Source organism: Streptomyces cinnabarinus, assembly GCF_027270315.1.
GTDB lineage: Bacteria > Actinomycetota > Actinomycetes > Streptomycetales > Streptomycetaceae > Streptomyces > Streptomyces cinnabarinus.
Genome location: NZ_CP114413.1, coordinates 5,973,725 through 6,028,693, shown reverse-complemented (window position 1 = coordinate 6,028,693; position 54,969 = coordinate 5,973,725). Strand labels below are relative to the sequence as shown.

Below are 54,969 nucleotides of genomic sequence, written 5' to 3'. Positions count from 1 at the left end.
GTTGAAGGCATTGGCGAAACGGTCCGCCGCGGGCTGGATCTGGCCGGCCGCGCCGATGAGGTTCAGGATGTGCTCCGGCGGCGGGGCGAGCATGGCGTTGGTCCACTTGGTGACGTGCTGGGCCGTCTCCCAGTAGCGGTCGAACGTCGACTGCATCCACTCCTCGTCGAACGGCTTGTCACCGTGTTCGAGGATGGACGCGAGGTACGCGGCGGCGCACTTGGACGCGGAGTTGGAGCCCTGACCGGTGATCGGGTCGTTGGCCACGACGACGTCGGCGACACCGAGGACCAGGCCACCGCCGGGCAGGCGGCCGATCGGGTTGCGGACCGTGGGTGCGTAGCGGCCGGCCAACGTGCCGCCGGCGTCGGTCAGTTCGACCTTCGTCGCCCGCGCGTACTCCCAGGGCGTGAACCTCTCCATGAGTTCCAGGGTCAGGGAGAGGTGCTCCGCCGGGTCCTTGACGCCGTTGAAGACATCCAGCGGGCCGCCGGGTATGCCCTCCCAGAACAGGATGTCGGCGCGGCCGGAGGTGGTGAGCGTCGGCATGATGAACAGCTCACCGACACCGGGCACCAGGGAGCAGCGGACCGCCTCCAGCTCCGGGTGCTCGGGGCGCGGGCCGAGGCCGTGGACATAGGCCACCGCGAGGGCGCGCTGCGGCTCGGTGTACGGGGAGCGCTCCGGGTCCCGGGCGAACATGGACACCAGCTCGCCCTTGCCCGCCGACACCAGCACCAGGTCGTACGTACGGGAGAAGTAGTCGAGGTCCCCGACCGCCGCGCCGTGGATGACCAGCTGGCCGCCGCGCTGGGCGAAGGTCTCCATCCAGCCGGCCATCTTCACCCGCTGGTCCACGGACTGGGCGTACCCGTCGAGCCGGCCCAGCCAGTCGATCGCGCGGGCCGCCGGGCCCTCGGCCCAGGAGCCCGGGGCCGCCACCGAGATGCCGAGTCCTTCGATCTTCGGGGCCTGGGACTCCCAGAAGTTCAGCTGGAGATCGCGCTCGTGCTGGAGGGCGGTGTCGAACATGCACTGCGTCGACATGACCCGGCCGGTGCGGATCTCGTCCGCGGTCCGGTTGGACATGAGCGTGACCTCGTACCCGTTCGACTGGAGTCCGAGGGCGAGCTGGAGGCCGGACTGGCCGGCCCCGACGACGAGTATCTTCCGCATGCGGGGCAGTTCTCCTACTCGGGGGTTTCGTCCAGCGCGTGGCCCACCAGGGCCAGCAGGGTCTCGATCGCCGAGATCCGGCGCCGCGCATCCATGATCATGACAGGTATGTGTGCCGGGATGGTGAGCGCCTCCCGCACGTCCTCCGGCTCGAACCGCTCACTGCCGTCGAAGTGGTTGACCGCGACGACGTACGGCAGCCCGCAGCTCTCGAAGTAGTCCAGCGCCGGGAAACAGTCCTTCAGCCGCCGGGTGTCGGCCAGCACGACCGCGCCGATCGCGCCGCGCACCAGGTCGTCCCACATGAACCAGAACCGCTGCTGGCCCGGGGTGCCGAAGAGGTAGAGCACCAGGTCGTCGTCGAGCGTGATGCGGCCGAAGTCCATGGCCACGGTGGTGGTCAGCTTCTCCGGCGTGGCGGTGAGATCGTCGGTCTCCTCGCTCGCCTCGGTCATCAGCGCCTCGGTCTGCAGGGGCGTGATCTCCGAGACGGCGGTGACCAGGGTGGTCTTGCCGACGCCGAACCCGCCCGCGACGACGATCTTCGTGGCTATGGGGGCGCGGGTACGGTCCGTCTGCCAGGACTTCAGGTCCTCGTCGGTGGCTTCGGCTGGTTCGCCGGCTTCGGTGAGTTCTCTGGCTTCAGAGACGACGGAGTCCACTCAGCACCCTTTCGAGCAGAGCGCGGTCCGGGCGGCCGGTGCCGTGACCGGTGCCGGTGCCGTACACACGGATCTTTCCCTGGTCCGCGAGGTCGCTGAGGAGGACGCGGACGACACCGAGCGGCATCTTCAGCAGCGCGGCGATCTCGGCCACCGTGCGCATCCGGCGGCACAGTTCGACGATGGCCATCAGCTCCGGCATGACCCGGGTGCTGAGGGAACCATTCGCCAGCTCCTTGCGCTCCTCCGGGGCCTCCAACGCGGCCACGAACGTCTCCACGAGGAGGACGTGGCCGAAGCGGGTACGGCCGCCGGTGAGCGAGTAGGGGCGTACGCGGGCGGGCTTGCGGTCGCCGCCGCGGACGGGGAGCTTGTTCGGTGTGCCGCTGCTCATCGGGTGCTCCCGGTCGACTCGGCTTCCAGGGATTTTCGTAGCTCGCTGCGGAGTTCGGGGGTCAGGACGTGGCCGGCGCGGCCGACGAACAGGGCCATGTGGTAGGCGACCACGCTCATGTCGCAGTCGGCGGAGCCGTGGACGCCGAGCAGGGAGCCGTCGCTGATGGACATCACGAACAGGCTGCCCTCGTCCATCGCGACCATCGTGTGCTTCACGCCGCCGTACTCCATGAGCCGGGCGGCGCCGATGGTGAGGCTGCCAATGCCGGAAACGACGGTGGCGAGGTCGGCGGAGGAGCCGCGAGGGCCCTTGCGCGTGCGCTGTGCCTTGGCCGCCTCGTTTCTGTCCGGGTCCGAGGAGAGCAGGAGCAGGCCGTCGGAGGAGACCACGGCGACCGATTCGATGCCGGGGACTTCCTCTACCAGGTTGGTCAGCAGCCAGTGCAGGTTGCGGGCTTCACTGCTCAGTCCGAAGGTACTGGGCGCGGTCAACTGCTTGCCTCCTCGACTGTGCCCCCCGTGGCTTCTTCCGATTGCGGTGCCGTTGTCCGGCCCGTCTGTTCGGCGATCTCTGCTTCTACGTCGCGGTAGCCGGCCTCTGCCCCCCGGCGGAAGCCGCCCAGTCTGCGGCGCAGGGCGTCGGCGTCGACGCTTGTCGTTCGCTGACGCGGTGTGTGGGTGGGTGTGGTGATCTTCGGGGTGCGCTTGGGGAGGCCCTTGGCGGTGAGCTCGTCCTCGGTGGCGCGCTCGTGTTCCGTCTCGGCTTCGCCATCGGCCTCCGGGTTCTCACCCGCACCACCCGTACCACTTTCGTCGTCGGGTGCGGGTGACCCCTGCGGGGCGGACTCGCCGTCGGCGGCTGCGGGCTTCGCCGACTCCGGTGCCTGGTCCGTGCCCGGCGTCGCGGGCTCGGGTTCTGTTGCCTCCGGCAGGAGGAGCTCCATCGTGGTTTCCGCCGGAGTCTCGGGGGCCGGTTCCTCGGGCCTCGGGCGGGACTCCGCCGGCCGGCCCGCGTTCTCGAGGACCTTTTCGGCCAGCGCCACCAGGCGGTCGCCCCGGGTGCCGTGCAGGACGTTGGAGTTGGCCTCCGCGTTCGCGCCGGGGAGGGAGACGGTGTGCGGGGAGGCGGACATGGGGCCCGTGGCCGGTACCGCGGAGGGCTGGGCCGGGGCCAGGAGGTGCTCCGGGAGGACCGCCACCGCCGTCACTCCGCCCTGCTTCTGGTCGCGGAGCTGGACTCGGACGCCGTGGCGGTGGGCCAGGCGGGCGACGACGTAGAGGCCGAGACCGAGGCCCTCCTCGCCCTCCTGGTCGTAGGTCGCCTCGGGGTCGAAGCCGGACAGGCGGGCGTTCAGGCGGGTCAGGCGGTCGTCCGTCATCCCGATGCCCTCGTCCTGGACGGAGAGCATGACCTCGCCGTTCTCCAGGAGCCAGCCGGAGATCTCGACGGGCAGGTCCGGCGGGGAGAACGAGGTGGCGTTCTCCATCAGTTCGGCCAGCAGATGCGAGAGGTCGTCCGCCGCGAAGCCCGCGATGTGCGCGTGGGGAGGGAGCGAGGCGATCCGGACCCGCTCGTACCGCTCGATCTCGCTCACCGCCGCCCGGACCACGTCCACCAGCGGCACCGGACCCGCGCTGTGCTGCACATGCTCCGTGCCCGCCAGCACCAGCAGGTTCTCGCTGTGGCGGCGCATCACGGTCGCGAAGTGGTCCAGCTTGAAGAGGGTGGCGAGGCGGTCGGGGTCCTGTTCGCGCTCCTCCAGGCCCTCGATCACCGCCAGTTGGCGTTCCACCAGGCCCAGCGTGCGCAGGGCGAGGCTGACGAAGGTGGAGCCGATGCTGGTGCGCAGGCTCTCCAGCTGGGCGGCGGAGTCGGCCAGTTCGGCGCGCAGCTCCTCACGGGCGTCGGCCATCTTCTGGCGCTGGCCCACGAGATGCTTGCGGTCGGACTCCAGCGTCGCGATGCGCTCGTGGAGGGCGGCCGCCTGCGCGTGCAGGGTGTTGACGGAGTCGACGACCTTCGCGAACTCGTCCTTGCGGCCGGTGAACCGGACCGGTTCCTCCGTCGTCGGGTCCCCCGCGCCCGCGAGGCGGGCCGAACCCAGGCGCAGGACGGCGAGGGGCCGGGTCAGGCTGCGTGCCATGCCGGTGGCCACACCGATCGCGAGCAGCACCAGCACGCCCAGGATCGCGATGCGGATCTCCAGCTCGGTGACGTCGTCGTCACGGAGCAGGGCGAGGTCCTTGGTGCGGCGGTCGTGCAGGGCCGACTCGGCGCCCCGCATCATCTCCACGCGCGCGGAGAGCGCCGCGTCCAGCTTCTTCAGGCTGGTGCCGAGTTCGCCGTCGGAGAGGGTCGGCTGGTCGGTGAGGGAGGCGAGGTACTTCTCGGCGGCCTCCGCCTCCGGTCCGGTGACCGTGGAGTCGTAGGAGGTCACCGACTGCTGGGGCGCGGTCGAGCGGAAGTCGGCGAGCGCCGCGTCGGAGCGCAGCCGCGCCTCCTGGGCGGCCGCGGTGAGCGCGGCACGCTGCTTGGTGTCGGCGTCGGAGGAGGTGGTGACCTCGCTCGGCAGTCCGGTGATCGGGTCGATCACCGTCTGGGTGGAGCGGGGCACGCTGAGCGCGGCGAGCAGCAGGCCCCGAGTGGAGGCGGCCTGCTGTACGGCGGTGTCGAGCTCGGCGAGGGCGTAGGCACCGGAGCCCGCGCGGGGCGGCATGTCCTCGGCCAGTTTCTCGGCGAGGCGGTGGAGCTCGGTGAGCGCGTCGGTGTACGCCTTGTGCGTTTCGAGAGCGGTGCTCTTCCCGGTGAGCGCCGCTCTGCGCAGGCCCGCGATGTCGTCCAGGTCCGTGCGCAGGGACTCGGGGATGTCGGGGTTCGCGCGCAGTTCGTCTACCAGCCGGTCGACGCGGGCGCCGCGCTGCTCCGAGGGCGCCTTGGACTTGGGGCGTCCGGCGGCGACGTAGGAGGTGACCTCGTCGCGTTCGTCGGCGAGCGAGTGGGCGAGCGCGAGGGCGTCCTCGGTCTGCTCGGAGAGGGTCACCAGCTCCTGGCTGTCGTGCACCTGCGCGGAAGCGGTGACGATCGAGGGGGCACCGGCGGCCGCTATGGCGGCGGCGACCACGGCCACGGCGATGATGAGCCGGTTGCGCACATGGGTGGGCCGGCCCTTGCCGGCCGAGGTGGCGCCGGTCCCCGCCGTGGTGCCGGACGGTTGCTCCGGGGTCCCTGCGGAGGCCGTCTGCTTGCCTGAGCGACGAGGCCGCGTCTTCTGCACCGGTGCTCGCATTCCTGAACTCGTGATACCCATGGGCCCGGGTGACGCTCCGTCAACTGGCGCATACGCCCGGTACGCTTCCCGACCCTCCCAGTGCCGGTGGGTGGTGGTCTCGCATCACCTGACCCGCCACCCGAAGGAGTGAACCCCGGAGGAGAGTTGGCGGGCAAGTTCCTCTGGCGCATACAGCCGCCGTTCCCGGCGGGCCGGTTGGACGTCCGCGGCGGGCGGTGGCAGGATTCGCCACCACGTCTGCGCGGCATGCGTCATTCCACCCCAAACCCGACGCCTGACCTGCGCGAGTTCGCCAATTGCGCAACCGTTGCCACTCTTTGGCGAACCTTGTGAAGGGCTCGTGCAGACTGACCGGATGCGCACTGAACTTGTTTCGGAACCGGGCGATCCCGCCCGCCCCAACGAGGACTTCGCGAGCGTCGGACTCCCCGCTTCCGGACAGGGCGGCACGGTGGTCGTCCTGGACGGGGTGACCCCGCCCCGGGGCGGGACGGGGTGTCTGCATTCCGTTCCCTGGTTCACCGCGCGGCTCGGCGGGGCGCTGACCGAACTGACCGTTTCACTCCCGGATGTTCCGCTCGCCGACGCCCTGTCAGTCGCCCTCGCGCGTACCGCCGATGCCCACCGGGAAACCTGTGACCTTTCTCACCCGCGCACACCGCAGGCAACGGTCGTCGTCGTCCGCTGGTCGCCCGGGTCCGTCGAGTACCTGATCCTGTCGGACTCGGCCCTTGTGGTGGAGGCGCCCGACGGCACGGTCACGGCGTATCTCGACGACCGGCTCGCCCGGCTGCCCCGGTCCGCCCTGGCCACGGACGCGATGGTCGACGCGGATCTGCGCAACAAGGAGGGCGGCTTCTTCACGGCCGCCGCCGATCCCTCGGTGGCGGCGCGGGCGGTGACCGGGACCCTGCCCCGCTCCGCCGTCCGCGCCCTCGCCGTGCTCACGGACGGTGCGACGCGCTGGGTGGAGAAGTTCGGCGCCGGGGACTGGGGCGACCTCCTCGGCGTCGTGCGCAAGGAGGGGGCGCGGGCGCTGGTCGACCGGGTGCGGACGCTGGAACTCGCGGACACCGAGCGGCGGTTCCTGCGGCGGGGCAAGACACACGACGACGCGACGGTGGTGCTCGTGGAGTTCTGAGGCCTCGGGGACCGGCCCTAACCCTCCATCTCCTGGTTCAACTGGTTGAGCAGACGGGCCAGTTCCGAGACCTCGCGGGGGTCCCAGCCGGACAGGCGGCGGGCGTAGCGGGCCCGGCGGGCGTTGCGCACCTTGCCCACCCGGCGGCGGCCCTCCTCGGTGAGGTGGACCAGCCAGGCGCGGCCGTCGGCGGGGTCGGGCTCGCGGGCGACCAGACCGAGGTCCTCCAGGGCGCGCAGCTGCCGGGACATGGTGGCCTTGCCGACGCCGATGTAGGCGGCGAGCTCGGTCGCGCGCTGGCGGCCGCACTCGTCGAGGCGGATCAGCAGGCCGTACGCGGCGGACTCCAGGTCGGGGTGGACCTCGCGGGCCATCTCGCCCTGGCTGGCCCGGGCGCGCCGCAGCAGGACGGTCAACTCCCGCTCCAGGGAGAGGAACTCGGGCTGCTCGGTGCCGGGTCCCGGCTGCCCGGCGGGCACCCCGGATCCGACTCGGCGTCCGTCGCCGTTTCCCTCTTCGCGCACGTCAGCCCCTGCCTCGGTTTCCCAGTTCTGAAAGTTTCCGTCACATGCCGTCATCGCCGCAGCTCCGTCAGTATTTCTCAGGCGTAGACCAACGGCAGCCCCCAGGCCCCCTTCCACCCGTCGGCCCACGTCCGTAGCGTCTTTGCCAGGCACTGACTGGCATGCTCACGCCAGCATCCTCGGACGGCGCACCAACAGCGGGCCAACGGCGCCCCGCCACCCCGTCCCGGCCGGCATGCCCCGCGCTCCAGCGTCTCCCCACCGTGCGTCACCGAGCCTTCGGAGGCACGCTATGCCCGTGCACAGACCCGGACCGCTCCGCCTCGTCCTCACCGGACTCCTGCTCACCGCGCTCTCGCTGGTACTCGCCACCACCCCCACCTCCCCGGCCTCCGCCGCCGACTCCCCCGCCCGCGGCTCCGCCCGCATGGGCATGGGCGTCGCCGCCCACGACGGGGTGCACGGACTGCCCCGGGACACCCGCGCCACCCAGACGGAGGGCGTCGACGTCTCCTCCCACCAGGGCAACGTGGCCTGGTCGACGCTCTGGAACAGCGGTGTGAAGTGGGCCTACACGAAGGCCAGCGAGGGCACGTACTACACCAACCCGTACTTCGCGCAGCAGTACAACGGCTCCTACAACGTCGGCATGATCCGCGGCGCCTACCACTTCGCCACGCCCGACACCCCGTCCGGCGCAACGCAGGCCAACTACTTCGTCGACCACGGCGGCGGCTGGTCCCGGGACGGCCGGACCCTGCCCGGCGCCCTGGACATCGAGTGGAACCCGTACGGCGCGGCCTGCTACGGCAAGACGCAGAGCGGCATGGTGACGTGGATCCGCGACTTCCTGAACCAGTACAAGGCCCGCACCGGCCGGGACGCGGTGATCTACACGGCGACCAGCTGGTGGACCCAGTGCACGGGCAACTACTCCGGCTTCGCCACCGCCAACCCGCTGTGGATCGCTCGCTACGCGTCGACCGTGGGGACGCTCCCGGCCGGATGGAGTTACTACACGATGTGGCAGTACACCTCGACGGGCCCGACCGTCGGTGACCACAACCGGTTCAACGGCGCCCTGGACCGCGTCCAGGCCCTGGCCTACGGCTGACCGCTGACCGGACGACGAAGGCCCGGGTCTCCCTCACGGGACCCGGGCCTTCGCCTTCATCCGGCAGCGTCCGTCACGCCGCCACCGGAACCTCCGGCTGGGCGCCGTTCGTGGCCGGGGACAGGGCCAGGTCGAGGACCTGGCGCACATCCGTCACGGCGTGCACGTCGAGCTTCTCCAGGACCTCGGCGGGGACGTCGTCGAGGTCGGGCTCGTTCCGCTTGGGGATGATCACCGTGGTGACCCCCGCGCGGTGGGCGGCGAGCAGCTTCTGCTTCACTCCGCCGATCGGCAGGACGCGTCCGGTCAGCGAGACCTCGCCCGTCATCGCCACGTCCGTGCGGACCAGTCGGCCCGACAGCAGCGAAGCGAGTGCCGTCGTCATCGTGATGCCCGCGCTGGGACCGTCCTTCGGCACCGCGCCCGCCGGGAAGTGGATGTGCACGCCCCGGTCCTTCAGGTCACCGACCGGCAGCTCCAGCTCGGCGCCGCGCGAGCGCAGGAAGGACAGGGCGATCTGCGCGCTCTCCTTCATCACGTCACCGAGCTGTCCCGTCAGGGTCAGCCCCGCCGCGCCGGTCTCCGGGTCGGCCAGGGACGCCTCCACGAACAGCACGTCACCTCCCGCTCCGGTCACCGCCAGGCCCGTCGCCACACCCGGGACCGCCGTACGGCGCTCGGCCGGGTCCTGGGCCGACTCGGGCACGTGGTGCGGGCGCCCGATCAGCGCGCGCAGATCGCCGTCCGTGACGGTGAACGGCAGCTTCCGCTCGCCCAGTTCGTGCTGCGCCGCGACCTTGCGGAGCAGCCGCGCGATGGACCGCTCCAGGGTGCGCACGCCCGCCTCGCGGGTGTACTCCCCGGCGAGCTTGCGCAGCGCGCCCTCGTCGATGACGACCTCGTCCGTGTTCAGACCGGCCCGCTCCAGCTGGCGCGGAAGCAGGTGGTCACGGGCGATGACGACCTTCTCGTCCTCGGTGTAGCCGTCGAGGCGGACCAGCTCCATACGGTCGAGCAGGGCCTCCGGGATGGCCTCCAGGACGTTGGCCGTGGCGAGGAACACCACGTCGCTGAGGTCGAGTTCGACCTCCAGGTAGTGGTCGCGGAAGGTGTGGTTCTGCGCCGGGTCCAGGACTTCGAGCAGGGCCGCGGCCGGGTCGCCGCGGAAGTCGGAGCCCACCTTGTCGATCTCGTCGAGGAGCACCACCGGGTTCATCGACCCGGCCTCCTTGATGGCCCGCACGATCCGGCCGGGCAGCGCGCCGACGTACGTGCGCCGGTGGCCACGGATCTCCGCCTCGTCCCGGACGCCGCCGAGGGCGACCCGGACGAACTTCCGTCCCATGGCGTGCGCGACGGACTCGCCCAGCGAGGTCTTGCCGACGCCGGGCGGGCCGACGAGCGCGAGCACGGCACCGCCGCGCCGCCCGCCGACGACCCCGAGACCCCGGTCGCTACGGCGCTTGCGCACCGCCAGGTACTCGGTGATCCGCTCCTTCACGTCCTCCAGACCCGCGTGCTCGGCGTCCAGGACGGCCTGCGCGCCCTGGATGTCGTAGGCGTCCTCGGTCCGCTCGTTCCACGGCAGTTCGAGCACCGTGTCGAGCCAGGTGCGGATCCACGAGCCCTCGGGCGACTGGTCGCTGGACCGCTCCAGCTTGTCGACCTCCTTGAGCGCGGCCTCGCGGACCTTCTCGGGCAGGTCGGCGGCCTCGACGCGGGCGCGGTAGTCGTCGGACTCCTCGCCCTCCGCCTCGCCGTTCAGCTCGCGCAGCTCCTTGCGCACGGCCTCCAGCTGGCGGCGCAGCAGGAACTCGCGCTGCTGCTTATCGACGCCCTCCTGGACGTCCTTGGCGATGGTCTCGGCGACGTCCTGCTCGGCGAGGTGGTCGCGCAGCTGCTGGGTGGCGAGCTTCAGCCGGGCCACCGGGTCGGCGGTCTCCAGCAGCTCCACCTTCTGCTCGGTGGTGAGGAAGGGCGAGTAGCCGGAGTTGTCGGCGAGCGCGGAGACATCGTCGATGGCCTGGACCCGGTCCACGACCTGCCAGGCGCCGCGCTTGCGCAGCCAGGCGGTGGCGAGCGCCTTGTACTCCTTCACCAGATCGGCGACCTGCCCCGGCAGCGGGTCCGGCGCGCTGTCGTCGACCCGCAGGCCCTCGACCCACAGGGCAGCACCGGGGCCGGTCGTCCCGGCGCCGATCCGCACCCGGTCCCGGCCCCGGATCAGGGCGCCCGGGTCACCGTCGGCGAGGCGGCCGACCTGCTCCACGGTGCCGAGCACACCGGTGCTCGCGTAGGTGCCATCGATCCGCGGCACCAGCAGCACCCGTGGCTTGCCCGGCTGGGACCGGGCGGCGGCCTGGGCGGCCTCCACCGCGGCGCGTACATCAGCGTCGTTCAAGTCCAGCGGGACCACCATTCCGGGCAGCACGACCTCGTCGTCGAGCGGCAGCACAGGCAGGGTGAGCGAGGTGGACGTCGAAGCCATGATCTCCCCTTCGGCAGTCAAGTTGAGTTATGCCGACTCAATGCTTGGCGGCCCGTGATTGTTCCCGGCCCTGCGTTCGCTGTGAGCGATCATCCGCCTCACACCCGGTGAACTGGGGCTTCTCCGATAACCGGTTGCCTCGTCCACCGCATTCCCCCACCGTCGCTTCCGTGACAGACACAGAGACCCTTCTCGCGGCCTACGACGGCCAGATGCGCGGCGCGCCCCCGTCCTCGCCCGCCGGCGTGACGTACGAGCAGGACGGTCCGCTGCTGCGGATCGTCGGCGGGTTCCGGGGGCTGGTCAGCGGACCGCGCTCGCTGGGTGTGCGCGGTGCGGACCTGGACCTGCTGATCGCCCGGCAGCGCGACTACTTCGCGGCGCGCGGGGAGGCGGTGGAGTGGAAGACCCGCTCCCACGACGACCCGGCCGACCTCACCGACCGGCTGCGCGCGGCGGGCTTCGTGCCCGAGGACCGGGAGACGGTCCTGATCGGCCGCGCCGCCGGGCTGGCCGTACGGGAGCCCGTGCTGCCCGAGGGTGTGACGCTGCGGCGGGTGACGGCGGACGCGGACATGCGCCGGATCGCCGGGATGGAGTCGGCGGTGTGGGGCCAGGACTGGAGCTGGCTCGCCGACGATCTGACCGGACGGGTCGAGTCCGCGCCGGACGACATCGCCGTGTACGTCGTGGAGGCGGACGGGGAGGTGGTGTCGGCGGCCTGGCTGGTGTTCCGTCCGGGCACCGAGTTCGCGAGCCTGTGGGGCGGGTCGACGCTGGCCGAATGGCGGGGCCGTGGCATCTACCGGGCCCTGGTCGCCACCCGCGCGGCGCTCGCCGTCGGCCGCGGGGTCACCTATCTGCAGGTGGACGCCTCCGACGACAGCGCGCCCATCCTGCGCCGGCTGGGCTTCGAGGCGGTGACGACGACCACGCCGTACGTCTGGAGTCCTTGACCGTCTCGATTCGCGGCGATCGCAAGGTTCCCGTGTTCTGCCCGCAATACCGTTCACAGGAAGCGGCCGCACACTGCAAGCTCGTTCACAGTCTGTGAGTGACTTGCGCGGTTTTACGGGGACTTGGGGAAGCGGATGGCCGAGGGAGAGCGGCGGGGGCCGGCCCGGCGCGCGCTGATCGCGGGCGGGGTGGTGGCGGCCGCGGGGACGGCCGTGCCGTTGGTCGCGGGCGCGGTGGGCGGTGACAGCGGCCCTGAGCCGGGAACGACCCGCGCACCCCGCCGTACCGCCGCCCCGGCCGCCGCGACCCGCCGCCCCCGCTCCGACGACCGGCCCAACATCCTGCTGGTGCTCACCGACGACCAGCCCAAGGAGACGGATTGGGCGCTCGGCCGCACCGTCGACTGGCTGGGCGGCAACGGCGTCACCTTCGAGCGGGCGCACGCCAACACCCCGTTGTGCGCGCCTTCCCGGGCCTCGGTGATGACGGGCCGGTACGCCCACCACCACGGCGTCCTGGACACCCGCCACCCCTACCACCTGGACCAGCGCACGACGGTCCAGCGCCGGCTGCGCGAGGCGGGCTACCGCACGGGCCTGTTCGGCAAGTACCTCAACTTCTGGCGCACCGGCGACAACCCGCCGCACTTCGACGAGTGGCTGCTCCAGGAGCCGGTGCGCTACGTCAACGGCCACTACAACGACAACGGCACCGTCCGCGGGATCCCCGGCTACAACACGACCGTCATCAAGGACCGCGCGCTGGCCTTCATGGAGGCGTCCCACACCGACAAGCGCCCCTGGTTCGCGTACGTGGCCACCCGCTCGGCCCATGAGGTGAACGTCCCGGAGCCGAAGTACGCCCGCACGCGCGTGCCCGACTGGCAGGGCCGCCCCTCGGTGTTCGAGACCGGCAAGGCCGACAAGCCGCCCTTCCTGCGCGCCGCCGAGCACCTCTTCCCCGCGGGCCGGGACCTGCGCGCCCGCCAGCTGCGCACCCTGCTCTCCGTCGACGACGCGATGCACGACTTCCGTGAGAAGCTGCGCGCGCTCGGCCAGTTGGAGAACACGCTGGTGGTGTTCACCAGCGACCACGGTCTGTGCTGGGGCGACCACGGCTGGCTGCGCAAGTCGGTGCCGTACCGCCCGAGTCTGGAGGTGCCGTTCCACGCGTCCTGGCCCGCGGGCGGCCTCGGCACCGCACGCGCCGACGACCGGCTCACCGGCCTGATCGACATCGCGCCCACCTTCCTGGACGCGGCGGGCCTGCCGCCCGATCCGGAGCACGACGGCCACTCCCTGCTGGACCCGGACAACGACCGCCCGCGGCTGCTCGCCGAGTGGTGGTGGAACCAGCAGGACCAGCGGCCGATCCACAGCTGGGCCTCGTCCATCGGCAAGGGCGACCAGTACACGGAGTACTTCCGCACCCGCCTCGACCACGGCGGCCGCCCCACGACGGGCGACGGGAAGGTGCTGTTCCGGGAGTACTACGACCTGCGCGCCGACCCCTTCCAGCTCACCAACCTCCTCCACCGGGCGAGCGCGGAGGAGGAACGGCGGCTGGGCATCCCTGCGCTGGCCACGGGGCTGGCGACGGCACGCGGAGGCCCGGACCTGCTCCAGGGTGGCGGCCCCGCCGACTCACCCCACGTCACCGGCCGGAGCTGACAGGATGAGCGGATGCCCGCTCCGTACGAGATTCCCGAAGTCCTGGACCGTCGCGAGGGCCCCCACGGCGAGGTCGTGCTGCGGCGCCACGGTGAGCTGCTCCAGATCATCGCCAACGGCTGCTTCCTGATGGACACCTCCGACGGCCGCTCCGAGCGACTGCTCGTGGATGCGGCCCGGGACGCCCTCGACGCCCGCCCCGGCCCGGCCGTGCTCATCGGCGGCCTGGGCGTCGGCTTCTCGCTCGCACACGCCGCCGCCGATCCGCGCTGGGGCCGGATCACCGTTGTGGAACGCGAACGGGCCGTCATCGACTGGCACCGCGCCGGCCCCCTCGCCGGCCTCACCGAGCGGGCCCGGTCCGACCCGCGCACCAGGATCCTGGAAACGGACCTGGTCAGGTACGTCAATGAGACTTCCGACACGTTCGACGCGCTCTGCCTGGACATCGACAACGGCCCCGGCTGGACCGTCACCGAGGGAAACGGCGGACTGTACTCGGACGCCGGACTGGCAAGCTGCGCAAGGGTGTTGAACCCCGGCGGAGTGCTCGCCGTCTGGTCGGCGCAGCCCTCTCCGGAATTCGAAGAAACCTTGTGGAATGCCGGGTTCAAACAGGTGCGTACCGAAGAGATCCCGGTTGCCCGGGGCGTTCCCGACGTCGTGCACCTCGCCGTCGGACCTGGATAGCCGAGCCGCGGTGACTCCCCGTACGCTGCTTCCCTGGCGCGGATCATTCAAGCGTCAATCGCAAGCATGCGCAGGCATGTGCAGTGGACGGATCACCCCACGGATTCCGGAAAGCAACTTCAGGGGCGGGCGATGGAGCAGACACACACCTCCCACAACGGCACGGCGGCGAGCCCGGGCGCACAGCGCCGGGTCCTGGTGGTCGAGGACGATCCGACCATCGTGGACGCCATCGCGGCCCGCCTGCGCGCCGAGGGATTCCTCGTGCAGACCGCGGGCGACGGGCCCTCGGCCGTGGACACCGCGGAGGCATGGCAGCCCGACCTGCTGATCCTCGACATCATGCTGCCGGGCTTCGACGGCCTGGAGGTCTGCCGTCGGGTGCAGGCCCAGCGCCCGGTGCCGGTGCTGATGCTGACGGCTCGCGACGACGAGACCGACATGCTGGTGGGCCTCGGCGTCGGCGCCGACGACTACATGACGAAGCCGTTCTCGATGCGGGAGCTGGCGGCACGTGTGCATGTGCTGCTGCGCCGGGTGGAGCGGGCGGCGATCGCGGCCTCCACACCACGCAGCGGCATCCTGCGCCTGGGCGAGCTGGAGATCGACCACGCGCAGCGCCGGGTGCGGGTGCGCAGTGAGGACGTTCATCTCACGCCCACCGAGTTCGACCTCCTGGTGTGCCTGGCGAACACCCCGCGCGCGGTGCTCTCCCGTGAGCAGCTGCTCGCGGAGGTGTGGGACTGGGCCGACGCCTCCGGCACCCGGACCGTCGACAGCCACATCAAGGCGCTGCGCCGGAAGATCGGCGCCGAGCGCATCCGTACGGTGCACGGCGTGGGCTACGCCCTGGAGACCCCGACGCCATGAGCGACGGGCCGGCCGCGCGGAGAGGCCCCGGGGATCCCTGGGGCGGCGTACGCCCGTTCTCGATCAAGACCAAGCTGGGCGCGCTGGTCGTCATCTCGGTCCTGATCACCACGGGTCTGTCGATGATCGCGGTGCGCACCGCGACGGAGCTGCGCTTCATCACGGTCTTCTCGATGATCGCCACACTGCTCATCACGCAGTTCGTGGCGCACTCGCTCACCGCGCCGCTGGACGAGATGAACGCGGTGGCCCGCTCGATCTCGCACGGTGACTACTCGCGCCGGGTGCGCGAGAACCGCAGGGACGAGCTGGGCGACCTGGCCGAGACGATCAATGTCATGGCCGATGAGCTGGAGACCCAGGACCGGCAGCGAAAGGAGCTGGTCGCCAATGTCTCGCACGAGTTGCGCACGCCCATCGCGGGACTGCGCGCGGTGCTGGAGAACATCGTCGACGGGGTCACCGAGGCCGACCCGGAGACGATGCGCACGGCGCTGAAACAGACGGAGCGCCTCGGCCGGCTCGTGGACACCCTGATGGACCTGTCCCGCCTGGACAACGGCGTCGTACCGCTGAAGAAACGCCGTTTCGAGGTGTGGCCCTATCTGTCGGGCGTGCTGAAGGAGGCCAACATGGTCGCCTCCACGCGCGCGGGCATCGCCTCCGGCTCGGGCGGCCACACCCGTACGGACGTCCATCTGACCCTCGACGTCTCCCCTCCGGAGCTGACCGCGCACGCGGATCCCGAGCGCATCCACCAGGTGGTGGCCAACCTCATCGACAACGCGGTCAAGCACAGTCCGCCACACGGGCGGGTGACGGTGAAGGCGCGGCGCGGCGCCCGGCCCGAGTCGCTGGAGCTGGAGGTGCTGGACGAGGGCCCCGGCATCCCGAAGTCGCAGTGGCACCGGGTCTTCGAGCGGTTCAACCGCGGTGCCGTGCCCGCGCCGCACGGTCCGGGCAGCGACGGCGGCACGGGTCTCGGCCTCGCCATCGCCCGCTGGGCGGTGGATCTGCACGGCGGCCGGATCGGAGTGGCCGAATCCGTTCGCGGTTGCCGGATTCTTGTCACTCTTCCGGGAGAGCCATCCGTGTCGAGTTGACGTAGGGTTCGAACCGGAGCCACAAGATCCACGGGAGTCCGGGCTGACGGACACGTGTGATCAGGCAGAGGCCCGCGCGTTCCGTGCGCCTGGCCTGGGCCGACGCATACCTCGACCACCGGAACCTCGCTTGTTTCCCGCCATTTCCGGGCCCGAAACGCGCATTCCGATGTGACTTACACGACGATGACCTTGCCCGGCCTCACCTTCCCGGCCATGGGGGCGTAGCCTTTATTCCCGCTGTCCATAACCTTGTGAAGCGGAAGAGGGCGGTTGCCGCCGTGTCGCCACAGTCCCCCAGTAACTCGAGCATCTCGACCGACACCGACCAAGCGGGCAAGAATCCCGCGGCCGCGTTCGGGCCGAACGAGTGGCTCGTCGACGAGATCTATCAGCAGTACCTCCAGGACCCGAACTCGGTTGACCGAGCCTGGTGGGACTTCTTCGCCGACTACAAGCCGGGCGGGGTCGCCGCCCCGGCTCCGGCGGGTAACGCCACCCCGGCGCCCGCTCCGGCCGCGGCGCCCGCCGCACCGGCCGCGCCCGCACCGGCGCCCGTAGCTCCGAAGCCGGCCGCCGCTGCGCCCGCCGCTCCTGCGCCCGCCGCAGCCCCGGCCCCGGCCAAGCCCGCCGCCGCGAAGCCGGCCGCGCAGGCCGCGCCCGCCGCAGCGGCCCCGGGGGGCCCCGAGCTGGTGACGCTGCGCGGCCCGGCCGCCGCGGTCGCGAAGAACATGAACGCCTCGCTGGAGGTGCCCACGGCCACGTCCGTGCGCGCGGTCCCGGTGAAGCTGCTGTTCGACAACCGCATCGTCATCAACAACCACCTCAAGCGGGCCCGGGGCGGGAAGATCTCCTTCACGCACCTGATCGGCTACGCGATGGTGCAGGCCATCAAGGCCATGCCGTCGATGAACTACTCCTTCGCGGAGAAGGACGGCAAGCCGACCCTGGTCAAGCCGGAGCACGTCAACTTCGGCCTCGCCATCGACCTGGTCAAGCCCAACGGCGACCGCCAGCTCGTGGTCGCGGGCATCAAGAAGGCCGAGACCCTGAACTTCTTCGAGTTCTGGCAGGCCTACGAGGACATCGTCCGCCGCGCCCGCGACGGCAAGCTGGGCATGGACGACTTCACCGGAGTGACGGTCTCCCTGACCAACCCCGGCGGCCTCGGCACCGTCCACTCGGTCCCGCGTCTGATGCCCGGCCAGTCGGTCATCATGGGCGTCGGCTCCATGGACTACCCGGCGGAGTTCCAGGGCACCTCCCAGGACACCCTGAACAAGCTCGGCATCTCGAAGGTCATGACGCTCACGTCGACCTACGACCACCGGGTCATCCAGGGCGCCGCCTCCGGCGAGTTCCTGCGCATCGTCGCCAACCTGCTGCTCGGCGAGAGCGGCTTCTACGACGACATCTTCGAGGCCCTGCGCATCCCCTACGAGCCGGTCCGCTGGCTCAAGGACATCGACGCGTCGCACGACGACGACGTCACCAAGGCCGCGCGCGTCTTCGAGCTGATCCACTCCTACCGGGTCCGCGGCCACGTCATGGCCGACACCGACCCGCTGGAGTACCGCCAGCGCAAGCACCCCGACCTGGACATCACCGAGCACGGCCTCACCCTGTGGGACCTGGAGCGCGAGTTCGCCGTCGGCGGCTTCGCCGGCAAGTCCCTGATGAAGCTGCGCGAGATCCTCGGCGTCCTGCGCGACTCGTACTGCCGCACCACCGGCATCGAGTTCATGCACATCCAGGACCCCAAGCAGCGCAAGTGGATCCAGGACCGCGTGGAGCGCGGCCACACCAAGCCCGAGCGCGAGGAGCAGCTGCGCATCCTGCGCCGGCTGAACGCCGCCGAGGCCTTCGAGACCTTCCTGCAGACGAAGTACGTCGGCCAGAAGCGGTTCTCCCTGGAGGGCGGCGAGTCCGTCATCCCGCTGCTGGACGCGGTCATCGACTCCGCTGCCGAGTCCCGCCTGGACGAGGTCGTCATCGGCATGGCCCACCGCGGCCGGCTGAACGTGCTGGCGAACATCGTCGGCAAGTCGTACGCCCAGATCTTCCGCGAGTTCGAGGGCAACCTCGACCCGAAGTCGATGCACGGCTCCGGCGATGTGAAGTACCACCTGGGCGCCGAGGGCACCTTCACGGGCCTGGACGGCGAGCAGATCAAGGTCTCCCTGGTCGCCAACCCCTCCCACCTGGAGGCGGTGGACCCGGTCCTGGAGGGCGTCGCGCGCGCCAAGCAGGACGTCATCAACAAGGGCGGCACCGACTTCACGGTCCTGCCGGTGGCGATCCACGGCGACGCGGCCTTCGCGGGCCAGGGCGTGGTGGCCGAGACCCTGAACATGTCGCAGCTGCGCGGCTACCGCACCGGCGGCACGGTCCATATCGTCATCAACAACCAGGTCGGCTTCACGGCGGCGCCGGAGTCCTCGCGCTCGTCGATGTACGCCACCGACGTGGCGCGGATGATCGAGGCCCCGATCTTCCACGTGAACGGCGACGACCCGGAGGCCGTGGTCCGCGTCGCGCGGCTCGCCTTCGAGTTCCGCCAGGCGTTCAACAAGGATGTGGTCATCGACCTCATCTGCTACCGCCGCCGCGGTCACAACGAGTCGGACAACCCGGCCTTCACCCAGCCGCTGATGTACGACCTGATCGACAAGAAGCGCTCGGTGCGCAAGCTCTACACCGAGTCCCTCATCGGTCGTGGCGACATCACCCTGGAAGAGGCCGAGCAGGCGCTCCAGGACTACCAGGGCCAGCTGGAGAAGGTCTTCACGGAGGTCCGTGAGGCCACCTCGCAGCCGGCCGCGGCCGAGCCGTCGGACCCGCAGGCCGAGTTCCCGGTCGCGGTGAACACCGCGATCTCCGCCGAGGTCGTCAAGCGGATCGCCGAGTCCCAGGTCAACGTCCCCGACTCCATCACCGTCCACCCGCGTCTGCTGCCGCAGCTCCAGCGCCGGGCGTCGATGGTCGAGGACGGCACGATCGACTGGGGCATGGGCGAGACCCTGGCCGTCGGTTCGCTGCTGCTGGAGGGCGTGCCGGTCCGCCTGGCGGGCCAGGACTCCCAGCGCGGCACCTTCGGCCAGCGCCACGCGGTCATCATCGACCGTGAGACGGGCGACGAGTTCACGCCGCTGATGTACCTCTCCGAGGAGCAGGCGCGCCTGAACGTCTACAACTCCCTGCTCTCCGAGTACGCGGCGATGGGCTTCGAGTACGGCTACTCGCTGGCCCGCCCCGAGTCCCTGGTGATGTGGGAGGCCCAGTTCGGCGACTTCGTCAACGGCGCCCAGACGGTCGTGGACGAGTTCATCTCGTCGGCGGAGCAGAAGTGGGGCCAGACCAGCGGTGTCACGCTGCTCCTCCCGCACGGCTACGAGGGCCAGGGCCCGGACCACTCGTCCGCGCGCCCGGAGCGGTTCCTCCAGCTCTGCGCCCAGAACAACATGACGGTCGCGATGCCGACCTCGCCGTCGAACTACTTCCACCTGCTGCGCTGGCAGGTGCACAACCCGCACCACAAGCCGCTGGTCGTCTTCACCCCGAAGTCGATGCTGCGTCTGAAGGCCGCGGCGGCGAAGGCGGAGGAGTTCACCACGGGCCAGTTCCGCCCGGTCATCGGTGACGCCTCGGTCGACCCGGCCGCGGTGAAGAAGGTCGTCTTCTGCGCCGGCAAGGTCTACTACGACCTGGAGGCCGAGCGTCAGAAGCGCGGTGTCACGGACACGGCGATCATCCGCATCGAGCGCCTGTACCCGCTGCCGGGTGCCGAGCTCCAGGCCGAGATCGCCAAGTACCCGAACGCCGACAAGTACCTGTGGGCCCAGGAGGAGCCGGCGAACCAGGGCGCGTGGCCGTTCATCGCCCTGAACCTCATCGACCACCTGGACCTGGCGGTCGGCGCGGACGTCCCGCACGGCGAGCGCCTGCGCCGGATCTCCCGCCCGCACGGCTCGTCCCCGGCGGTGGGTTCCGCGAAGCGCCACCAGGCCGAGCAGGAGCAGCTGGTGCGTGAGGTGTTCGAGGCGTAAGCCTCTGTCCTACGGCCGGGCCGCACCCCCAACTGGGGGTGCGGCCCGGCCGTTTATCCTGGTGGGCATGTACTTCACCGACCGAGGCATCGAAGAACTGGAGAAGCGGCGCGGCGAGGAGGAGGTCACCTTCGAGTGGCTCGCCGAGCAGCTCCGCACGTTCGTCGACCTGAACCCGGACTTCGAGGTGCCGGTGGAGCGACTGGCAACCTGGCTGGCGCGCCTGGACGACGAGGACGACGAGTAGCGGTCGGCCGCGGGGACGCGCCTACGGCTGACTCGTTCGCGAGGACGCGTGCGGCCGTCTCAGGCCCGGGGCGGGCATGCCTCTGTCGCGGCGGCGGATCACGTCTCAGCCACGGGGACGGATCACGTCTCAGTCACGGGGGACTGCTCACGTCTCAGTCACGGGGGCGAGTCACTTGTCAGTCGCGAGGGCGGGTCACGTCGTACGCCAGTCCCAGGGCGCCGTGCGCCAGCAGGAGTGCGCCCGCGACGGCCCAGCCGGCGCTGCGGCGGTGCAGCCCCAGCGCGGTCAGCGGGAGGCCCGCCGCGATCTGGGTGAAGGCCAGCGCGCGGGCGAGGGGGGTGCCCGACCAGGGCAGCCAGGTGCCCAGCCGGCTCGCGTCGACGGAGTCGAGCTCCGCGCGGACGGCGTCGAGTTCCGAGCGGACCGCCTCACGCCAGCCCGTCCGCTCGATCGCCCGGACCTGCGGCTGAACGCGGGCGGACGCGACGAGACGGTCCGCGGAGTCGCCGGGAGCCAGCCCGGCGGGCAGCGTGACTCCCGCGCGGGTGAGGACCGCCAGCAGGCCGCCGAGGCGCGCGCGGGCGTCGGTCCCGGAGTCGGTCCGGGTGAGCTGCTCAAGGGACTCCATGTCCAGGACGGGATCCAGACTCAGACGGGTGGCGAAGGTACGCATGGCCTCGTCCTCGCCGACGGGGGTGCCGTCGCTGAGCCAGATGTAGCCGACGGGGCGGCGGAAGCCGGACGCGAGGGTGTACCCGGCACGGTCCCCGTCCCACCACAGCGCGAGGACGGGCCAGGGGGCGCCGACGGCGAGCGCGGTGGCCCAGCCGGTGAGCACGCGGTCGACCGGTTCCTCCCCGTCGGCCCAGGGCCTGCTCTCGGGCACGAGCACGCTCCACTCCCCGCCCGCAGGCACCAGCAGCATGGGTTCGCGCAGCAGGTGGGCGGCGGGGGCGACGAATTCCGGCTCCGCCCGGCAGAGCAGCAGGGCTCCGGGGGCGGGACCTCCGGATGCGGGACCGGTGCGGGGAAGTTCCGTCGACATGGTCACACGCTAGGGCGATTTGCGGGGGTTGGTCATATTTGACGACGCCGAAGCTCCCCGAAAGAGTGTCTTGACTTTCATCGGGCGCGATATATCGTGAATTCAGGAGACGCGATATGGCGCGTTGTCACGGGGAGGTCGTCACCATGTCCGAGTGGTCCGTCACGGAGCCGAGGAAGCTCACCTTCGACGAGCCCGTACGCGAACTGCACGTACGGATCGTCAATGGAACGGTGAACGTGGTGGGGACCGACGAAGGTTCCGCCCGCCTCGAGGTCTCGGAGATGGAGGGCCCACCCCTCCTGGTCACCCAGGAGGGCGGGACGCTCACGGTCGCCTATGAGGACCTGCCCTGGAAGGGCTTCCTGAAGTGGCTCGACCGCAAGGGCTGGCGGCGCAGCGCCGTGGTCTCGCTGGCGGTCCCGGCCGGCACGCGCGTCGAGGTGGGCGTGGTCGGCGCGGGCGCCGTGGTCTCCGGGGTGAGCGGTCCCTCGGTGGTCAAGGGCGTCACCGGCGACACCACGCTCGTCGGGCTCTCCGGCCCGGTGCGCGCCGACACGGTCTCCGGGAACCTGGAGGCCCAGGCGGTGACCGGCGACCTCCGCTTCAACTCGGTCTCCGGGGACCTGACGGTCGTCGAAGGCTCGGGCTCCTCCGTGCGGGCCGACTCGGTCAGCGGCTCGATGATCGTCGACCTCGACCCGGAGGGCCCGACCGACGTACGGCTCACCAGCGTCTCCGGCGAGATCGCCATCCGGCTCCCCCATCCCGCCGACGCCGATGTCGAGGCCAACACCGCGAGCGGCACCATCTCCAACGCCTTCGACGGACTCCGCGTGCACGGCCAGTGGGGCGCCCACAAGATCACCGGAAAGCTGGGCGCGGGCAACGGCAGGCTGCGGGCGACGACCGTATCCGGCTCCATCGCGCTGCTGCGCCGCCCGGCCCGTGAGGAGGAGCCGTGGGACGCGGAGGCATGGGAGGACGCCCCGGTGGAGAACACACCGGCCGGCTCGGGGGAGAATTCCGACTCCGGCCAGGACTCCACACCCTCCACCGAAGCCGACCCGGGCGACCAGGCCGACGGCACGACCGACAAGAAGGTGCTCTGACATGCCTCCCGTCTTCGCCCACGGCCGCCTCCGCCTCTACCTGCTGAAGCTGCTGGACGAGGCCCCGCGCCACGGCTACGAGGTGATCCGCCTGCTGGAGGAGCGCTTCCAGGGCCTGTACGCGCCCTCGGCGGGCACGGTCTACCCCCGCCTGTCGAAGCTGGAGAGCGAGGGCCTGGTCACCCACACCACCGAGGGCGGCCGCAAGGTGTACGCCATCACGGACGCCGGGCGGGCCGAACTGGCCGACCGCAGCGGGGAACTGGCCGACCTGGAGCTGGAGATCCGGGAGTCGGTCGCCGAGCTCGCCGCCGAGATACGGGCCGATGTGCGCGGTGCGGCCGGTGATCTGCGGCGCGAGATGCGGGCGGCGGCGTCGGAGGCCCGGCAGGGCGGCATCAAGGCCGACGCTCCGCTCGGGGACTTCACGGAGTACACCGACAAGGAGGCCTGGCGCGCGGCCAAGGAGGAGATGCGCCGGGCCAAGCAGGAGTGGAAGGAGCAGGCCCGGCGCGCCAAGGACGAGAGCCGCAGGGCCCGCGAGGAGGCCCAGCGCGCCCGGCGCCAGGCCAAGGAGGCGCAGGACCGGGCCCGCGCCCAGGCCCAGGAGGAGATGCAGCGCATCGCCCAGCGGGTCCAGGACCATGTGCAGGACCACTTCGCCCGGGGCGACTGGCCGACCGGCGTGCGCGAGGGGCTGACGGAACTGGCCAAGGAGTTCGGCGAGTTCGGGAAGGACTTCGGCAAGGGGCTCGGGAAGGACTTCGGGTTCGGGCGGGCGGGATCGGGCGCGGGTGCGGCGGCCGGCACCGGCACTGGCACCGCGTCCAAGCCGCGTCCCGAGGGCCCCGGCACCCCCGAGTACTCCGAGACCCCGGAGGACTTCCCCGCCGAGTTCGAGCCGTCCTGGGCCCATGAGGACCCGACCGGCGATCCGGCCCGTGATCTGGACCGCCTCCTGGACCGCTTCCGCGACGACATCCGCGACGCGGCGCGCGACCACGGGGTCACGGCGGACCAGCTCCGGGACGCCCGACGTCACCTGTCGACGGCGGCGGCGCACATAGGCGCACTGCTCAGGACGCCCAAGCCCTGAGGTCCGGCACAGCGGCACAGGCTCGGGTGGCCGCCCCTTCGGTCACCCGGCCTTGGCCTCGCCCTCCCCGTAGAGGACCCGGGTCACGGTCAGGTTGGTGACTCCGTGGTCGGCGAGGGTCTCGGCCGGTACGCCGGGCTGGGTGGTCAGGGCGAGGAGGATGTGCTCGTCGCCGATATGCCGGTCACCGCGGGCGACGGCGACGCGCAGGGAGCGCACCAGGGTGTCCTTGGCCTCCCGGCTGAAGGGACGATGGCCGGACCGCCGCCCCTTGCCCCTGCCCTTGCGGTCGCCGGACATCGCGCCGACGCCGTGCACCTCCTCGACCCGGGCGACGATCTCTGCGACGTCGATACCGAGGCCCGCGAGGGCATCGGCCTCGGCCTGGGAGAGTCCGGCACGGCGACGGGCCTCGCCCAGCGCCTCCCGTACCGACTCCTTGCGCTCCGCGAGCCCCAGCGCGGCCAGCGCGAAGGAGCCCCGGCTGGCTTCCCGGTCGAGCAGGGCGAGCAGCAGGTGCCCGGTGTCGACGGTGCGGGCGCCGGACCGTTCCGCTTGTTCGACCGCTCCGGTCACGACCGCGCGGGCGTCCTTGGTGAACCGCTCGAACATCAATGCCTCCCGTACTTCTTGTGCACGGCCTGCCTGCTGACCCCGAGTTCCGCGGCGATCTCCTGCCACGACCACCCCTGATTGCGCGCGCTGCGCACCTGCACGGACTCCAACTGCTCCAGCAGTCGGCGCAGCGCGGCGACGGCACGCAGGCCGACCCTCGGGTCACGATCGCCGGCGCGCTCGGCGAGATCGGTTGCCTCACTCATGCCTGTCAATCTAGGTTGACAGGAGGGCTCCGTCAACCCTGGTTGACACTCCGGATGCGCAAAAGGCGGGCCCGGGAAGCCCGGGCCCGCCACATGCCGAGGGGAGGGGTCAGTTGGTGAGCACGACCTTGCCGAACAGCTCGCCCGACGCCATCTTCTCGAAGCCCTCGCGGGCCCGGTCCATGGGAAGGACCTCGTCGATGACGGGGCGGACACCGGTGGCGGCGCAGAACGAGAGCAGGTCCTCCAGCTCGTCCTTGGTGCCCATGGTCGAGCCGACGACCTTGAGCTCCAGGAAGAAGATCCGGGTGAGTTCGGCGTGGGAGGGCCGGTCACCGCTGGTGGCACCGGAGATGACGACGGTGCCGCCGGGACGGAGCGACTTGATGGAGTGGGACCAGGTGGCGGCGCCGACGGTCTCGATGACGGCGTCGACCCGCTGCGGCAGCCGGGCTCCGGGCTCGACGGCCTCCACGGCACCGAGTTCCAGGGCGCGCTTGCGCTTGGCCTCGTCCCGGCTGGTGGCGAAGACCCGCAGACCGGCGGCCTTGCCGAGGACGATCGCGGCGGTGGCGACGCCTCCCCCGGCACCTTGGACGAGGACCGAGTCACCGGGACGGACACCGGCGTTGGTGAAGAGCATCCGGTAGGCCGTCAACCACGCGGTCGGCAGACAGGCGGCCTCGGCGAAGGACAGCTCCTTCGGCTTGGGCAGGATGTTCCAGGTGGGCACGGCGACCTGTTCGGCGAAGGTGCCCTGGTAGTGCTCGGTGAGGATGGAGCGGGGCTCCTTGGGACCCACGCCATGGCCGCTCTGGCCGATGACGGAGTGCAGGACGACCTCGTTGCCGTCCTGGTCGACACCGGCGGCGTCGCAACCGAGGATCATCGGCAGCTTGTCCTCCGCGAGGCCGACGCCGCGCAGGGACCAGAGGTCGTGATGGTTGAGGGAGGCGGCCTTGACGTCGACGACACTCCAGCCGGGACGAGCCACGGGAGCGGGCCGCTCCCCCAACTCAAGTCCGCTGAGCGGCTGGTCGCGGTCGATTCGGGCGGCGTAGACGGCGAACATGACCTTGACGATAGGCCCGCACCCCCAACTCCGAAACCGCCATCCCCTGTGACACACATCCTCTTGCCTCAACCCCCACCCACCCGCAGCGAGCTACGCGGCCCGACCACCTCCGGAGGGGACGGGCAGGGGCGGCGGGGGCGAGACGCCACGGCGAGGGCGGGCAGCCGTAGAGCTGCCGCCCTGCGCGCCGACCACCCACCCGGCCCAACTCCCGGGTAAAGAATTGACCCCGGCCGGAAAACCCGGCCGGGGTCACCTCGACTACCGCACAACGCCTCAGCGTCGAGCCACACCCTCCGCCCGAGCCGCCGCGGCGACCGCCGCCGTGACCGCCGGAGCGACCCGCTCGTCGAAGGGGGACGGGATGACATAGTCCGCCGCGAGATCGTCACCGACCACCGACGCCAGCGCCTCCGCCGCCGCGATCTTCATCCCCTCCGTGATCCGGGAGGCCCGCACCTGCAGGGCACCCGCGAAGATCCCGGGGAAGGCGAGGACGTTGTTGATCTGGTTCGGGAAGTCCGACCGCCCGGTCGCCACGACCGCCGCGTACTTGTGCGCGACCTCGGGATGCACCTCCGGGTTCGGGTTGGCCATCGCGAACACGAAGGCACCCTCCGCCATGGAGGCGACCGCGGACTCCGCGACCGTACCGCCGGAGACGCCGATGAAGACGTCGGCGCCGGACAGGGCGTCCTCCAGGGACCCCGACAGCCCGGCCTTGTTCGTGAACCCGGCCACCTCGCGCTTGACGTCCGTCAGATCCGTACGGTCCGCCGAGATGATGCCCTTGCGGTCGGCCAGCGCCACATCCCCGATCCCGGCCTCGACCAGCATCTTGGCGATGGCGACACCGGCCGCCCCGGCGCCGGAGATGACCGCCCGCAGCTGCCCGATCTCCCGCCCGCTCAGCCGCGCGGCGTTCCGCAGCGCGGCCAGCGTCACGACCGCCGTACCGTGCTGGTCGTCGTGGAAGATCGGAATGTCCAGCCGCTCCTGGAGTCTGCGCTCGATCTCGAAGCACCGCGGCGCCGAGATGTCCTCCAGGTTCACACCCCCGAAGGAGGGCGCGAGGCGCACCACGGTCTCGACGATCTCGTCGACCCCGGTGCAGTCCAGCGCGATCGGCACCGCGTCCACGCCGCCGAACTGCTTGAACAGAATCGCCTTGCCCTCCATCACGGGGAGGGAGGCTTCGGGGCCGATGTCCCCGAGGCCCAGCACGGCCGTACCGTCCGTCACGACGGCGACGACCGACGACTTCCAGGTGTAGTCGTGGACGAGCTCCGGCTGCTCGGCGATGGCGGTGCACACTTTCGCCACGCCGGGTGTGTACGCCAGGGACAGGTCGTCCTTGTCGCGGAGCGGCACGGTGGCTTGCACTGCCATCTTGCCGCCGCGGTGCAGCGCGAACGCGGGATCGAAGGAATCGAGGGGCTCGGCCCCTCCGTCCTGACCCGTATCGCTGTCGCTGCGAGGATTGACGATCTCCGCTGCCACTTTGTCTGACCCCTTAAGTATTCATGGTTTGAGGGTGGCCACTCCCAGGTGAGGGGTGGGCGGGCACCGCGCACGGCCCAGTTACCGGTACGTACGGTCAACTGCGGGCGTATACGCGACGGGCGCGCCGCACACGCGCCCTGAGCCCCGGATGAGGGGTGTAAAGCACCTTCTTACCGGACGGACGGCGTCGGGGACGAGTCCAATTGGTGCAAGCTCACATGGCGGAACGAAGAACGATCATCGATCACCGCTCAGCGGTGACATGAATCATGCGATGTCATACGGACAAGTAGCCGATCCCCCTTGACGGGCACCCGATTCACGCTCAAGCGCGACGGGGCGGAGCCGCCCGGTTCATCCGCATCCTGAGACGTGCCGAAGATCTTCCGGCCGGAAGGGGAGATTCCCGCAGAAGGTGCGGTCATGTTGTACCGACCTGGTGGGGTTCGGGGGTAACCCGTTATCCGATTTTGACATAGCTGGCCCACTGAATCGCTTAGTCCGAATGGCAAGATGCCGTAATCACACGAGGTCGCGACACTCGAAGACGTGTGCTCTCGTCGACCCATCGGCAACTCCACCCATCCGCCGGAGGAACCCACCATGACCGCAAGCACCACCCGTCGTACGACCGCCACGCGCTCTCGGCTGGCAGCGGTCGCCTCGATCGCGGTCGCAGGCGCCCTGATTCTCACCGGCTGCGGTGACCAGACCGACAGCGGCAGCGACAACTCGGAGTCCACGGAGACCGGGAACTCCAGCACCGCGCCGCTCTTCGCCAAGCTGCCCAAGAAGATCCAGGACGCGGGCGAGATCCAGGTCGGCACCAACGCCGAATACGCCCCCATGGAGTTCCAGGAGGGCGGCAAGATCGTCGGTGTCGACCCCGACATCGCCGCCGCGCTCGGCGAGAAGCTGGGCGTGGACTTCAAGTTCACCTCCGGCTCCTTCGACGGCCTGATCACCTCGCTGAACACGGGCCGCTACGACATCGCCATGTCGTCCATCACGGACAACAAGCAGCGCCAGGAGGGCCTGGACGACAAGGGCAAGAAGCTCGGCCCGGGTGTCGACTTCGTGGACTACTTCGTGGCCGGTACGGCGGTGTACGTCCAGAAGGGCAACCCGAAGAACATCAACTCGATCGAGGACCTCTGCGGCCAGACCGCGGCCGTCCAGCGCGGCACCACGTACGAGCAAGCGCTGAAGGACCAGTCCAAGAAGTGCACGGACGCCGGTGAGAAGGCCGTCAAGATCGAGTCCTTCGAGAACGACACCGAGGCCCAGACCCGAGTGAAGTCGGGCGGCGCCGTCGCGGGCGTCAACGACTACCCGGTCGCCATCGACCTGGCCCGCAAGGCCGACGACGGCAACGCCTTCGAGGTCGTCGGCGAGCAGGTCGACGCCGGTCCGTTCGGCATCGCGGTGAACAAGGACAACAAGCAGCTCACCGCGGCGCTGGAAGAGGCCGTCAACGCCATCATCGAGGACGGCACCTACATGGAGATCCTCAAGAAGTGGGGCGCCGAGACGGGCGCGATCGACGAGGCCGCCGTCAACGGCGGCAAGTGACCGTCCCGAGCACCACTGAAGGGCAGTCACCGTGACTGACAAGTTCGACAAGGAGCCGGCCGACGCCAAGCCGTCGGCCGCGGTCTCCAAGGAGGGCTCGGCCCTCCCGCCCGAGGCGATCAAGGCGATCCCGGTCCGCCACTACGGCCGCTGGATCAGCGGTGTGGTCGTGCTGGCCCTGGTGGCCCTGCTGATCAACGCGTTCGCCAGCGCCGAGAAGATCCAGTGGGACACCGTCGGCGACTTCGTCTTCGACTCCACGGTCCTCGCGGGCGCCGGCCGCACCCTGCTGATCAGCGTCCTGGCGATGATCATGGGCGTGGTCCTCGGCGTGATCCTCGCCGTCATGCGGCTCTCGAAGAACCCGGTGACGAGCTGGGTGGCCTGGGTCTACATCTGGTTCTTCCGCGGTACGCCGGTCTACGTCCAGCTGCTGCTCTGGTTCAACCTGGCGCTGATCTTCCCGACGCTGAACCTCGGTCCGATCTACAAGGACGAGATGGTCCAGGTCATGACCCCGTTCATGGCCGCCCTGCTGGGCCTCGGCCTGAACGAGGCCGCCTACATGGCGGAGATCTGCCGCGCCGGTCTGATGGCCGTCGACGAGGGCCAGACCGAGGCCTCGCACGCGCTCGGCATGAGCCACGCCAAGACCCTGCGCCGGATCGTGATCCCGCAGGCGATGCGGGTGATCGTGCCGCCGACCGGCAACGAGTTCATCAACATGCTGAAGACCTCGTCGCTGGTGTACGCGGTGACGTACAACGAACTGCTGCGCGCCACCTCCACGATCGGTTCCACCAGTTACGCCGTGATGGAGATGCTGTTCGTGGCGTGCATCTGGTACCTGGTCATGACCAGCGTGTTCAGCGTCTTCCAGTACTACCTGGAGCGCCGCTACGCCCGCGGTTCGCTGCGTCAGCTGCCGCCGACGCCGTGGCAGAAGGTCAAGGCGAACATGCTCGGTCTCGGCCGCGAAAGGGGTGCGTCGGCATGACCGCCATGGTGAAGGCCGAAGGCGTCCACAAGTCCTTCGGCGCCGTCAAGGTCCTTGAGGGCATCGACCTGGAGGTGCAGACGGGCGAGGTGTTCTGCCTCATCGGCCCGTCCGGCTCCGGCAAGTCGACGTTCCTGCGGTGCATCAACCACCTGGAGAAGATCAACGCCGGCCGGCTGTACGTCGACGGCGAGCTGGTCGGCTATCGCCAGAAGGGTGACAAGCTGTACGAGCTCAAGGACAGCGAGGTCGCGCTGCAGCGCCGGGACATCGGCATGGTGTTCCAGCGGTTCAACCTGTTCCCGCACATGACGGCCGTCGAGAACGTCATGGAGGCGCCGGTCCAGGTCAAGGGCGTGAGCAAGGCCCAGGCCAGGGAGCGGGCGCGGGAGCTGCTGGAGAAGGTCGGTCTCGGCGACAAGGCCGGGAACTACCCCACGCAGCTCTCCGGCGGTCAGCAGCAGCGAGTGGCCATCGCCCGGGCGCTGGCCATGGAGCCGAAGCTGATGCTGTTCGACGAGCCGACCTCGGCGCTCGACCCGGAGCTGGTCGGTGACGTCCTCGACGTCATGCGCGACCTGGCCGAGTCCGGCATGACGATGGTCGTCGTCACCCACGAGATGGGCTTCGCCCGCGAGGTGGGCGACAACCTCGTCTTCATGGACGGCGGTGTGGTGGTCGAGTCCGGCAACCCGCGCGACGTCCTGACGGACCCGCAGCACGAGCGGACGAAGGCGTTCCTGTCGAAGGTGCTGTGACGTCTCCCGCTGTGACGTCACACTGAAGAAGGGGCGGTACGGGATTCCCGTACCGCCCCTTCTCGCTGGTACGGCCTTCGTGCCGCTACGGCCGCAGCTCCGGCTTCAGCGCCAGTTCGCGCAGTTGCTCGCGCGTGATCGGGTACTTCTTCAGCAGCGGGCCCGGGGAGCCCGTGCCGAGATAGCCGGTGATGTCGCGCAGCCGCAGCAGGCTGCCGCCCTCCAGCCGCAGGCTCGCCTCCACGCTCGGCCCCCAGACGGACAGCTGTGAGCCGTCGGGCAGTCGCTCCGTCTCACAGTTCCTCATGGACGGGCTTTCCCCGGTGAGCGCGCAGGGGTCGGGCGCGGTCCCCTTCTTCCGCGCGTCCTCCGCGGTGTAGCCCCGCACGGTGAGGTACCCGACGCCCCCGTCCCGCTCGACGGCATAGTCACCGTCGTACGCCCCACGTCCTCGGGCAGTTCGGCCTCCGGCGCCAGCTTGACCAGCCGCATCAGCGACACCTCCGCGACGTCCCCGATCCCGTCCGGCAGCAGCGCGGTGAACCCGGGTGCGGGCGTGCCGCCGCCCGTCGGCGCCGCCGCCGCGACGCGCTCTCCCCCGCCCTCGGGCAGCACCCCGGCGCCCAGCACGAGCCCGCCCGCGACCACGGCGGCCAGCGCGCCGGTCGCCGCCGCGTGTCGCCGCCGGCGCAGACGCGCGGCCCGCGCGAAGACGGCCTCAGCGCCCCGGCCGGCCGGCACCGGCACCTGGTCGACGGCCCGGCCGAGCAGTTCCCGGACGGACTGGTTGTCGTTCATACGTGTTCCTCCCGCACCGCAGCCCTCAGCGCCGCGAGTCCCCTGGCCGTGTGGCTCTTGACCGTGCTCTCCCGCATCCCGAGCAGTTCCGCGGTGGCCGCCACGCTGAGGTCCTCCCAGTAGCGCAGCACCAGCACCGCCCGCTGCTTGGGCGCGAGCCCCGCGAGAGCGGCCCGCACCATCAGTCCGGTGTCGCTGTCCACCAACCGCTCGGGCACGTCCGGCAGTTCGCCGTACGCGTGCTCGCGGCGCCAGAACCGGCGGCGGCCCGAGATGAACGTGTTGACCAGCGTCCTGCGCGCATAGGCGTCGAGGTTGTCGAGCCGCCGGTGTCTGCGCGCGCCGAGGACGACTTTGACGAGCGTCGTCTGGACGAGGTCCTCCGCCTCGTCGCGGTTGCCGCACGCAGACAGGCTCCCCCACTCTCGGCTTCGCTCGAGCGGGGGCACCCCCAGCGGAACAGCGCCGTACGTCTGCCCTCGACGAAGGCGTGCAGAGCCGCTTCCGCACCCCGCGTCATCCCCCACCCCATTCCGGTTGCCTGCGGACCGTCTCACCTCTTCCAGTGCGGTGGGAGGCGGCCCAGGACGCAGCAGAGGCGGTACGAATTTCTCGTACCGCCTCTGGCAGGGAGACCGGGGCCTACTTCAGTGCGAGCACCAAGGTGTCCGAGGGTGAGCACCACACCGGGCGGGTCTCCGCGAAGCCCTGCTCGCGCAGCACGCGCGCGTGCCACTGCGCGGACGGTGCGTCCCCGTCGGCGTGCTCGCCGTAGATCTCGAAGCGGCGGGCGGTCGGGGCGGCGAGGACGGGGTCGTTCGCGGCGACCTGCCACCACTCGGCCCAGTCCAGGGCGCCGTCGCTCCTGGCCCGGTCCATGCGCGCGTGCCGCAGTTCGCGCTCGGCGGCGTTGATCCGGGGCGTGGTCTCGTCGATCATGTGGTCCGCGTTCATGAAGACACCGCCGTCGCGGACCAGCCCCGCGACCTGACCGTAGAGGGCCGCGAGGGGTTCGCTGTGCAGCCAGTGCAGGGCAGTAGCGGTCAGTACGGCGTCGTAGGTGTCGTACGGCAGCTTCGCCGCCCAGTCCGGGTCCTTGAGGTCGGCGGTGACGAAGCCGGCCCGCTCGTCGCCCGCGAAAGTGCCCTCGGCGATGGCGAGGAGCGCCGGGTCGAGGTCGACGCCGGTGCTGGTGGCGCCGGGCAGCCGGGTGAGCAGCCGGGCGGTGATGGAGCCGGTGCCGCAGGCCAGGTCGAGCACCCGGGGCGCGGGCCCGACGAGCGCCTCCACCATGTCCAGCATGATCCGGAAGCGCTCCTCCCGGTCGGGCATGTACCACTCCTGCTGCCGGTCCCAGCTCTCCTGCCAGGCCTGCCAGTCGGTTCCGGTACTGGTCGTCATGGGAGCCCCCTCTTCGGACGTACGCGTAATACCCTGGAAGCACGATCAGCTGTTACCCCGACCGCACCACGACCATAGAACGCCTCCGTAAGGACTACAAGTGGAACTGGCCTATTACTCGGACTACGCCGTACGTCTCGTCAACAGCGAGGACCCGGCCCGGGGCAAGGACTCGCTGACGTCGGTGGAGGCCATCCGCGACCTGTTCGGCGCGAACCAGTCGGCGGCCCGGCGCGCGACGGACGCGGACGTCACCCGCTTCCGCTCGGTGCGGGCCCGGCTGCGCGCGGTCTTCGAGGCGGCCGACGGCGGCGACGAGACGCTCTCCGTGGACCTGCTGAACTCACTGCTGCTGGAGTTCCCGGTCAGCCCGCAGATCTCCGGGCACGACCACAGGGACGACGACGGGCGCCCGCTGTGGCACATGCACCTCGCGGACCATCCCTCGAACGTGACCGCGGGCTACGCGGCCATCGCGGCGATGGGCCTCGCCTTCCATCTGACCGAGTTCGGCGTGGACCGGCTCGGTCTGTGCGAGGCAGCGCCGTGCCGCAACGCCTACCTCGACACCTCGACCAACCGGTCCCGGCGCTACTGCTCCGACCGCTGTGCCACCCGCGCGAACGTGGCCGCCTACCGCGCCCGCAAGCGCCTGGAGGCGGACCGGTCGGAGAGCACCGGCCGGACGGCGGACAGCGCCCAGAGCGCCAGCGCGAACGGCGAGCGCTGAGCCGCCTTGCGCGGCCGGAACCGGGCCCGCACCCGGCCGAGCACCAACTCCGCCGGGACCGTGCCGTAGTCGGTGCTGTCCCCGCCCGCGTACGCGTTGTCCCCGAGCACCCACCAGCCGCCCTCGCGGCGCTCCGCCGCGCGCTTGACGACCAGCAGGTCCTGCTGGAACGGATGACGCAGAACGACCACGTCACCGGGCCGGATCCGGGCCCCGTAGTGCACGAGCAGCCGGTCCCCGTGGTTGAGCGTGGGCACCATCGACGGCCCGGTCACCTCGGCCGGCCCGAAGGGCAGCAACGGCCGCCCGCGTTCGGTCTCCTGCGACAGTTCCGGCATCACCGGCACCTCCCCGGTCCTATCCTCCACCAGTCTCAGTCTGACCCTGGACTTTTGTCCTAAGCCCATGGGGGCACTCGCGAAAACGCGTCCCGCAGGGAGTAATGTCCCACCTGAGAAGACGATCACGAGGAAGGAATGCTCCATGCTTTCCCGCCTGTTTGCCCCCAAGGTGAAGGTCAGCGCGCACTGCGACCTGCCCTGCGGCGTGTACGACCCTGCCCAGGCCCGCATCGAGGCGGAGTCGGTCAAGGCCGTGCAGGACAAGATGGCCGCCAACGACGACCCGCACTTCCAGGCCCGTGCGACCGTCATCAAGGAGCAGCGCGCCGAGCTCGCCAAGCACCACGTGTCGGTCCTGTGGAGCGACTACTTCAAGCCCCCGCACTTCGAGAAGTACCCGGAGCTGCACCAGCTGGTCAACGACGCCCTCAAGGCCCTCTCGGCCGCCAAGGCGTCCACCGACCCGGCGACCGGTCAGAAGGCCCTGGACTACATCGCCCAGATCGACAAGATCTTCTGGGAGACCAAGAAGGCCTGACGAACTTCCGAAGGGGCCCGGCCGTTCACCGGCCGGGCCCCTTTCGGCTTCTGTCATCCTGGACCGGTGAACACCGAGGACCTGGTCCGGCTGCGCCGGGCGCGCGACCGCATGGACCGCGAGTACACCGAGCCTCTCGACGTCACGGCGCTCGCCCGGACCGCGCTGATGTCCCCGGGCCATTTCCAGCGCAGCTTCCGCGAGGCGTACGGCGAGACTCCGTACGGCTATCTCATGACGCGCCGCATCGAGCGCGCCAAGGCACTGCTCCGGCGCGGCGACCTGTCCGTCACCGAGGTCTGCATGGCCGTGGGCTGCACCTCGCTCGGCTCCTTCAGCTCCCGCTTCACCGAACTGGTCGGTGAGACGCCGAGCGCCTACCGGGCCCGCTCGCACGAGGACAGCGCGACGATCCCGCCGTGCGTGACCCGCCGGTTCACCCGGCCGAGACGCTCGTAGCGGCCTAGCCTGCTGCCATGGACATCAAGCTCAAGAACTGTTTCCTCGCTGTCGACGACCACGACAAGGCGATCGCCTTCTACCGGGATGTCCTCGGCATGGAGGTCCGCAACGACGTCGGGTTCGAGGGCATGCGCTGGGTGACCGTCGGTTCGCCGCTCCAGCCCGACGTGGACGTGGTGCTGGAGCCGCCCGGCGCGGACCCCGACATCTCCCCCGCCGACCGGGAGGCGATGGCCCGCCTGCTGGCCAAGGGTGTGCTGCGCGGGGTCAACTTCACCACCGACGACTGCGACGCCCTGTTCGCCCGGGTGCGGGAAGCCGGCGCCGACGTCATCCAGGAGCCGATGGACCAGCCGTACGGCGTGCGCGACTGCGCGTTCCGGGACCCGGCCGGGAACATGCTGCGGTTCATGGAACCGAACAGTTGAACAAGACAGTTGAACAAGGCAATTGATCTACGATCGCGTCCATGAGCATCCGCTGGACGTACGCCTTCGTCGACCGGCCCGCCGCCGGCTTCGGCCTCGCCGGTGACTTCTGGACCGCCGTCACGGGCACCCGGCTCTCCGAACTCCGAGGAGATCAGGGCGAGTTCGTGACCCTGCTGCCCGAGTCGGGCGACGCCTGCGTCAAGGTCCAGGGCGTGGCGCACGGGCCGGGCGGCGCTCATCTCGACTTCTCCGTCGAGGACATCGCGGGCTTCGTGCAGGGGGCGCTGCGGACCGGGGCTGACCTGGTCGCCGACCACGGGGACTGGGCCGTACTGCGCTCGCCGGCCGGGCAGTTGTTCTGCGCGGTCCCGTGGCACGGGGAGTCCCGCCGCCCGCCGGTCGTCCACGGCTCCCGCCTCGACCAGGTCTGCCTCGACCTCCCGCCGTCCTCCTACGACGCCGAAGTCGCCTTCTGGACGGCCCTGTTGCCCGAGTGGGGGTCCCGCCCCGGTTCGCGCCCGGAGTTCCATGTGCTGCGCCCGCCGGCCGGACTTCCGATCCGCATCCTGCTCCAGCGGCTCGGCGAGGAGCGTCCCGGCTCGGCTCATCTGGACCTGGCCTGCGCGGACATCGACGCCACCGGCGCCGAACACGAGCGGCTCGGTGCCACGCCGGTGCACCGCGGCGCCCACTGGCGCGTACTGCGCGACCCGGCGGGCGGTCTGTACTGCCTGACGGGGCGGGACCCGGAGACGGGCGGGCTGCCGGCCTAGCGGGCCCTGGTGTAGGCGCAGAGCACGACCATCCCGTCGTCGCGGGGCGTGGGCGTCACCCCGGGTCCCGGGCAGTCGGAGTCGTCGTAGTGCTCGGGGTGCGGCTCCGACCGCTGCCGCTGTTGCGGCCGCTCGGGCTCCCCGGCGTCCTGGAGCCACAGCGTCAGCCCGCCCGCGACGGTCACCGTGGCCGCCCATGCGACCACTGTCCCTCGCCATAACCGGCGCCGTTGCATGCGATCGATCCCTTCTCAGTGGGCGGGTGTGTGGAGGATGCCGTTGATCAGGACGTCCACGCCCCAGGTGTCGCGGTCGCCCGGGGAGAGCAGCGGGCCCCGCAGTGCGGTGACCATCGGGTAGCGGTCGGCGGGGAGGGCGGCATAGCGGCGGTCGGCCGCGGCGACCGTGGCCTCCTCGCCCGCCGGCTTCCTGTCGTAGGTGCTCTGTTCGGCCGCCGCAGCCGCGATGTGGAGGTAGAGCAGGTCCACGGCCCAGGCGGCGGTGGTGTCGTCGAGGCCGCCCTCCTTGAGCAGCGCGAGCAGGCGGTCGACGACCAGCAGGGCGTTGTCGCCGGTCGGGATGGCGCCGAGGGCGACCTGGGCGAGCCCTTCATGCCGGCTCATGGCCTCGACCGCGGCGCCGACCAGGGCGTGGAGCCGGTCGCGCCAGCCCGCCTCGGCGGGCAACGGGGTCCGCGGGACGGGGGCCAGGGCCTCGTCGAGCATGGCCGCCATCAGGTCGTCGCGGTGGGCGACGTAGACGTAGAGCGAGGCCGGGCCGGTGTCGAGTTCCTTCGCGACGCGGCGCATGGTCAGGGCGTCCAGACCGTCGCGGTCCAGGATGTCCAGGCCGGTACGGACGATGACGTCGCGACTGAGGGGCGCCTTGGCGGGCCGTGCGCGGCGGCTGACCGGTTGCGTGCTCATGGGGGAAGCCTAGCCGTCGGGCGAACGCCGTTTGACACGAACAGCGTTCGTTCCCTACGATCGATGACGAACGTCGTTCGTAACGTACATCGTTCGTCGTTCGCCATTCGTCGTTCGCATCAGTCGTAGCGACACCTCAACAGGGGGAAGCAAAGCCATGTTCTTGATCACCGGCGCCCGGGGCGCCGTGGCCACCCAGCTCACCGACCTGCTCCACCGCGACGGCCTGCCCGTCCGGCTCGGCTCCGCGCGGCCCGAGGGCCTCGCCCCGCCCGACGGCGTCGAGACCGTACGCCTCGACCTCACCGACCCGACCGGTTTCCCCGCCGCCCTGACCGGCGTCCGCTCGGTCTTCCTCTACGCCCGCCCCGAGCGCATCGCCGATTTCATCGCCCAGGCACGCACGGCCGGAGTCGAGCACGTCGTACTGCTCTCCTCGGCGAGCGTGCTCGGCCCCGACGCGGAGAACGACCCGCTGGCCAAGTCACATCTGGACGTGGAACACGCCCTGCTCGCCTCGCCGTTGACCACCACGATCCTGCGGCCGGGCGCCTTCGCCGCCAACGCCGCGTCCTGGGCCCGGCCCATCGGAGCGGGACAGCCGATCAGCCTCCCCTACCCCGGCGCCCACAGCGACCCCCTCCACGAGAAGGACGTCGCCGAGGCCGCCCACGCGGTCCTGACCGACCCTCGCCACCGCGGCGGCCACTACACGCTCTCCGGGCCGGAGTCGCTGACCTTCGCCCAGCAGATCGACCTGCTCGCCGCGGCCCTGGGCCGTCCCATCACCGTCCGCCGGGTCACCCGGGCGCAGTGGAAGGAGGAGATGGCCGACTACCTCCCCGGCCCTTACGCGGACGCCCTCCTGAACTGGTGGGAGTCCAACGACTCCAAGCCCGTCCCGCTCACCGAGGCCGTGGCGGAGCTCACCGGCCACCCCGCCCGCCCCTTCACCGCCTGGGCCGCCGACCACCTCGCCGACTTCGGCTGACCGTGCCTCACTTCCAGGGCTCCACCCCGACCACCGCGTCCACCGGGATCGGCCCGTACACATGCGGGAACTCCTCGCCGCCGGGCTCGGCCGCCTCGTAGCGGACGGGTGCCGTGAGGCGGGCGGGGTCGATGACCAGGACCACGAGGTCGGTCAGGTCCGCGAAGAAGGCCGCCGCGATGCGCGGGAGTTGGGTGCGCGTCGAGCAGTGAATGAACCCCTCCTGCTGAAGGGTTCTGCCGCGCGTCGAGATCTCGTACGTGCCCTCGGCGCGGGCCGCGTCCCACTGGGACCGCTGGGTGATGTGCAGGATGGGGTCGGTCATGCGTTCACGTTACGGGCCGAGCCGCGCCGCCCGCCTCCGCAGATAGCGCTGCTCGGGCAGGCTCATGGTCTGCTCGGCCGCCGACTGGTAAGCGGCCCGCGCCTCCTCGTAGGCCCCGGCCCGTTCCAGCAGGTGTCCCCGCACGGCATCCCTGCGGTGCCCCAACTCGCCTTCCAATGCGTCCACTTCGGCCAGCCCCGCGGCGGGCCCGCGCACCATGGCGACGGCGACCGCGCGGTTCAGGCGCTCGACGGGACCGGGGACGAGCCGCACCAGCACGTCGTACAGGCCGAGGATCTCCTGCCAGTCCGTGGCGTCCGCGTCGGCCGCCTCGTCGTGTACGGCGGCGATGGCGGCGCGCAGTTGGTAGGGGCCGGCGGGGCCGGTGCGCAGGGCGTGGGTGATCAGGGCGACGCCCTCCTCGATCGCGGCCTTGTCCCAGCGGTCGCGGTCCTGTTCGTCGAGGGGCACCAGATCGCCGTGCGGTCCGGTGCGGGCGTCGCGGCGGGCGTCGGTGAGGAGCATCAGGGCGAGCAGCCCGGTCACCTCGCCGACGTCCGGGAGCAGCCGGTGGACCATACGGGCGAGCCGGATCGCCTCGCCGGCCAGTTCGCGCCGCTGGAGGCTCGCGCCGGAGGTCGCCGTATAGCCCTCGTTGAAGACCAGGTAGAGGGTGTGCAGCACGGCGGGGAGCCGGTCGGCCCAGTTGTCGGGGCGGCCGAAGCTCACCCCGCGCACCTTCTGCTTGGCCCGGCTGATCCGCTGGGCCATGGTCGCCTCGGGCACCAGACAGGCGCGGGCGATTTCCGCCGTGGTCAGACCGCCGACCGCGCGCAGGGTGAGCGCGATCTGGGCGGGCGGGGTCAGTTCGGGGTGGCAGCACAGGAACAGCACGGAGAGCGAGTCGTCCTCGCGGGGCGCCCGGTCCGCGCCGGAGGCCAGGCGCTCCCCGAGGGCCAGCGCCTTCTCCTCCCGCGCCCGCCGGGCGTCCTCCGCCCGCAGCGCGTCCACCAGCCGCCGCGAGGCCACCTTGATCAGCCACCCGCGCGGATTGTCCGGCACCCCGGCCGAGGGCCACTGCCCGGCCGCGGCGAGCAGCGCCTCCTGTACGGCGTCCTCGGCGGTGTCGAAATGGCCGTACCGGCGCACGAGCGCACCGAGGACCTGCGGCGCGTTGGCGCGCAGCAGGTCCTCGACGGTGTCGCCCACGGGGTTCAGACGTCCCCCGCGTCCTCGCCGATGGCCCGGATCACCACGGGGTAGCACGGTGCGCCCGCGGGCTGGGGGCACTCAAGGACCCGGGCGGCGATCTCGGTGACCCGTTCCAGGCTCGCGCAGTCCAGGACCCAGTAGCCGGCCAGCAGCTCCTTGGTCTCGCCGTACGGGCCATCGGTGATGACGGGCTTGCCGTCCGCGCCGAGGTCGACGTGCCGGGTGCGGGCGGGCTCGGTGAGGCCCTGGGCGTCGACCAGTTCGCCGCTCTCGGCGAGGTCGTCGTTGAGTGCGCCCATGAAGGCGAACATCGCCTGGATGTCCTGCTCGGTCCAGACCGCCGGCGAGCTCTCGGACGGATTGCCCTGCATGGCCTCGTAGTCCGCCTGGCTGCCCTGCACCATGACCAGATACTTCATGACCGACTCCTTCGTCTCGTACCGCCCGTCCGGGCGGCTCTCACAGGGGACGTCGGAGCCGGGGACGCGTTCTCGACATGGTCGGCACGACGTTTCCGGGGAATCGCTCGCTCGCGTTCTCAGGGACCGCTCGCGGCGGGTTCCTCGGGCTCCTCCCGGCGGTGGGGCTCCTCCTGACGCTCGGAGTCCTCCTGACGCTCGGAGTCCTCCTGGCGCTCGGGCTGCCGCTCGGGCTCGGGCTGCCGCAGGGGCTGATGCGGGGGACGGCGCCGGTGATGGTGGTGGTGCTCCTGTGGCACCTCCTCGGCGCCTTCCACGACGAACGCCTCGCAGTGCGGGTTCCGGCACGGGCCGGCCACCCAGCGCGGTACCCACGCGCCCAGCGTCTTATGACGCCGGACGACCGTATCGACGGACTGTCCGCAGACGGGACAGGCGTGTTCTTCGCTGCCCATGTCCCCAGGGTAGGCCGGTCAGCGCTTCCGTGCGTAGGTGCGGACCAGCACTCCGTTACCGAACGTGCGGATCCCCTCCAGGGTGAAGTCGGTGACGGCGAACCCGGTGCCGAACATCGGCATGCCCGCGCCGTACACCTGCGGGTAGGTCTTGATGACCAGTTCGTCGATCTCGTCGAGCAGTTCACCCGCGACCTGGGAACCGCCGCAGAGCCAGATGCCGAGGTCGCTCTCCTCCGCCTTCAGCTCGCGGATCCGGCCGACCAGGTCGTCCTCGATGACGGTGACGTTCGGGTCCTTCGAGGATTCGAGGGAGCGCGAGGCGACGTACTCGCGCAGATGCCCGTACGGGCTGGTGACGCCGATGTCGAGGGCGAGCTGGTAGCTGCCGCGGCCCTGGATCACCGTGTCGAAGTGGAGGTTCTCGGCGTCCTTCAGGCCGAGCTGTTCGCGGCCCTGGGTGGCGACGGTCTCCGGCCAGGCGGAGCCGAGGTAGCCGAGGAACTCCTCGTCCAGATAGGCGAACATCGAGGTGGCGTCGCCGTTCGGGTCGCCGATGAAGCCGTCGATGGAGCAGGCGACGAAGTACGTGAGCTTTCGCAAGCCGGTCTCTTTCCGTAGGCTGAGCTGTGAACAACTCCAGTTGTAGTACTTCGACTGTAGTGGTTGCAAGTCTATTCCGGGATCGATCTGAAGTGGGAGAGGAGATTCCGCATTGGCCAGGAATCCGGAGCGCCGGGCCGCGCTCGTGGACGCCGGCGCGGAGGTGCTGGCGCGGGAAGGGGCGCGCGGGCTGACGTTCCGCGCGGTGGACACCGAGGCGGGGGTACCAGTGGGCACCGCCTCCAACTACTTCACCGGCCGCGACGACCTGCTCCGCCAGATCGACGCCCGGCTGCACACCCGGCTCGCGCCCGACCCCGCGGTCATCGCCGAACTGCTGGCGCGTCCCAGGGACCGGGCGCTGGTCACGGCGTTCATGCACGACCTGATGGGCCGGGCGACCCGTGACCGCACCGGCTATCTGGCCCTGCTGGAGATGCGTCTGGAGGCCACCCGCCGACCCGAACTGCGCGACTCCTACACCAAGTCCGTGCGCGGTGATCTGACCGAGGGCATGGACTTCCACCGGAACGCCGGACTCCCCGGCGGCGACGAGACCGTCACGGTGCTCTATCTCGCCATGCTCGGCCTGATCCTCGAGCACCTGACCCTGCCGGGGGTGCTGGACGGAGTGCTGCCGGGGGTGAGCGTTCCGGAGGAGCTGATCGAACGGATCGTGCGGACGGTGGTGCCGGAGACCTAGGGCCTGATCCAGACGACAGGCCCTAGCCCTGGCGGGCGGCCCCGGGTTCGCGCCACATCGGGAACATCTGCGGGCCGTCGGGCAGGTCGAGGGGGGTACCGAGGAGCTCGAAGCCGAGGCGCTCGTACAGCGTCCGGCTGCGGGCGCTGCTCGCCTCCAGGTACGCGGGGACGCCCTCGCCGTCACAGCGGTCGAGCACGGAGCCGATGAGCGCGCCGCCGAGCCCCTCACCCTGCCGGCCGGGCCGGACGCCGATCATCCACAGGTACTCATGGGCCCGGTCGGTGGGGTGGATCCCGGCGGTGAGCCGGCCGATCAGCTCGACCCGCTCGTTCGCCGGATCGACGGCCTGCCGCACCAGTGCGGGCCCGTCGTCGTCGCCGTCGTGCTCCCCGGCGGGCGTCGGCATCCACAGCGCGCAGGCCGAGCCGTCCTCGGTCAGGTCGATCCGCCCCGCGTCGAGCACGGTGTCGGTGAAGGCCGCCATCAGACGGTGATGGGTCGCCCGGCGGTACTCGGCACCGGGAAAGACCCAGCCGCTGACCGGATCGTCCTGGAACGCCTCGTCCAACAGCCCCACCACCAGCTCCCGATCCGCCCCGTCGGCCGCCCGGATCACCACACCCATGTCCCCGCCCCTTCGTCTCAATCGACCTTGATCGTATGGCGGTTGGGGCGCGCGGGGTGTGGCCTGTCGAATGTTGTCGGGATTCGGTGCGCGTGACGTGACGCCACCGAGGCAGCCAGGCGGGCGGCCGGGTGAACGAGCGGGCCCCGCACACCGTGGGGATGTGCGGGACCCGTCTGGCCGGAGCCGGTGGCCGTGCGGGGTCAGGAGCCGCGCGGCCACCGGTCCGGGGTCTAGGTGGTGCGCCGGGTGACGAACTCGGCCAGGGCCAGCAGGCCGCCCGCCGACTCCGGCTCGGGCACCGCGCGGGCCAGCTCCTGCATGGCGCGGGCCATCCGGTCGGCGGCCTGGACCTGCGCCCAGTCCCGCCCGCCCGCCCGCTCCACCGCCAGCGCGGTACGCGCGGTCTCCTCCTCCGCCGCCATCCCGCCCTTGCCGTACGGCACTTCGTACAGCGAGGCCAGCTCCGCCGCCGCCGGGGTGCCGGAGGTGAGCGCGGCGACGACCGGCAGCGACTTCTTGCGGGCGGCGAGGTCCGCGCCGGCCGGCTTGCCGGTGCGCCGCGGGTCGCCCCATATGCCGATCACGTCGTCGATCAGCTGGAACGCGAGCCCGGCCTCCCGGCCGAAGGCGTCCATCGCCTCGACGTCCTCCCGCCCGGCACCCGCGTACAGCGCGCCGAGGGCGCAGGCGCAGCCCAGCAGCGCTCCCGTCTTGGCCTCGGCCATGGCGAGCGCCTCGTCGAGGCCGACCTCGCCGCAGGCCCGCTTCTCCAGGGCGGTGTCCGCGTGCTGTCCCTCGCACAGTTCGACGACACAGGCGGCGAGCCGGGCGGCGGCCGCGGTGGACGCCGGATGCGGGTCCTCGGCGAGCAGCCGCAGGGCGAGCGCCTGGAGGGCGTCCCCGGCGAGGATCGCGTCGGCGTCACCGAACACGGTCCACGCGGTGGGCCGGTGCCGTCTGGTGGTGTCCCGGTCCATCACGTCGTCGTGCAGCAGCGTGAAGTTGTGCACCAGCTCCACCGCCGCCGCGGCCCGTACGGCGGCCTTGCGGGCCGGGGATCCGCCGAGCGCCTCGGCCGCGGTGAGGACGAGCGCGGGACGGATCGCCTTGCCTGCGTTGCCCGTCGCGGGGCTGCCGTCCGCGTGCTGCCAGCCGAAGTGGTAGAGCGCGGTCCGGCGCATGGCACCCGGCAACGAGTCGATGGCAGACCGCAGTTCGGGGTCGACGGACCCACGCGCGCGCTCCAGGATCGCCATCGCCTCCTGCCCGTCGAGCGGACCCGCTCCGGCGTGTGTCTGGGTCCCGATGGGCCTCCGCCTTTCACGCGTCTCGGTCGGTCGCCGTACCCCGAGGATGTACCCGCCCCGGAGGGCGGGGACACCGGTTGCCGGGGGCTGGATCACCGCCAGCGCCCGATCTCGACGTTCTCCAGCACGCCGAGCGCGTCGGGCACGAGGACCGCGGCCGAGTAGTAGGCGGTCACGAGGTACTTGATGATCGCCTGCTCGTTGATGCCCATGAACCGCACCGACAGGCTCGGCTCGATCTCGTCCGGGATGCCGGCCTGCTGGAGCCCGATGACGCCCTGCTCGGCCTCGCCGGTACGCATGGCGATGATCGAGGTCGTACGGGCCTCGGTGACCGGGATCTTGTTGCAGGGGAAGATCGGCACACCGCGCCAGGTGGGCAGGCGGTTGCCGGCCATCTCGATGGATTCGGGGACGAGTCCGCGCTTGTTGAGCTCACGGCCGAAGGCGGAGATCGCGCGCGGGTGGGCGAGGAACAGCTTGGTGCCGCGCCGCCTGCTGAGCAGTTCGTCCAGGTCGTCGGGGCTGGGCACACCGTCGTGCGGCTGGATCCGCTGGTCGTACTCGCAGTTGTTGAGCAGGCCGAACTCGCGGTTGTTGATGAGCTCGTGCTCCTGGCGCTCCTTGAGCGCCTCGACGGTCAGCCGGAGTTGCTGCTCGGTCTGGTTCATCGGCTGGTTGTAGAGGTCGGCCACGCGGGAGTGGATGCGCAGCACGGTCTGGGCGATGCTCAGTTCGTACTCGCGGGGGCGGGCCTCGTAGTCGACGAAGGTGTTCGGGATGTCCGGCTCGCCGCTGTGGCCGGCGGCGAGTTCGATCTCCTTCTCGCCGTACTTGTTGGCGCGCTGCGCGGGGATCGAGCGCTGCGCCTGGAGGTGCTCGCGCAGCGAGTCGGCTCGCTCCGCGACCTGTTCGACGTCCTGGCGGGGCAAGACGAGGAGGGTGCAGCCGGTGACCGCGCGGACGGTGTGCTCCCAGATGGCGTCCTCGGAGAGCAGGGCGTGGTCGCCGAGGTAGGCGCCGTCCGCCAGCACCCCGAGGGACTCGTCGTCGCCGTAAGGGCCGGTGCCGATCTGCTCCACCCGGCCGTGCGCCAGCAGATAGACCTCGTCGGCGGGGCTGCCGAAGGAGGCGAGCACCTCGCCCGCGGCGAGCTCGCGCTGCTGACAGCGCTGGGCGAGCTCGGCGAGCACGTCAAGGTCCTCATAAGTGCGCAGCGCGGGCAGTTCGCCCAGCTCCGCGGGGATGACCTCGACCCGGTCACCGGTCTTCACGAAGGTGACACGGCCGTCCCCCACGGCGTAGCTCAGGCGGCGGTTGACCCGGTAAGTGCCGCCCTGCACGTTCACCCACGGCAGCATGCGCAGCAGCCAGCGCGAGCTGATCTCCTGCATCTGGGGTGCGGACTTGGTCGTGGTGGCCAGGTTCCGCGCGGCGGCAGTGCCGAGGCTCTGCTGCGGCCTGCCATCGTCAGTGCGGATCTCTTCGCCTACCGACATAAGGAATTGCCCTCCCGGTCATGCACCGACGCCGATATGCGCCGGGCATCGATTCGCAGGACCAAGCCTTCCTCACGGAGAGTGCCGGTGCTATTACACGAAAGAGCGGGAATGGATCACGGACGGTTGGGCACATGGGTCACTTCCGCCCCCGGCGCTGATTCCGCTTGTTGTCCAGAATGGCTCGCACGCCGTACGAACGGCTGGTTAGCGATCTTCCGGTTTTGGCGGGAGGGTCCCTGGTTCGGCTACGGCCGCGCCCACCACGCCAGCCCGGGCGACGACGACGCGCTCCGGGCGACAATGGCACGGTGACCAGCCTCGACGACCTTCGCCCCCGGCTTCCCTCGCCGCTCGACGAGGTCGTCGACGACCGGTTCGCCCGCTACGGGATCCGCCTGCTGCTCAAGCGCGACGATCTGATCCACCCGGAGCTGATCGGCAACAAGTGGCGCAAACTCGCGCCGAACCTCACCGCGGCGGCGGGCCGGACCGTCCTCACCTTCGGCGGGGCGTACTCCAACCATCTGCGCGCCACGGCCGCTGCCGGGCGCCTTCTCGGCCTCCCCACCGTCGGCGTGGTCCGGGGCCAGGAGCTGGCGGACCGTCCGCTCAACCCCTCCCTCGCCCGCTGCACGGCCGACGGCATGCGACTGCACTTCATCGACAGATCGACGTATCGACGCAAGTCCGAGGCGGAGACCTTGGCGGCGATCCTGCGCGCGGCGGGCGCCGAGGAGGCGTACGTCGTCCCGGAAGGCGGCAGCAACGCCCGCGCCGTGCTCGGCTGCCGGGCCCTCGGCCAGGAGCTCCGGGGCCGCGCCGACCTCGTCGCCCTCGCCTGCGGCACCGGCGGCACCCTCGCGGGCCTCGCCGCGGGCCTCGCCCCCGACCAGCGCGCGCTCGGCGTCCCCGTCCTGAAGGGCGGCTTCCTGACGGACGGGATACGGGCCCTGCAACACGACGCCTTCGGCGGCCCCCGCGGCACCTGGACCCTCGACGACCGCTTCCACTGCGGCGGCTACGCCCGCACCACCCCCGAACTGGAAGCCTTCGCCACCGACTTCGAGCGGCGCCACGCCGTACCGCTGGAGCGGCTGTATGTCGCCAAGCTGCTGTACGGCCTGGTCACCCTGGCCGAGGAGGGCGCCTTCCCGCGCGGCACGACGATCGCGGCGGTCGTCACCGGCCGCCCGTTCCCGTAGGCCGCGCCGTCCGCCAGGCCGCCCGCCGCCCCGTCACTCCGCCTCCCGGAACGCGGCCGCCTCCTCCAGGTCCAGGCGGCGGAGCAGGGTGCGGAGCATTTCGTCGTCGATGTAGCGCAGGTCCCGGAGCTTGACGAAGACCTCGCGTTCGGCGCTGATCATCTCCCGGGAGAGGCGGCGGTAGGTGTCGTCCACCGTTTCACCGGTGACCGGGTTGACCTGGCCGAGGCGTTCCCAGACGGCGTTGCGGCGGCGTTCCAGGACGGTGCGCAGACGGTCGGCGAGCGGGTCCGGCAGGGCGTTGCGCTCGTCGGAGAGCAGTTCGTCGAGGCGCCGTTCGGCGGCCCGGGACGCCTGTGCCTGGGCGTTGGCCTCGGCGAGGGTCTCGGCCTGGACGTCGCGGCCGGGCAGTTTCAGCATCCGGATCAGCGGGGGCAGGGTGACGCCCTGGACGACGAGGGTTCCGATGACCGTGGTGAAGGTCAGGAACAGGATCAGATTGCGCTCGGGGAACTCCTCGCCGCCGTGCACGGTGAGCGGGATGGAGAAGGCGATGGCCAGGGAGACCACGCCCCGCATGCCCGCCCAGGCGATGATGAACGGCCCCTTCCAGGTGGGGTTCTCCTCCCGCTTGCGGATCCGCGCCGACAGCATGCGCGGCAGGAACGTCGCCGGATACACCCACACGAACCGGGAGACGACGACCACCAGGAAGATGGCGATCGCGTACCAGGCGGCGCGCCCGCCCTCGTACTCGCCGAGGCCCTTGAGGACCACCGGCAGCTGGAGTCCGATGAGCGCGAACACCGCCGATTCGAGGACGAAGGCGACCATCTTCCACACGGCCTCCTCCTGGAGGCGGGTCGCGAAATCGACCTCCCACGCGCGGTGCCCCAGATAGAGCGCGACGACCACCACGGCGAGCACTCCGGAGGCGTGCACCTGCTCGGCGACCGCGTAGGCCACGAAAGGGATCAGCAGCGACAGGGTGTTCTGGAGCAGCGCCTCCTTCACGTGGGTGCGCAGCCAGTGGATCGGCACCATCAGGACGAGCCCGATGCCGATGCCCCCGATCGCCGCGACCAGGAACTCGCCGATCCCGCCGGCCCAGGTGGCGCCCTCGCCGACCGCGGCCGCCAGCGCCACCCGGTAGGCGGTGATCGCGGTCGCGTCGTTCACCAGGGACTCGCCCTGGAGGATCGTGGTGATCCGTGAGGGCAGCCCCACCCGGCGGGCGACCGCGGTGGCCGCGACCGCGTCGGGCGGCGCCACCACCGCGCCCAGCACCAGGGCCGCGGTCAGCGGCAGTTCCGGCACGATCATGTAGGCCGCCCAGCCCACCGCGAAGGTCGCGAAGAGCACGTACCCGACCGACAGCAGCGCCACGGGCCGCAGTTGCGCCCGCAGGTCGAGATAGGAGCTGTCGGTGGCGGCCGTGTGCAGCAGCGGCGGCAGGATGAGCGGCAGCACGATGTGCGGGTCGAGGGTGTAGTCGGGCACCCCCGGCAGATACGACACCACCAGGCCCACCGCGACCAGCAGCAGCGGCGCCGGGATCGGGGTCCGCCGCGCCGCCGCGGCCACAGCCGCACTGCCCGCCACCAACAACAGCAGGGGCATCACGTCCATGAACCTCGCCCGCTCTCACTCATCGCCGTCCGCCCACCCTGGATTTTCCGCGCGGCCTTCCGCGCGCCCGTCGTAACCTGGCAATCATGAAACAGTGCACGCACGCCGATGCGCTGCCGCACCCGGAACCCGGTCCGCTCAGCGAGACCTGTCCGGAGTGCCTGGCGGCAGGCACCCATCCGGTACAACTGCGGCTGTGCCTCACCTGCGGTCACATCGGCTGCTGCGACTCATCACCGGGACGGCACGCCGCCGGGCACCACAAGGATTCCGGTCATCCGGTGATGCGGACCTTCGAACCAGGAGAGAGCTGGCGGTGGTGCTTCGTGGACCACGTTCTGGTGTGACCCGTGACGACTCCGGATCCGGACGGTTCGACCGTCTGACGCCTGGGTACGTCAACCCGGCGCGCGCTCTTCCCATTTGGGCCCGCCGAACCCCTAGCCACGGAGCGTATCCGTAGGTTTACTATGAGTGACAGCAGGGGGTTGGGGTCCCGGGGACAGAAAGTTCGGAGCGCGATAGCGTCACCGCTGAACCACACATCGCGTTACCCCGGGGGGCGACCCTCGGCCCCGAAAAGCTTGTACCACCTTGGAGGTGAGGGTGTCCCAGATCGCAGGCGAGCCCGCGACCCAGGACTTCGTGGAAGTCCGGCTGCCGGCTGCGGGTGCCTACCTGTCGGTGCTGCGTACGGCGACTGCCGGCCTCGCGGCCCGTTTGGACTTCACCCTCGACGAGATCGAGGACCTGCGCATCGCGGTGGACGAGGCCTGCGCGATCCTGCTTCAGCAGGCCGTGCCCGGCTCGGTGCTCAGCTGTGTCTTCCGGCTCGTCGACGACTCGCTGGAGGTCACCGTCTCGGCGCCGACCACAGACGGTCACGCACCGTCACGGGACACCTTCGCCTGGACCGTGCTGTCCGCCCTCGCGGGCAAGGTCTCCTCCGCCGTGGACGACGACAAAACCGTTTCGATCAGCCTCTACAAACAGCGCGGCGCGGGACCCGGGCCGGCGTGAGGGACGGGGACGGGCCGGTGCGGGACGAAGAGCGCGGCACACGGGAGCTGCCGGCCGAGAACTCCGACGACGCAGTCGCTCCGGGCGGTTCCCGACACCTGGCGGACGGCGTTGACGGCATTCCCGACCAGGCCAGGCCGCATCCCGAGGACGACGCGGCCACCGCGCGGGCGGCTGCGCCGGACAGCGCCGTGCAGGACCCGCCTCACCGGAGGCGGATCGGGGGCACCCCCGGCCGGGCTGAGACTAGAGCTCGACAGAGGGCGACGGGCGGGACGATGAGCGAGCACCAGCGAGACGACGACCAGGCCGTGCCGGCCACGCAGCACGAGGCACCGGACCGTGAGCCGCAGGACCGCAGCGGGGCGCGCGCCATGTTCGTCGAGCTGCGCGAGCTGAAGGACGGCAGCCCGGAGTACGCGGAGCTGCGCAACCAGCTGGTCCGGATGCATCTGCCGCTCGTCGAGCACCTCGCCCGCCGCTTCCGCAACCGCGGCGAGCCGCTGGACGACCTCACCCAGGTCGCCACCATCGGCCTGATCAAGTCGGTCGACCGCTTCGACCCGGATCGCGGGGTGGAGTTCTCCACGTACGCGACCCCGACGGTCGTCGGTGAGATCAAGCGGCACTTCCGCGACAAGGGCTGGGCGGTGCGCGTCCCGCGCCGGCTCCAGGAGCTGCGGCTCGCGCTGACCACGGCCACGGCGGAGCTGTCCCAGCAGCACGGCCGCTCCCCCACGGTCCACGAGCTCGCCGAGAAGCTGGCCATCTCGGAGGAGGAGGTGCTGGAGGGCCTGGAGTCCGCCAACGCCTATTCCACGCTCTCCCTGGACGTCCCCGACACCGACGACGAGTCGCCGGCCGTGGCGGACACCCTGGGCGCGGAGGACGAGGCGCTGGAGGGTGTCGAGTACCGCGAGTCCCTCAAGCCGCTGCTGGAGGATCTGCCGCCGCGCGAGAAGCGCATCCTGCTGCTGCGGTTCTTCGGCAACATGACACAGTCGCAGATCGCCCAGGAGGTCGGCATCTCGCAGATGCACGTGTCGCGCCTACTGGCCCGCACACTGGCCCAGCTGCGGGAGAAGCTGCTGGTCGAGGAGTAGGTCCGCCGGACCTACTGCGACGCGTTGCCGGGCCCCCGGATCCCGAGGGCCCGGGTGGTCTCCCCGTTCAGCAGCAGCACCAGCGCGGCGACGGCGACCACCGCGAGGGCGATCCCGGCCGGGATGGCCATGCTGTCGGCCTGGAGCAGGTTGTAGGCGACGGGCAGCGCCATGATCTGGGTGATGACGGCCGGACCGCGCGACCAGCTGCGCCGGGCAAGCAGCCCGCGGGCGGCCAGCAGCGGCAGCAGCGCCAGCACCACCAGGGTCACTCCGCCGGTGACGGCCTGCTGGCGGTCGTCCGGGGAGCCTGTGAGGCCCAGGACGAGGATCCAGACCCCGCCGACCACCAGGGCGAGCCCCTCCAGCGCGGCGAGCGCCGCCGCGTACGTCAGCCGCCGCGGGCGGGGTCCGGCTTCCGGGGCGGGGTTCGCTTCAGCACTCACCCCTGAAGGGTAGCCGTCACCGGGTCCGCTCCCGTGGGCGCCCGGGGCGTGCGACAGGCGCCCGTGGCAAGGTTCACGCACCGATTCTCATATTGGATCTCTGTTCGGTGTGGGATCGGTACCCCCCAGTAGGTACCCTGCCATCCATGCGTGCACTTCTCGTGGTCAATCCGGCGGCAACCACCACAAGCGCACGTACGCGCGATGTCCTGATCCACGCCCTCGCCAGTGAGATGAAGCTGGAAGCGGTCACCACCGAGTACCGCGGCCATGCGCGCGACCTCGGCCGGCAGGCGACGGAGAGCCAGAACATCGATCTGGTGGTGGCCCTCGGCGGCGACGGCACGGTCAACGAGGTGGTCAACGGTCTGCTGCACGCCGGCCCCGATCCCGACAACCTGCCGCGGCTCGCGGTGGTCCCCGGCGGGTCCACCAATGTCTTCGCCCGCGCCCTGGGTCTGCCCAATGACGCGGTGGAGGCGACCGGCGCCCTGCTGGACGCGCTGAGCGAGAGCCGCGAGCGGACGGTCGGCATGGGGATCGCCGCGGGGACACCGGGCACCGAGGACGAAGGGGTGCCCGCGCGGTGGTTCACGTTCTGCGCGGGGCTGGGCTTCGACGCGGGTGTGGTCGGCCGGGTCGAGCAGCAGCGCGAGCGGGGCCGGAAGTCCACGCACGCCCTCTATATGCGTCAGGCCCTGCGCCAGTTCCTCCAGGAGCCCCACCGGCGGCACGGCACGATCACCCTGGAGCGGCCCGGCGCCGAACCGGTGACCGATTTGGTGCTCTCCATAGTCTGCAACACCGCTCCGTGGACCTATCTGGGCAATCGCCCGGTGTACGCGGCACCTAAGGCTTCGTTCGATACGGGGCTCGACGTACTCGGTCTCAGCCGGATGTCCACGGTCGCGGTTGCCCGGTATGCGACCCAGTTGCTCACTTCGTCCCCCGAGCGGGGACCGCATGGCAAGCATGCGGCCTCATTGCACGACCTGGACCAGTTCACCTTGCATTCGAAGGTCCCGTTGCCCCTTCAGATGGACGGCGACCACCTGGGACTGCGAACCAGCGTGACGTTCACAGGCGTACGCCGTGCACTGCGTGTGATTGTGTGAGCAGAAGAGGCTAAAGTCCTTTCACTCGAACGTTTAGGCCAGGGTCCACCCCATGGAAGTACGGCTGTGACCTAGTCGACACCGAGGAATCAAAAAAAACTTTCCGGAAGGGGTTGTATCCGCCGCTGAGGTTTGCGAGTCTCTACGTGGCGGTCGGGACAGCCCGCAACACCAGCGTCCACAGGCCACCGGAACCCCTCTTCAAAACCCAGGACCACGCCAGGGAAACCTGACGGTCGGCCCTTCACTTGTTGAGGGATTCGTGAAAGCGTTCACATTCACAAGCAACTTGCATGTAATACCAAGGAGAGGTAGCAGCCATGGACTGGCGTCACAACGCCGTTTGCCGCGAGGAAGACCCCGAGCTCTTCTTCCCCATCGGCAACACCGGTCCTGCGCTGCTGCAGATCGAGGAAGCCAAGGCCGTCTGCCGTCGCTGCCCGGTTATCGAGCAGTGTCTTCAGTGGGCGCTTGAGTCCGGTCAGGACTCCGGCGTCTGGGGTGGTCTCAGCGAGGACGAGCGTCGCGCGATGAAGCGCCGTGCCGCCCGCAACCGGGCCCGTCAGGCCTCCGCCTGACGCACCCACCCCTGCTGACAGCCTGAGCTTGGCGGCGCGTACAGCGAGTACGCATCTCCCGCCCCCGAGCCGCAGCGCGCAGTACCCCCGAGCGCTCCCCCATAGCCTTAAGGGCATGGGGGACCCCCAACGCACGAGCACGAGCCTCGGACCGATCACCGGTCCGAGGCTTTCTGCTGTGCCGGGGTCTTCTGCTGTGTACGCACCTGCGCCTACTTGTGCGCCCGCACCGGGATGTCCAGGATGACCTGCGTACCGCGCTCGGGCGCCGGCACCATGTCGAACGTACCGCCCAACTCCCCCTCCACCAGGGTCCGTACGATCTGGAGGCCGAGGTTGCCCGCGGTGTGCGGATCGAATCCCTCCGGGAGTCCTACGCCGTCGTCCTGGACGGTGACCAGGAGGCGGGCCTCCTTGGTGGTGCCGCCGCGGACCGCGGAGACCTCGACGGTCCCGGTCTCGCCCTGACGGAAGCCGTGTTCCAGGGCGTTCTGGAGGATCTCGGTCAGCACCATGGAGAGCGGGGTGGCGACCTCGGCGTCCAGGATGCCGAAGCGGCCGGTGCGCCGGCCGGTGACCTTGCCGGGCGAGATCTCGGCGACCATCGCCAGCACCCGGTCGGCGATCTCGTCGAACTCCACCCGCTCGTCCAGGTTCTGGGACAGCGTCTCGTGCACGATCGCGATCGAGCCGACCCGGCGCACGGCCTCTTCGAGGGCCTCGCGGCCGCGGTCGGACTCGATGCGCCGGGCCTGGAGGCGCAGCAGCGCGGCGACCGTCTGGAGGTTGTTCTTCACCCGGTGGTGGATCTCTCGGATGGTGGCGTCCTTGGTGATCAACTCGCGTTCGCGGCGGCGCAGTTCGGTGACGTCGCGGAGCAGGACGAGCGAACCGATCCGGGTGCCCTTGGGCTTGAGCGGGATCGCCCGGAACTGGATCACCCCGTCCTCGGACTCGATCTCGAACTCACGGGGCGCCCAGCCGCTGGCCACCTTGGCGAGCGCCTCGTCCACCGGGCCGTGGGTCGGGGCGAGTTCGGCGGTGGCGTTGCCCAGGTGGTGGCCGACCAGGTCGGCGGCGAGGCCGAGGCGGTGGTAGGCGGAGAGGGCGTTCGGGGAGGCGTACTGGACGATGCCGTCCGCGTCGACCCGGATCAGCCCGTCCCCGACCCGGGGCGAGGCGTCCATGTCGACCTGCTGGTTCGCGAACGGGAAGGATCCGGCCGCGATCATCTGCGCGAGGTCCGAGGCGCTTTGCAGATACGTCAGTTCGAGACGGCTCGGGGTGCGCACGGTCAGCAGGTTGGTGTTGCGCGCGATGACACCGAGGACGCGTCCGTCCCGTCGTACCGGGATCGACTCGACCCGGACCGGGACCTCCTCGCGCCACTCGGGGTCGCCCTCGCGGACGATGCGGCCCTCGTCCAGGGCGGCGTCCAGCATGGGGCGGCGGCCGCGCGGGACGAGATGGCCGACCATGTCGTCCTGGTAGGAGGTGGGGCCGGTGTTGGGCCGCATCTGGGCCACCGACACATAGCGGGTGCCGTCGCGGGTGGGGACCCACAGGACGAGGTCGGCGAAGGAGAGGTCGGAGAGCAGCTGCCACTCCGAGACCAGCAGATGGAGCCACTCGAGGTCGGACTCGTCGAGGGCGGTGTGCTGGTGGACCAGTTCGTTCATGGAGGGCACGTGTGCGAGCGTACCTGGGGGTATGAGGGGTCCTAAAACACCCGCGGGCCGCGGCGCCTGGGAGGGACCCTCAACCCTCCCGGCACCGCAGCCCGGAGCAACAACGGCCGTGGGGTGTGCGGTCCCGGTCGGCCGAAGGATGAGGAAACGGGGCAGTCAGGGCAGAGAGCCTCGGTTCCTCGGTCCGTCCTCCTGTGCGGGGAAGACGGAAGTTTCGCGTCCGCGTATCACATGGACTCTTGAACACCATTGTGGACTAGACCACTCGGCGTGTCCATGCGTTGAAGGATGTTCGTTGCAGCCTAACCCTTGCGGGTTCATGCGCGGGGCCAGATGGACAGGGCAATTTCAGCGAGCGCCTCCAACTCCGCACGGCTCGCGCCGTCGCGCGCCTGTTGGGACATTCCCTGGATGATCGCGCCGGTGTACCGGGCGAGCGCGCCGGCGTCGGTGTCGGCGGGGAGTTCACCTGCGGCGACGTCCGCCCGCACCCGGCTCTCGACGGCGGCGATGGTGGCGTTGCGCCTGTTCCGCAGCGTCTCCCCCACCTCCGAACTGCCGCAATCGGCGGCCGCGTGGACGAAGAGGCAGCCCTGTGGCCGGCCGGGGGTGGTGTAGCGCACAGCGGCCTCGCGCAGGATGCGCCGCACGGCGGACCGGGCGGTGGGCTCCTCGGCCAGGGCACGCTCGCCGAAGGCCGCGTAGCGCTTGCCGTACTCCACCACGGCCTCGTCGAACAGCGCCCGCTTGTCGCCGAAGGCCGCGTACAGGCTGGGGGCGCCGATGCCCATGATCCGGGTGAGGTCGGAGACGGAGGTCGCCTCGTAGCCGTGCTCCCAGAAGGCCATGATCGCCTTCTCCAGCGCGGTCTCCCGGTCGAAGGAGCGGGGGCGGCCGCGGCGGGAGGGTGCGGGACGGGGGACTTCGGCGGAACGGGGGGCTTCGGTGGAACGAGGGCCTTCGGTGCTCACCATGGAGTGCATTTTATAGCGGGCACTAGAGAAAAGGGCCGACCCTGGGCTACGGTCTTTCTGTAGCGACCAATAGAGAATTCAGGGGGTTCGGCATGGGCGTGCTCACGGGCAGGACGGCGCTGGTCACGGGGGCGAGCAGGGGGATCGGGCGGGCGGTGGCCGAGCGGCTGGCGCGCGACGGCGCACGGGTCGCCGTGCACTACAGCAGCAGCGAGGCGGCGGCGAAGGAGACGGTCGCCGGGATCGAGGCGACGGGCGGCAGCGCCTTCGCCATCCGGGCCGAGCTGGGGGTGCCGGGGGACGCACAGGC

58 protein-coding genes and 1 pseudogene (2 of these 59 only partly in view) are annotated in these 54,969 nt (G+C 70.7%); 28 read left to right on the top strand and 31 right to left on the bottom strand.

Features of this window, described 5'->3' with window-relative positions:
- The 5 genes in view from STRCI_RS27420 to STRCI_RS27400 are tightly spaced (at most 14 nt apart) and all read right to left on the bottom strand, a layout consistent with a single transcriptional unit that may run on beyond the window.
- Positions 1-1,176, bottom strand: the 5' portion of a protein-coding gene (locus tag STRCI_RS27420; RefSeq protein ID WP_269661631.1) for a styrene monooxygenase/indole monooxygenase family protein. 72 nt of this gene lie to the left of the window's left edge; 1,176 of the gene's 1,248 nt are visible here — the first part of the coding sequence; its start codon is at positions 1,174-1,176; the stop codon falls past the left edge of the window.
- 14 nt (positions 1,177-1,190) lie between these two features.
- Positions 1,191-1,838, bottom strand: coding sequence for a GTP-binding protein (locus tag STRCI_RS27415; RefSeq protein ID WP_418953380.1), 648 nt, complete (start codon positions 1,836-1,838; stop codon positions 1,191-1,193).
- Entirely contained in the window at positions 1,819-2,232 is a 414-nt protein-coding gene (locus STRCI_RS27410) for a DUF742 domain-containing protein (RefSeq protein ID WP_269661630.1), read from the bottom strand. The genes STRCI_RS27415 and STRCI_RS27410 overlap by 20 nt, the downstream gene beginning before the upstream one ends.
- Positions 2,229-2,726 carry a roadblock/LC7 domain-containing protein gene (locus tag STRCI_RS27405; protein WP_269661629.1) on the bottom strand — a complete coding sequence of 166 codons (498 nt, stop codon included), beginning with the start codon at positions 2,724-2,726 and terminating at the stop codon, positions 2,229-2,231. Before STRCI_RS27405 ends, STRCI_RS27410 begins: the two co-directional genes overlap by 4 nt.
- Positions 2,723-5,509, bottom strand: a complete 2,787-nt coding sequence (locus STRCI_RS27400) for a sensor histidine kinase (protein WP_269661628.1) — start codon at positions 5,507-5,509, stop codon at positions 2,723-2,725. Before STRCI_RS27400 ends, STRCI_RS27405 begins: the two co-directional genes overlap by 4 nt.
- A gap of 370 nt (positions 5,510-5,879) precedes the next feature.
- Between STRCI_RS27400 and STRCI_RS27395 the strand changes: the two genes are divergently transcribed.
- Positions 5,880-6,665, top strand: coding sequence for a protein phosphatase 2C domain-containing protein (locus STRCI_RS27395; protein WP_269661627.1), 786 nt, complete (start codon positions 5,880-5,882; stop codon positions 6,663-6,665).
- Between the two features lie 17 nt (positions 6,666-6,682).
- Here STRCI_RS27395 and STRCI_RS27390 read toward each other — a convergent pair whose 3' ends face one another.
- Positions 6,683-7,189, bottom strand: a complete 507-nt coding sequence (locus STRCI_RS27390; protein ID WP_418953378.1) for a MarR family winged helix-turn-helix transcriptional regulator — start codon at positions 7,187-7,189, stop codon at positions 6,683-6,685.
- A gap of 292 nt (positions 7,190-7,481) precedes the next feature.
- Here STRCI_RS27390 and STRCI_RS27385 point away from each other — a divergent pair, with 292 nt between their 5' ends.
- Positions 7,482-8,303, top strand: coding sequence for a lysozyme (locus STRCI_RS27385; protein WP_269661626.1), 822 nt, complete (start codon positions 7,482-7,484; stop codon positions 8,301-8,303).
- Positions 8,304-8,376: 73 nt separating this feature from the next.
- On the opposite strand, the gene lon is transcribed toward STRCI_RS27385, so the two are convergent.
- Positions 8,377-10,791: an endopeptidase La gene (gene lon, locus STRCI_RS27380; protein WP_269661625.1), complete on the bottom strand. Its 2,415-nt coding sequence runs from the start codon at positions 10,789-10,791 to the stop codon at positions 8,377-8,379.
- Positions 10,792-10,961: 170 nt separating this feature from the next.
- Here lon and STRCI_RS27375 point away from each other — a divergent pair, with 170 nt between their 5' ends.
- The 7 genes from STRCI_RS27375 (at position 10,962) to STRCI_RS27345 (ending at position 20,374) form a co-directional block, all read left to right on the top strand.
- On the top strand, positions 10,962-11,747 hold the full coding sequence (locus STRCI_RS27375) for a GNAT family N-acetyltransferase (RefSeq protein WP_269661624.1): 786 nt from the start codon (positions 10,962-10,964) through the stop codon (positions 11,745-11,747).
- Positions 11,748-11,882: 135 nt separating this feature from the next.
- On the top strand, positions 11,883-13,418 hold the full coding sequence (locus STRCI_RS27370; RefSeq protein ID WP_269661623.1) for a sulfatase family protein: 1,536 nt from the start codon (positions 11,883-11,885) through the stop codon (positions 13,416-13,418).
- Positions 13,419-13,430: 12 nt separating this feature from the next.
- Positions 13,431-14,108 (top strand): spermine/spermidine synthase domain-containing protein, encoded by a 678-nt coding sequence (locus tag STRCI_RS27365; protein ID WP_269661622.1) that lies wholly within the window; start codon positions 13,431-13,433, stop codon positions 14,106-14,108.
- A gap of 132 nt (positions 14,109-14,240) precedes the next feature.
- Positions 14,241-14,978: a response regulator transcription factor gene (locus tag STRCI_RS27360; protein ID WP_093725353.1), complete on the top strand. Its 738-nt coding sequence runs from the start codon at positions 14,241-14,243 to the stop codon at positions 14,976-14,978.
- Entirely contained in the window at positions 14,975-16,081 is a 1,107-nt protein-coding gene (locus STRCI_RS27355; RefSeq protein ID WP_269661621.1) for a HAMP domain-containing sensor histidine kinase, read from the top strand. The genes STRCI_RS27360 and STRCI_RS27355 overlap by 4 nt, the downstream gene beginning before the upstream one ends.
- Positions 16,082-16,362: 281 nt before the next feature.
- Positions 16,363-20,127: a multifunctional oxoglutarate decarboxylase/oxoglutarate dehydrogenase thiamine pyrophosphate-binding subunit/dihydrolipoyllysine-residue succinyltransferase subunit gene (locus STRCI_RS27350; protein WP_269661620.1), complete on the top strand. Its 3,765-nt coding sequence runs from the start codon at positions 16,363-16,365 to the stop codon at positions 20,125-20,127.
- A gap of 67 nt (positions 20,128-20,194) precedes the next feature.
- Positions 20,195-20,374 carry a DUF6104 family protein gene (locus tag STRCI_RS27345; RefSeq protein WP_003992906.1) on the top strand — a complete coding sequence of 60 codons (180 nt, stop codon included), beginning with the start codon at positions 20,195-20,197 and terminating at the stop codon, positions 20,372-20,374.
- Between the two features lie 178 nt (positions 20,375-20,552).
- Here STRCI_RS27345 and STRCI_RS27340 read toward each other — a convergent pair whose 3' ends face one another.
- Complete coding sequence (locus tag STRCI_RS27340) at positions 20,553-21,422, bottom strand: hypothetical protein (RefSeq protein WP_269661619.1); 870 nt, start codon at positions 21,420-21,422, stop codon at positions 20,553-20,555.
- 146 nt (positions 21,423-21,568) lie between these two features.
- Between STRCI_RS27340 and STRCI_RS27335 the strand changes: the two genes are divergently transcribed.
- Both STRCI_RS27335 and STRCI_RS27330 read left to right on the top strand, forming a co-directional pair.
- Entirely contained in the window at positions 21,569-22,534 is a 966-nt protein-coding gene (locus tag STRCI_RS27335) for a DUF4097 family beta strand repeat-containing protein (RefSeq protein ID WP_269661618.1), read from the top strand.
- Position 22,535: 1 nt separating this feature from the next.
- Positions 22,536-23,630, top strand: coding sequence for a PadR family transcriptional regulator (locus tag STRCI_RS27330; protein ID WP_269661617.1), 1,095 nt, complete (start codon positions 22,536-22,538; stop codon positions 23,628-23,630).
- A gap of 42 nt (positions 23,631-23,672) precedes the next feature.
- On the opposite strand, the gene STRCI_RS27325 is transcribed toward STRCI_RS27330, so the two are convergent.
- The 4 genes from STRCI_RS27325 to STRCI_RS27310 form a co-directional block, all read right to left on the bottom strand.
- The gene (locus STRCI_RS27325) at positions 23,673-24,242 is read right to left on the bottom strand and encodes a Clp protease N-terminal domain-containing protein (protein WP_269661616.1); all 570 of its coding nucleotides are present in this window, start codon (positions 24,240-24,242) and stop codon (positions 23,673-23,675) included.
- Positions 24,242-24,451, bottom strand: a complete 210-nt coding sequence (locus STRCI_RS27320) for a helix-turn-helix domain-containing protein (RefSeq protein WP_041819333.1) — start codon at positions 24,449-24,451, stop codon at positions 24,242-24,244. Before STRCI_RS27320 ends, STRCI_RS27325 begins: the two co-directional genes overlap by 1 nt.
- A 109-nt stretch (positions 24,452-24,560) precedes the next feature.
- Complete coding sequence (locus tag STRCI_RS27315; RefSeq protein ID WP_269661615.1) at positions 24,561-25,523, bottom strand: zinc-binding dehydrogenase; 963 nt, start codon at positions 25,521-25,523, stop codon at positions 24,561-24,563.
- Between the two features lie 279 nt (positions 25,524-25,802).
- Complete coding sequence (locus STRCI_RS27310) at positions 25,803-27,026, bottom strand: NAD(P)-dependent malic enzyme (protein WP_269661614.1); 1,224 nt, start codon at positions 27,024-27,026, stop codon at positions 25,803-25,805.
- Positions 27,027-27,632: 606 nt separating this feature from the next.
- Here STRCI_RS27310 and STRCI_RS27305 point away from each other — a divergent pair.
- Genes STRCI_RS27305 through STRCI_RS27295 form a run of 3 tightly spaced genes read left to right on the top strand, consistent with a single transcriptional unit; the run spans position 27,633 to position 30,356 of the window.
- Entirely contained in the window at positions 27,633-28,601 is a 969-nt protein-coding gene (locus tag STRCI_RS27305) for an ABC transporter substrate-binding protein (protein WP_269661613.1), read from the top strand.
- A gap of 31 nt (positions 28,602-28,632) precedes the next feature.
- Positions 28,633-29,598, top strand: a complete 966-nt coding sequence (locus STRCI_RS27300) for an amino acid ABC transporter permease (RefSeq protein WP_269661612.1) — start codon at positions 28,633-28,635, stop codon at positions 29,596-29,598.
- Positions 29,595-30,356 carry an amino acid ABC transporter ATP-binding protein gene (locus STRCI_RS27295; RefSeq protein WP_269661611.1) on the top strand — a complete coding sequence of 254 codons (762 nt, stop codon included), beginning with the start codon at positions 29,595-29,597 and terminating at the stop codon, positions 30,354-30,356. The genes STRCI_RS27300 and STRCI_RS27295 overlap by 4 nt, the downstream gene beginning before the upstream one ends.
- 85 nt (positions 30,357-30,441) lie before the next feature.
- On the opposite strand, the gene STRCI_RS27290 is transcribed toward STRCI_RS27295, so the two are convergent.
- The 4 genes and pseudogenes from STRCI_RS27290 to STRCI_RS27275 form a co-directional block, all read right to left on the bottom strand.
- Entirely contained in the window at positions 30,442-30,663 is a 222-nt protein-coding gene (locus STRCI_RS27290; RefSeq protein ID WP_269661610.1) for a hypothetical protein, read from the bottom strand.
- Positions 30,660-31,154 (bottom strand): hypothetical protein, encoded by a 495-nt coding sequence (locus tag STRCI_RS27285; protein ID WP_269661609.1) that lies wholly within the window; start codon positions 31,152-31,154, stop codon positions 30,660-30,662. Before STRCI_RS27285 ends, STRCI_RS27290 begins: the two co-directional genes overlap by 4 nt.
- A pseudogene (locus STRCI_RS27280) lies at positions 31,151-31,674 on the bottom strand (sigma-70 family RNA polymerase sigma factor). The gene STRCI_RS27285 and the pseudogene STRCI_RS27280 overlap by 4 nt, the downstream one beginning before the upstream one ends.
- Positions 31,675-31,796: 122 nt before the next feature.
- Positions 31,797-32,555, bottom strand: a complete 759-nt coding sequence (locus tag STRCI_RS27275) for a class I SAM-dependent methyltransferase (RefSeq protein ID WP_269661608.1) — start codon at positions 32,553-32,555, stop codon at positions 31,797-31,799.
- Positions 32,556-32,655: 100 nt separating this feature from the next.
- On the opposite strand from STRCI_RS27275, the gene STRCI_RS27270 reads away from it, so the two are divergent.
- Positions 32,656-33,285 carry a CGNR zinc finger domain-containing protein gene (locus tag STRCI_RS27270; protein ID WP_269661607.1) on the top strand — a complete coding sequence of 210 codons (630 nt, stop codon included), beginning with the start codon at positions 32,656-32,658 and terminating at the stop codon, positions 33,283-33,285.
- On the opposite strand, the gene sodX is transcribed toward STRCI_RS27270, so the two are convergent.
- Positions 33,189-33,623, bottom strand: a complete 435-nt coding sequence (sodX, locus tag STRCI_RS27265) for a nickel-type superoxide dismutase maturation protease (protein ID WP_269664659.1) — start codon at positions 33,621-33,623, stop codon at positions 33,189-33,191. The two genes, STRCI_RS27270 and sodX, sit on opposite strands and share 97 nt — an antisense overlap.
- A gap of 145 nt (positions 33,624-33,768) precedes the next feature.
- Here sodX and sodN point away from each other — a divergent pair, with 145 nt between their 5' ends.
- The 4 genes from sodN (at position 33,769) to STRCI_RS27245 (ending at position 35,830) form a co-directional block, all read left to right on the top strand.
- Entirely contained in the window at positions 33,769-34,164 is a 396-nt protein-coding gene (sodN, locus tag STRCI_RS27260; RefSeq protein ID WP_005480378.1) for a superoxide dismutase, Ni, read from the top strand.
- Between the two features lie 66 nt (positions 34,165-34,230).
- The gene (locus STRCI_RS27255; RefSeq protein ID WP_269661606.1) at positions 34,231-34,623 is read left to right on the top strand and encodes a helix-turn-helix transcriptional regulator; all 393 of its coding nucleotides are present in this window, start codon (positions 34,231-34,233) and stop codon (positions 34,621-34,623) included.
- A gap of 17 nt (positions 34,624-34,640) precedes the next feature.
- On the top strand, positions 34,641-35,054 hold the full coding sequence (locus tag STRCI_RS27250; RefSeq protein ID WP_269661605.1) for a VOC family protein: 414 nt from the start codon (positions 34,641-34,643) through the stop codon (positions 35,052-35,054).
- Between the two features lie 41 nt (positions 35,055-35,095).
- Positions 35,096-35,830, top strand: coding sequence for a VOC family protein (locus STRCI_RS27245; RefSeq protein WP_269661604.1), 735 nt, complete (start codon positions 35,096-35,098; stop codon positions 35,828-35,830).
- On the opposite strand, the gene STRCI_RS27240 is transcribed toward STRCI_RS27245, so the two are convergent.
- Entirely contained in the window at positions 35,827-36,036 is a 210-nt protein-coding gene (locus STRCI_RS27240) for a hypothetical protein (RefSeq protein ID WP_269661603.1), read from the bottom strand. The genes STRCI_RS27245 and STRCI_RS27240 overlap by 4 nt on opposite strands.
- 45 nt (positions 36,037-36,081) lie before the next feature.
- Positions 36,082-36,756: a TetR/AcrR family transcriptional regulator gene (locus tag STRCI_RS27235; protein ID WP_269661602.1), complete on the bottom strand. Its 675-nt coding sequence runs from the start codon at positions 36,754-36,756 to the stop codon at positions 36,082-36,084.
- 157 nt (positions 36,757-36,913) lie between these two features.
- On the opposite strand from STRCI_RS27235, the gene STRCI_RS27230 reads away from it, so the two are divergent.
- A complete protein-coding gene (locus STRCI_RS27230) occupies positions 36,914-37,747 on the top strand; it encodes an SDR family oxidoreductase (RefSeq protein WP_269661601.1) in 834 nt (277 codons plus the stop codon).
- A gap of 7 nt (positions 37,748-37,754) precedes the next feature.
- Here STRCI_RS27230 and STRCI_RS27225 read toward each other — a convergent pair whose 3' ends face one another.
- The 5 genes from STRCI_RS27225 to STRCI_RS27205 all read right to left on the bottom strand — a co-directional run bounded on the left by STRCI_RS27225 (position 37,755) and on the right by STRCI_RS27205 (position 40,761).
- A complete protein-coding gene (locus STRCI_RS27225; RefSeq protein WP_269661600.1) occupies positions 37,755-38,072 on the bottom strand; it encodes a DUF952 domain-containing protein in 318 nt (105 codons plus the stop codon).
- A 9-nt stretch (positions 38,073-38,081) separates the two neighbouring features.
- Positions 38,082-39,281 (bottom strand): RNA polymerase sigma factor, encoded by a 1,200-nt coding sequence (locus STRCI_RS27220; protein WP_269661599.1) that lies wholly within the window; start codon positions 39,279-39,281, stop codon positions 38,082-38,084.
- A 5-nt stretch (positions 39,282-39,286) separates the two neighbouring features.
- Positions 39,287-39,703 carry a YciI family protein gene (locus STRCI_RS27215; protein WP_269661598.1) on the bottom strand — a complete coding sequence of 139 codons (417 nt, stop codon included), beginning with the start codon at positions 39,701-39,703 and terminating at the stop codon, positions 39,287-39,289.
- A 119-nt stretch (positions 39,704-39,822) separates the two neighbouring features.
- Positions 39,823-40,158 (bottom strand): hypothetical protein, encoded by a 336-nt coding sequence (locus STRCI_RS27210; RefSeq protein WP_269661597.1) that lies wholly within the window; start codon positions 40,156-40,158, stop codon positions 39,823-39,825.
- Positions 40,159-40,176: 18 nt separating this feature from the next.
- Entirely contained in the window at positions 40,177-40,761 is a 585-nt protein-coding gene (locus STRCI_RS27205; protein WP_269661596.1) for a dihydrofolate reductase family protein, read from the bottom strand.
- 112 nt (positions 40,762-40,873) lie between these two features.
- Here STRCI_RS27205 and STRCI_RS27200 point away from each other — a divergent pair, with 112 nt between their 5' ends.
- Positions 40,874-41,464 (top strand): TetR/AcrR family transcriptional regulator, encoded by a 591-nt coding sequence (locus STRCI_RS27200; RefSeq protein ID WP_269661595.1) that lies wholly within the window; start codon positions 40,874-40,876, stop codon positions 41,462-41,464.
- 22 nt (positions 41,465-41,486) lie between these two features.
- Here STRCI_RS27200 and STRCI_RS27195 read toward each other — a convergent pair whose 3' ends face one another.
- The 3 genes from STRCI_RS27195 to STRCI_RS27185 form a co-directional block, all read right to left on the bottom strand.
- The gene (locus STRCI_RS27195) at positions 41,487-42,092 is read right to left on the bottom strand and encodes a GNAT family N-acetyltransferase (protein WP_269661594.1); all 606 of its coding nucleotides are present in this window, start codon (positions 42,090-42,092) and stop codon (positions 41,487-41,489) included.
- 233 nt (positions 42,093-42,325) lie between these two features.
- On the bottom strand, positions 42,326-43,402 hold the full coding sequence (locus STRCI_RS27190) for a family 2 encapsulin nanocompartment cargo protein polyprenyl transferase (RefSeq protein WP_269664658.1): 1,077 nt from the start codon (positions 43,400-43,402) through the stop codon (positions 42,326-42,328).
- Between the two features lie 92 nt (positions 43,403-43,494).
- Complete coding sequence (locus STRCI_RS27185) at positions 43,495-44,901, bottom strand: family 2B encapsulin nanocompartment shell protein (protein WP_269661593.1); 1,407 nt, start codon at positions 44,899-44,901, stop codon at positions 43,495-43,497.
- Between the two features lie 311 nt (positions 44,902-45,212).
- Between STRCI_RS27185 and STRCI_RS27180 the strand changes: the two genes are divergently transcribed.
- Complete coding sequence (locus STRCI_RS27180; RefSeq protein WP_269661592.1) at positions 45,213-46,106, top strand: 1-aminocyclopropane-1-carboxylate deaminase/D-cysteine desulfhydrase; 894 nt, start codon at positions 45,213-45,215, stop codon at positions 46,104-46,106.
- Between the two features lie 33 nt (positions 46,107-46,139).
- Here STRCI_RS27180 and STRCI_RS27175 read toward each other — a convergent pair whose 3' ends face one another.
- Positions 46,140-47,735 (bottom strand): Na+/H+ antiporter, encoded by a 1,596-nt coding sequence (locus tag STRCI_RS27175; protein ID WP_269661591.1) that lies wholly within the window; start codon positions 47,733-47,735, stop codon positions 46,140-46,142.
- Positions 47,736-47,821: 86 nt separating this feature from the next.
- Between STRCI_RS27175 and STRCI_RS27170 the strand changes: the two genes are divergently transcribed.
- From STRCI_RS27170 to STRCI_RS27160, 3 genes are all read left to right on the top strand, one after another.
- On the top strand, positions 47,822-48,082 hold the full coding sequence (locus STRCI_RS27170) for a UBP-type zinc finger domain-containing protein (RefSeq protein ID WP_269661590.1): 261 nt from the start codon (positions 47,822-47,824) through the stop codon (positions 48,080-48,082).
- Positions 48,083-48,341: 259 nt separating this feature from the next.
- A complete protein-coding gene (locus STRCI_RS27165; RefSeq protein WP_015657891.1) occupies positions 48,342-48,755 on the top strand; it encodes an ATP-binding protein in 414 nt (137 codons plus the stop codon).
- The gene (locus STRCI_RS27160) at positions 48,752-49,858 is read left to right on the top strand and encodes an RNA polymerase sigma factor SigF (RefSeq protein WP_269661589.1); all 1,107 of its coding nucleotides are present in this window, start codon (positions 48,752-48,754) and stop codon (positions 49,856-49,858) included. Before STRCI_RS27165 ends, STRCI_RS27160 begins: the two co-directional genes overlap by 4 nt.
- A gap of 11 nt (positions 49,859-49,869) precedes the next feature.
- On the opposite strand, the gene STRCI_RS27155 is transcribed toward STRCI_RS27160, so the two are convergent.
- Positions 49,870-50,304: a hypothetical protein gene (locus STRCI_RS27155; RefSeq protein WP_269661588.1), complete on the bottom strand. Its 435-nt coding sequence runs from the start codon at positions 50,302-50,304 to the stop codon at positions 49,870-49,872.
- Positions 50,305-50,450: 146 nt separating this feature from the next.
- Here STRCI_RS27155 and STRCI_RS27150 point away from each other — a divergent pair, with 146 nt between their 5' ends.
- Positions 50,451-51,419 carry a diacylglycerol/lipid kinase family protein gene (locus STRCI_RS27150; RefSeq protein ID WP_269661587.1) on the top strand — a complete coding sequence of 323 codons (969 nt, stop codon included), beginning with the start codon at positions 50,451-50,453 and terminating at the stop codon, positions 51,417-51,419.
- Between the two features lie 320 nt (positions 51,420-51,739).
- Entirely contained in the window at positions 51,740-51,997 is a 258-nt protein-coding gene (locus STRCI_RS27145; RefSeq protein ID WP_003992873.1) for a WhiB family transcriptional regulator, read from the top strand.
- Positions 51,998-52,209: 212 nt separating this feature from the next.
- On the opposite strand, the gene STRCI_RS27140 is transcribed toward STRCI_RS27145, so the two are convergent.
- Together STRCI_RS27140 and STRCI_RS27135 are read right to left on the bottom strand one after the other, a co-directional pair.
- On the bottom strand, positions 52,210-53,676 hold the full coding sequence (locus STRCI_RS27140) for a sensor histidine kinase (RefSeq protein ID WP_269664657.1): 1,467 nt from the start codon (positions 53,674-53,676) through the stop codon (positions 52,210-52,212).
- A 326-nt stretch (positions 53,677-54,002) separates the two neighbouring features.
- Positions 54,003-54,659 carry a TetR/AcrR family transcriptional regulator gene (locus STRCI_RS27135; RefSeq protein WP_418953377.1) on the bottom strand — a complete coding sequence of 219 codons (657 nt, stop codon included), beginning with the start codon at positions 54,657-54,659 and terminating at the stop codon, positions 54,003-54,005.
- Between the two features lie 92 nt (positions 54,660-54,751).
- On the opposite strand from STRCI_RS27135, the gene STRCI_RS27130 reads away from it, so the two are divergent.
- Positions 54,752-54,969, top strand: the beginning of a protein-coding gene (locus STRCI_RS27130; protein WP_269661585.1) for an SDR family oxidoreductase. It continues 535 nt past the right edge of the window; only the first 218 of its 753 coding nucleotides appear in the window; the start codon lies at positions 54,752-54,754; its stop codon lies beyond the right edge, outside the window.

Coding starts and splice junctions, on each gene's coding strand:
- STRCI_RS27410 (WP_269661630.1), bottom strand. CDS start 2,232: ATGAGCAGCGGCACACCGAACAAGCTCCCCGTCCGCGGCGGCGACCGC.
- STRCI_RS27395 (WP_269661627.1), top strand. CDS start 5,880: ATGCGCACTGAACTTGTTTCGGAACCGGGCGATCCCGCCCGCCCCAAC.
- STRCI_RS27385 (WP_269661626.1), top strand. CDS start 7,482: ATGCCCGTGCACAGACCCGGACCGCTCCGCCTCGTCCTCACCGGACTC.
- lon (WP_269661625.1), bottom strand. CDS start 10,791: ATGGCTTCGACGTCCACCTCGCTCACCCTGCCTGTGCTGCCGCTCGAC.
- STRCI_RS27370 (WP_269661623.1), top strand. CDS start 11,883: ATGGCCGAGGGAGAGCGGCGGGGGCCGGCCCGGCGCGCGCTGATCGCG.
- STRCI_RS27365 (WP_269661622.1), top strand. CDS start 13,431: ATGCCCGCTCCGTACGAGATTCCCGAAGTCCTGGACCGTCGCGAGGGC.
- STRCI_RS27360 (WP_093725353.1), top strand. CDS start 14,241: ATGGAGCAGACACACACCTCCCACAACGGCACGGCGGCGAGCCCGGGC.
- STRCI_RS27355 (WP_269661621.1), top strand. CDS start 14,975: ATGAGCGACGGGCCGGCCGCGCGGAGAGGCCCCGGGGATCCCTGGGGC.
- STRCI_RS27345 (WP_003992906.1), top strand. CDS start 20,195: ATGTACTTCACCGACCGAGGCATCGAAGAACTGGAGAAGCGGCGCGGC.
- STRCI_RS27340 (WP_269661619.1), bottom strand. CDS start 21,422: ATGTCGACGGAACTTCCCCGCACCGGTCCCGCATCCGGAGGTCCCGCC.
- STRCI_RS27335 (WP_269661618.1), top strand. CDS start 21,569: ATGTCCGAGTGGTCCGTCACGGAGCCGAGGAAGCTCACCTTCGACGAG.
- STRCI_RS27330 (WP_269661617.1), top strand. CDS start 22,536: ATGCCTCCCGTCTTCGCCCACGGCCGCCTCCGCCTCTACCTGCTGAAG.
- STRCI_RS27325 (WP_269661616.1), bottom strand. CDS start 24,242: ATGTTCGAGCGGTTCACCAAGGACGCCCGCGCGGTCGTGACCGGAGCG.
- STRCI_RS27320 (WP_041819333.1), bottom strand. CDS start 24,451: ATGAGTGAGGCAACCGATCTCGCCGAGCGCGCCGGCGATCGTGACCCG.
- STRCI_RS27315 (WP_269661615.1), bottom strand. CDS start 25,523: ATGTTCGCCGTCTACGCCGCCCGAATCGACCGCGACCAGCCGCTCAGC.
- STRCI_RS27305 (WP_269661613.1), top strand. CDS start 27,633: ATGACCGCAAGCACCACCCGTCGTACGACCGCCACGCGCTCTCGGCTG.
- STRCI_RS27295 (WP_269661611.1), top strand. CDS start 29,595: ATGACCGCCATGGTGAAGGCCGAAGGCGTCCACAAGTCCTTCGGCGCC.
- STRCI_RS27290 (WP_269661610.1), bottom strand. CDS start 30,663: ATGAGGAACTGTGAGACGGAGCGACTGCCCGACGGCTCACAGCTGTCC.
- STRCI_RS27285 (WP_269661609.1), bottom strand. CDS start 31,154: ATGAACGACAACCAGTCCGTCCGGGAACTGCTCGGCCGGGCCGTCGAC.
- STRCI_RS27275 (WP_269661608.1), bottom strand. CDS start 32,555: ATGACGACCAGTACCGGAACCGACTGGCAGGCCTGGCAGGAGAGCTGG.
- sodX (WP_269664659.1), bottom strand. CDS start 33,623: ATGCCGGAACTGTCGCAGGAGACCGAACGCGGGCGGCCGTTGCTGCCC.
- sodN (WP_005480378.1), top strand. CDS start 33,769: ATGCTTTCCCGCCTGTTTGCCCCCAAGGTGAAGGTCAGCGCGCACTGC.
- STRCI_RS27250 (WP_269661605.1), top strand. CDS start 34,641: ATGGACATCAAGCTCAAGAACTGTTTCCTCGCTGTCGACGACCACGAC.
- STRCI_RS27245 (WP_269661604.1), top strand. CDS start 35,096: ATGAGCATCCGCTGGACGTACGCCTTCGTCGACCGGCCCGCCGCCGGC.
- STRCI_RS27235 (WP_269661602.1), bottom strand. CDS start 36,756: ATGAGCACGCAACCGGTCAGCCGCCGCGCACGGCCCGCCAAGGCGCCC.
- STRCI_RS27230 (WP_269661601.1), top strand. CDS start 36,914: ATGTTCTTGATCACCGGCGCCCGGGGCGCCGTGGCCACCCAGCTCACC.
- STRCI_RS27225 (WP_269661600.1), bottom strand. CDS start 38,072: ATGACCGACCCCATCCTGCACATCACCCAGCGGTCCCAGTGGGACGCG.
- STRCI_RS27215 (WP_269661598.1), bottom strand. CDS start 39,703: ATGAAGTATCTGGTCATGGTGCAGGGCAGCCAGGCGGACTACGAGGCC.
- STRCI_RS27210 (WP_269661597.1), bottom strand. CDS start 40,158: ATGGGCAGCGAAGAACACGCCTGTCCCGTCTGCGGACAGTCCGTCGAT.
- STRCI_RS27195 (WP_269661594.1), bottom strand. CDS start 42,092: ATGGGTGTGGTGATCCGGGCGGCCGACGGGGCGGATCGGGAGCTGGTG.
- STRCI_RS27185 (WP_269661593.1), bottom strand. CDS start 44,901: ATGTCGGTAGGCGAAGAGATCCGCACTGACGATGGCAGGCCGCAGCAG.
- STRCI_RS27175 (WP_269661591.1), bottom strand. CDS start 47,735: ATGGACGTGATGCCCCTGCTGTTGTTGGTGGCGGGCAGTGCGGCTGTG.
- STRCI_RS27170 (WP_269661590.1), top strand. CDS start 47,822: ATGAAACAGTGCACGCACGCCGATGCGCTGCCGCACCCGGAACCCGGT.
- STRCI_RS27150 (WP_269661587.1), top strand. CDS start 50,451: ATGCGTGCACTTCTCGTGGTCAATCCGGCGGCAACCACCACAAGCGCA.
- STRCI_RS27145 (WP_003992873.1), top strand. CDS start 51,740: ATGGACTGGCGTCACAACGCCGTTTGCCGCGAGGAAGACCCCGAGCTC.
- STRCI_RS27140 (WP_269664657.1), bottom strand. CDS start 53,676: ATGAACGAACTGGTCCACCAGCACACCGCCCTCGACGAGTCCGACCTC.
- STRCI_RS27135 (WP_418953377.1), bottom strand. CDS start 54,659: ATGGTGAGCACCGAAGGCCCTCGTTCCACCGAAGCCCCCCGTTCCGCC.